We start from the raw sequence: 53,107 nt of genomic DNA on the forward strand, positions 1-53,107 counted from the left end.
TTCAACCGACTCAAACAATTCCGCGACCTGGCCACCCGCTACGCCAAACGCGCCGCCTACTACCAGGCCGAACTCACCATCGCCGCCATCATCCTCTGGCTCCGATGACTTACAGGACAGAACCTAGGCGCTGCGTCGGGGGCGGACCGGGTGGCCGGAGAGGATCGAGACCCGGTTGAAGGCGTTGATGGTGATGGCAGCCCAGGTCACCACGGACGCCTCGTCGTCGGACAGGACCGCGCGGACGCGCGCCGAGGTGGCCTCGTCCGGGTGCTGATCGGCGACCAGCGTCACCGCCTCGGTCAACTCCAGGGCCGCCCGCTCCTTGTCGCTGAACAGGTCGGTCTCCCGCCAGGCGGGCAGCACGCCCAGGCGCTGCGCGGTGTCCCCGGCCTCCAGCGCGAGCCGGGTGTGCCGGTCCAGGCAGAAGGCGCACCCGTTGAGCTGGGACGCCCGGATGTTGACCAGTTCCATCAGGACGCGGTCCAGCCCGATCTCGCGCGCCTCGGCCCGGATCTCGGCCGCGGTCGCGGTCAGCGCCTTGAACGCGGTCGGTGTCTGCTTGTCGAGGAAAATCCGGTCCGGCATCGGGTCCTCCGCCTTCGTTCGCGTGCCGCGGGCCAGCGCACCTGTGGGTCCTGCCGCTGTGGAAGCTACCCGAACGGTGCGAGCGGGAGACCGCGGGCCGATCAGCCGGCCGGCGGCAGCGGGCCCAGCAGCCGGGCGGCGTTGCCTCCCCGGATCGCTTCGGTCGTGGCGGCGTCCAGGTCGGCGGCCAGCACCCGGTGCACCGGGTCCTCGACTCCCATGTCGAACGGGAAGTCGCTGCCCAGCGTCACCTGCCCGGCGCCCATCGCGTCGACCAGGTGGCGCAACTGCTGCGGGGTGTAGACCAGGGAGTCCACGAAGGTGCGGCGCAGCAGTTCGCTCGGCGGTGCCTCGGTCGTGCGGGCGTCGCCCCGGACCTGCCAGGCGTGATCGGCGCGCACGAGGTAGCTGCCGAGGTAGCCGCCGCCGTGCGCCGACCAGATCCGCAGCCCCGGGTGGCGTTCGAGCAGACCGGAGAACGCGAGCCGGGACAGCGCCAGGGCCGTTTCCACCGGGTTGCCGACGGTGTTGAACAGGTAGTAGGCGTTGAGCCGTTCGCCCAGCGTGCAGCCCCACGGGTGGATCAGCACGGCGGCGCCGAGGTCGTCCGCCGAGGCCCAGAACTCCGCCAGGGACGGGTCGTCGAGCTCCACCCCGGGCGCGGCCGAGGTGGAGATCTGCACGCCGCGCAGTCCCAGCTCCCGCACCGCGGTCCGCAGCTGCTCCACCGCCAGGTCCGGGTGTTGCAGCGCGATCGCGCCGATCCCGACCAGCCGGTCCGGCCGCTGCGAGCAGCACTGCGCGACGGCCTCGTTGGTGAGCGCGGTGATGCGCTCGGCGAGCCCGCGCTCCGCCCAGGCGTGCGGCAGCGGCACCGGGCTCACGGCCTGGACGTCCACACCGGCGCGGTCCATCGCGGCGATGCGCACGTCCACGTCGGTGAGCTTCGCCGCGAGGGAGCGGATCTGCTCGACGTTGTAGGACGCCGATTCGGGTCCGAGCGCGGCGGCGTCGGCGGCGCGCTGACGCGCCAGACCCGGTTCGTCGGCGATCAGCTCGTCGACGGCGGGCACCCCGAGGTGGGCGTGCACATCGACACTGGGCATCGGTTCTCCTCCGAGCTCGGTCACAGCGGGGCCATCGCCGCCACGGTGACCTCGTAGGCCGCGGCGTCGGGGTCGATGTCGAGGCTGTGGTCCTGCTCCCAGCGGCCGATGCGCTCGGAGCCCTCGACGACGGTCTTGCAGCGCTCGAAGCGCCGCCGCATGAACCCGTCGAGGACCTGCTCGACGGATTCGTGCGCGGCGACCTCCTCGGCGAGCACGACACCGTCCTCGATGGCTTGCGCGCCGCCTTGCCCGCAGTGCGGGGAGGTTCCGTGGGCCGCGTCGCCGATCAGCAGGACGCGGCCCCGGTACCACGGCTCGGGCAGCAGGATGTTGTCCACCGGGCGGTAGACGACCTCGGCGTCGTCGCGCACCATCTCGCGGTGCTCGGCGACGGCTCCCCCGTACTCGGCGAGCCGGTCGCGGTACTCGGCGGCCAGCCCTTCCCGCGGGAGCTGCAGCGGGGCGCCGTCGGGCACCTTCTCGATGGTGAGCATGTACATCAGGTCAGGGGCCAGCGGGACGAATCCCGCCGTTCCCCGCGAACCCCGGTACACCCACAGCCGGTCGAGCTCGGGAATCCGCGGCAGGTTGATGCGCCAGGCGACCTGCCCGGTGAACTTGGCCTTGAGGTGCTCGCCGAACAGCTGCTCGCGGAGCTGCGAGTACAGGCCGTCGGCGCCCACCACGAGGCCGTAGGAGCCCTGCCGCCCGTCGCTGAAACCGACGTGCACCTCCTCCGGCGTCTGGTCCACTGCGGACGCGGTGACGCCGGCCCGGATGTCCGTGCCGGCTTCCCGCGCGGCCGAGACGAGGATGTCGTGCAGCCGTCGGCGGGTGATGCCGTTGTTCGCCGGCAGACCCGGGACGACGGAAGGCAGGGTGTCGTCCCGGAGCACCGTCTCGCCGTCGGCGGTCAGGCTGCGCACGCCGCGCATCGGATATCCCTGCGCCGCGCACTGCTCGGCCAGGCCGAGCTGGTCCAGAGCGCGCAGCGCGTTGCCCGGCTGGATGATCCCGACGCCGTAGACCGTCCACTCGGGGTTCTTCTCGATCAGCTCGACCTCGACACCGGCCCGGCGCAGCGCGATGGCCGCCGACAGGCCGCCGATCCCGCCGCCGATGATGAGCACGCGTCGCACGCTCATCGCGATCCGCCCGCCTGGTCGCCGAAGAAGTCGCGCACGTTCTCGCCGGCGACGGCCGCGTTCTGCTTCTCGGCGGCCTCTCCCGCGGGCAGCGGCCAGGACTCGTGGAAGCCCTCGGGCGCGTCGACGTTGCGCCAGATGCTCTGCCCCGGGTTGCCGCCCGCGGCCTGGTAGGTGGTGGTCTCCCAGTCGGGCATGGTGTTGACCCAGCCGCCCGCGTTGATCTCCATGCGGAACCCGCCGGGCTCGCGGACGTAGAGGTAGGTGATCTCGTCGATGCCGTGCACGCCCGGCCCGAACTCGATCGGGGTGTCGTGAGCCAGGAAGACCTCGGCCGCGCGCTCCACGTCCAGGCGCTGGTCGACCCGGAAGGCGATGTGGTGGGCGCGTCCGGTCATGCCGCTGAAATCGGGGACCAGCGCGAGGTCGTGCGTGGAGCGAATGCCGTTGCAGGTCAACGTGGAGAACACCTCGAAGCCCGGTTCGGCCTCGGTCTGCGCGGTGTGGCGAGCGCCGAGCCGCTTGTAGAAGTCGATGTCACCGCGCATGTTCTGGGTCGGCATGGTGACGTGGTCGAGGTAGCGGGCCCCGATCCCCTTGCCGGAGAAGCGCTGCGGCCGGTTCTTGATCACCGGGTCCTGCTGCTCCGGCGGGGCCTGGTAGCGGTCGACGTCCCAGAACACCTCGTGCAGGTGCCTGCCGTGCGGGGCGCGGTACTGGTAGGTGGCTCCGTGCCCGGTCCAGTCGTCGACCCAGCCCACCGCCTCCTCGGTGTCGGCGAGCCGCTCGGCGACGATCTCCGGGTCCTGCGGGCCGTAGGTGCGCCAGCCGATCCGGCCGACACCGGGTTCGCGGCCCTCGGTGATGATGAGGCTCGAGTGCAGCCATTCCGCCCAGCCGCGCAGGTAGACCGACTGGCCCTCGCGGGTGGTCTCCTCCAGTCCGAAGACCTCCTTCATCCACTCGACGGTCTCGGCGGGCTTCGGGCTGATCAGCTCGACGTGGGCGAGCTGCGACAACAAGATCTCGGACATGCGGCACTCCTCGGTGCGTGGGAAAGGTCTTTCACGCCAGGCAGGTCAGGGGACGGCCGCCGTTGTAGGCGACCATGTCGAGCAGCGCGGCTCCGGCGTCGAGCGGCTGACCGGACTCCTCGGCGTAGGCGCTGTGCAGGTTGCCGACGAGGCGCTCACCGTCGGTCCAGTCGGCGAACCGGCCGAGGTCGGTCTCGCGGGCCAGTTCCAGCGGGCTCAACCCGGCTTCCCGGCCGCGCGCGGCGAGGTCGAGGACGAAGCGCAGGTAGTCCAGCACCTCGTCGATGACCTCCGGGCCGCACACCGGACCGTGGCCGGGCACGATCGTGGTGGCCCCCAGCGGCGCCACGAAGTGCTCGAGGACGTCGATGGAGCCCCGCACCGATCCCGAGAGCAGGAACGGGGTTCCGCCGTTGAAGATCAGGTCGCCGGTGAAGAGCACGGAGCGCTCCGGGATCCACACCACGACGTCGTTGGTGGTGTGCGCGGTCCGTCCGGGGTGGATCAGCTCGCAGCGCAGGTCGTCGACCCACACCGCGACCCGGTCGGTGAAGGTCAGGAACGGCAGCTGGAGTTCGAGATCGCCGTAGTCCACATCGGACCAGATGCCGTCGTTGCCGGGCAGGCCGAGCGTCCGCATCTCCGGGCGGGCCTGCTCGTGCGCGACGATCGTGGCGTTCGGGAAGAACCCGTTGCCCGCCGTGTGATCGGGGTGGTGGTGGGTGTTGACCAACGTCCGCACGGGCGCGGCCGTCACCTCGGCGATGGCGGCGAGCAGGTCCCGGGTGCGGCGTTCGGTCGCGCACGCGTCCACGCACAGCACTCCGGAGGACCCGGCGACGAATCCGCTGTTGTTGATCATCCAGCTGCCGTCGGGCTGCACGAAGGCGTGGATCCCGTCGGAGACCTCCTGCGACCGTCCCGGGCCCGGCCGGCTCATCGGGGCTCCGCAACGCAGGTGTTGCGCTGCACCCCGATGCCCGAGATCCCCGCCTCCAGCACGTCGCCCGGCTGCAACCAGCGCTGCCACTTGCCGCCGTTGCCCGCGGGACTGCCGGTGAGGATCAAATCGCCCGGGTGCAGCGTGGTGGCGGTGGACACGGCCGACACCAGCGCTTCGACGTCGAAGAGCAGGTTCGCCGCGACGTCGGACTGCTTGCGCTCCCCGTTGAGGTCGAGGGTGATCTCCAGTTCCCGGTAGTCCGCCAGCTGCTCGGTCGGGACGATGAACGGCCCGGTCGGCAGGAAGGTGGGCCGGTTCTTCGCCCGGATCCAGTCACCCCCCAGCGGCCGGTGCTCAGCGGGGAACTGGAGATCGCGCGCGCTGACGTCGTTGCAGACGGTGAAACCGGCGACGTGCTCCATGGCGCGTTCGCGCGGCACCCGGTGCGCGGTCTCGCCGATGACGGCGGTCAGCTCGACCTCCCAGTCGACCTGCGAGGACTCGGACGGCAGCAGCACGTCGTCGTCCGGCCCGCAGATCGCGGCGGGCAGGCCGCTGAAGAAGAACGGGCTTGCAGTGCGGGCCTTGTCGTCCATCATGCGCTCGGCGTCGCGGCGCAACTCCTCATCGCTGCGGGTGTCGTCGGCTTCCCGGCTGGACAGGACGATCTCGGCGACGTGGCTCCGGTAGTTGGCGCCCGCCTGGATGATCTGGCGCGGCTCCACCGGCGCCTGAACGGTCAGCTCCGCCAGCGGCATCCCGCCGCCGCTCGACAGCGTGGCCGCGAGACCCGGCAGCGCGCTCCGCTTCGCCTCCCAATCGTCCAGCAGGTCCCGAACGGTCCCCACACCTTCCAGCCGCAGCACCCGGTCACCCGAGACGAGACCGGCGAAACCGCCGGAACCGTCCGAGAAGGTGCCCAGGGCGTAGCCGTCCACCCGTCGCGTCATCACGTCCTCCTTCGACGTGATCGACGCTAAGCGCGGACGGGGTGAGCGCGGAAATGCGCGGTGTGAATACCAGCTATGGCAGGACGGCCAGCAGCTGCTCGCGCAACCAGCGGTGCGCGGGGTCGGCGTCCCGGCGGCTGTGCCAGTAGGCGGATTCGCGCACCGGGCGCAGCGGGAACTCCGGTTCCAGCAGTTCGATCCCGGCGGCGGGAGCGAGCTGCTCGCCGAGGCTCTCCGGGATGATCGTGACCAGGTCGGTGCCGGCCATCAGGAACGGCATGGTGATGAAGTTGACCGAGGTGACCTCCACCCGCGGGGTGACCCCGGCCCGTTCGAGGTCCTCGTCCATCAGGCTGCACCCGTTCGGCGGCGCGTAGGCCAGGTACGGGTACCGGGTGAGCGCCTCCAGCGGGAGCGACCCGCCCGCCAGCGGGTGCTGCGACCACACCGCACCCACGTACCGGTCGCGGACCACCGGCGCGCTCGAGCAGGACGAGGAGACCATGCTCTCGGCCAGCACCTCCGGCAGGATCACCAGGTCGATCTCGTCGCGCTCGATCATGCGCGCGGCGTCGCCGGACAGCGCGCCCATCTCCAACCGGACGTTGGGCATCAGCCCGTTCACCCGTCCCAGCAGCGGGCGCATGATCACCACGCCGACGTAGTCGCTGGAGGCCAGGTTGAAGGTCCGCTCGTCGTGGGCGGGGTCGAAGTCCGGGGGTGCGATGATGTGCTGCTCGATCGTCCCCAGCACCTCCCGCACCGGCTCGATGAGCGCCTCACCGCGCGGCGTCAGCCGCAGGTAGCGCCCCTGCTTGACCAGCAGCGGGTCGCCCAGGAGCTTGCGCAGCCGAGCCAGGGCGGTGCTCGTGGCGGGCTGGGACATGTGCAGCCGCTCGGCGGCGCGGGTGACGTTCTGCTCGCGCAGCAGCGCGTCGAGCACGACCAGCAGGTTGAGATCGACCTGTCCCAGATTCACGCCCGTACCTCCCGCATCGTCACCGCCGCGATCCTACGAACCATCCACCGCGCGAATACCAGCCAGCCGATCCGCGCATTTCCGCCGCGGTGCTCCCGCTGCCTAGCATCGCCGCGGATCTTCGAGGAGGCATCATGCGCATCGTCCGGCACCGCTCGGATCAAGGCCCCAGGCTCGCCGTGCTCGACGACGAGGATGTCCTGATCGACCTGCCCGCAGGACTCGACCTGCCGACGCTGCTGGCCGACGACGGCAGGCTGGCCGACACCGCCGACACCTCGCTGCGCACCGCCTCCCGGGGGGTGGCGTTCCACGACGCCGACCTGATGGCGCCGCTGGACCCGCCGACGGTGCGGGACTTCTCCGCCTTCCCCGAGCACACCGCCGGCATCGCCAGGAACCTGGATCCGAACGCCGCGGTCCCGGAGGAGTTCTGGGAGATCCCCGCGTTCTACTTCTCCAATCCCTACGCCACCGTCGGCCCGCACGACGACGTGCCCGTGCCGCCCGGCTGCGCGCGGTTCGACTTCGAGCTGGAGGTGGCCGCCGTCGTCGGCCGCGCGGGCCGCGACCTCACCGTGCCGGAGGCCGCCGAGCACATCGCGGGTTTCGTGGTGTTCAACGACTTCTCGGCCCGCGACGTGCAGTTCCACGAGATGCGGCTGAGGCTCGGCCCGGCCAAGGGCAAGGACACCGCCACCTCGCTGGGCGCCGTGTTCGTCACCGCCGACGCACTGCGCCACCGCGCCTCGGGCGCCTCGTACGACCTGACCATGCGGGTGCTGGTCAACGACGAGGAGATCGGCACCGACACGCTGGACAACATGGCCTGGAGCTTCCCCGCGCTGGCCGCCTACGCCTCGCGCGGCACCTCGATCCGGCCCGGTGACCTGCTGGGATCGGGCACCTGCCGCAACGGGTGCCTGGCCGAGCTGTGGGGCCGGTACGGCCAGGACTTCCGCCCGCCGCTGCGGCCCGGCGACGTCGTCACCACCGAGGTGGAGCTGCTCGGCGGCACCCGCAATCGGATCGTGCCGGGAACCCCACCCCACGAGATCCGCCCCGGGGCCTGACCAGCGACCTGTCAGGAGTCCGAGAGCTGAGAGCGCAGTTGGCGTTTGAGGACCTTGCCGGTGGGATTGCGGGGCAGTGCGGACACCGCGGACACCGACTTCGGGCACTTGTAGTGGGCGAGCCTGGACCGGGTGAAGTCGATGAGCGCCTGCTCGTCGAGGGATTCGCCCTCGTCGGGCACGACGACGGCCTGCACCGTTTCGCCCCACTTGTCGTGCGCGACGCCGATCACCGCCACCTCGGCGACCCCCGGGTACTCCAGGACCACCCGCTCGACCTCGGCCGGGTAGACGTTCTCACCGCCGGTGATGATCATGTCCTTCACGCGGTCCTCGATGTAGAGGTAGCCCTCGCCGTCCCGGCGACCGGCGTCGCCGGTGCGCAGCCACCCGTCCGGGGTGATCGTCTCCGCGGTGGCCTCGGGCATGTTCCAGTAACCGGCCATCCGCTGCTCGGAACGCACCCAGAACTCGCCCAGCTCACCGGGCTCGACGTCGTCACCTGTGGCGGGGTCGACGACGCGCACCTCGGTGCCCGGCAGCGGCCGACCGGCGGAGGCGCGCAGGTGGGTGCGCCGCTCGTCGCGGTGCTCGTGCGGGCCGAGGGCGCAGAACACGCCCGACATCTCCGTCATCCCGTACACCGAGTGCAGCGGGGTGGGCACGGTCCGCAGGACGCGCTCCATCAGCGGAGCGGGCATCGGCGAGCCGCCGTGGCCGAGAACGCGCAGGTCGGCCATCGCGGTGCGAGCGCGTGCGCGGTCGTCGATCAGCGCGTGGATGACGGCGGGGACGAAGAAGGCGTGCGTCGCGCGGGTGGCCTCGATGAGGTCCAGCAGTGCCGCCGGCGCGACCTCGCGAACGAGGATCGTGCGCGCGCCGACGCTCATGCCGCCCAGCGCCCAGCTGGTCCCGCCGACGTGGAACAGCGGCATCGCGACGACGTTCGTCGACGTCTCGTCCAGCTCGTAGGCGGGCGTGAGGGCGTTCGCGTGCGCCGTCATGCTCCGCTGGGTCAGCATGGCGCCCTTCGGCCATCCGGTCGTGCCGGAGGTGTAGAGCTGCAGGGAGCAGTCCTCCGGTGCCGATCGGTGCGGTTCGGCGACCGGTTCGGCGGCGGCGAGCCGCGCCTCGTACTCGTCCTCATCACCGCCGAGCAGGATCACCTCGCGCACGCGCGGCAGTCGGCCCCGGATCTCGTCGAGCAGTCCGGCGAACTCCGCGCCGACCACGACGACCTCCGCGGTGGAGTCGTCGAGCACGTGGACCAGCTCGTCGGACGCGAGCCGGAAGTTGACCACCACGTTCACCGCACCGGTGAACGACGCCGCGAGCGTCAGCTCCAGGCAGGCCAGGTGGTTCTTGTCCATCACGGCGAAGCGGTCTCCCGGCCCGATCCCGGACGCCCGCAGCACACCGGCCGCGCGCCGGACCCGGTCGTCGAGCTGCGCCCAGCTCACCCGCCGCTCGCCGAAGGACACGGCTTCGACCTCGGGTTTCTCGGTCGCCCATCGCTCGACGAAGTCGTGGACGCGGGAGCACTCGGCAGCCAAGGCGGACCTCCTCTTCGAGGCGCGAACCGTACGCGCGGTCAGCCTACGAGGTGAGCCCCCGCCGAGCACGGATCTGCGGTCACGCCTCACCCTCTCAGGGACGAGTCCGGAAGTGTCGTGCGCCACCGGCCGGAATTCGTGGTCGCACCCGTTGTTGAACGGCATGCGCAGCCGTGCGACGTCCGGAGAGCAGCATGCAGGTGCCCACGAATCCCGCGAACCCGCGGACCGATCCGCCCGCGTCGCCGGAGATCGAGTCCCGCGCGGCGACCGCGGTGGTCATCGGCGGTGGGCAGTCCGGCCTGTCCGCGGGCTACCACCTGCAGCGACGGGACTTCCGCAGCGCGCTGGACCACCCCGAGGCCGAGGAGACCTTCGTCGTGCTCGACGCCGGTCAGGCACCGGGCGGGGCGTGGCGGCACCGCTGGGAGTCGCTGCGCATGGCGACCGTGAACGGGATCTTCGACCTGCCCGGGTTCGCCCAGCCCCCGGTCGACCCGGACGAACCCAGCCGCATGGCGGTGCCGCGCTACTTCGACGCGTTCGAGGAGGCGACCGCGCTGCCGATCCTGCGGCCGGTGACGGTCACCGCAGTCCGCCCCGGTCTCGACGGGAACCTTGTCGTGGAGACCGATCACGGGTCGTGGATCACGCGCGCGATCATCAACGCCACCGGGACCTGGTCCAACCCGGTCCTCCCCCACTACCCCGGGCAGGAGACGTTCACCGGCACCCAGCTGCACACCCGCGACTACGTCTCCGCCGACCGGTTCGCCGGATCGCGGGTGGCCGTCGTCGGCGGTGGCATCTCGGCGCTGCAGCAGTTGGAGGAGATCTCCCGCGTCGCGACCACCTTCTGGTACACCCGGCGCGAGCCGGTGTTCCGCGACGGCGAGTTCGACAGCTCCGCCGGACGCGAGGTCGTCGCGAAGGTCGCCGCCGACGTGGAGGCGGGCAGACCCACCGGAAGCGTCGTGTCCTACACCGGTCTCCTGTGGACGCCGTACGCGCTGGCCGCCGAGGCACGCGGAGCGCTGCGACGCCGCCGGATGTTCACCGCGATCGGACCGACCGGTGTCCGCGAAGCCGACGGAACCTTCACCCCGGTCGACACGATCCTGTGGGCCACCGGGTTCAGGCCCGCCCTCGCCCACCTCGACCCGCTCGGGCTGCGCAACGAGCTCGGCGGCATCCAGGTCCGCGGGACCCAGGTCGTCGGCGAACCACGCGTCCACCTCACGGGTTTCGGTCCTTCGCAGTCCACCGTCGGCGCCAACCGGGCGGGCCGGGAAGCGGTCACCGCGCTCGTCCGGCACTTCCGCCGGAAGGACGCCCAGGAATTCTCCTGGGCGTGAAGCCGACTCACGGCATTTTCACCGCGCGTTCCCGTTTCACGTTGGTTATCTGCTCCCGCTGGCGCTGACGTCTCCGTCAGGTGGCCACCGCGTCCGCTGACTTCGTGCCATTCCGGACATTTCGAAAGGTTTTCCTCTCGACCGGCGTTTTCTCGTGTACGGATTCGCATGACATGCGGGAGGAGACCGTGATGTCCAACAACAAACGAGCAGGCACGGAGAGGAAGCGCCGCACGGCAGCCGTAATCGCCGCCGCCAGCGCGGGCGGCGTGCTGATCGCGATGGGTGGCACCGGGATTGCCCAGCCACCGCCACCGCCTCCGCCCGCTCCGGCACCCCCTGCACCGCCGCCTGGCCTCGAGGAGCAACCTCCTGGCGGTCAACAGCCCGACACGGACGAGGGTCGTGGCGATCAGATGAACGGCGGGATCGACACCGGCATGACCGTGGAGTCGGTGGAGGTCGTCAGCCAGAACCTCAACGACGACGCGCCTGAGCAGGTGGAGTACCGCTTCGCCGAGCCCGTCAGCGACGTGGGAGATCCGTCGTCCTTCCAGCTGTCCGGCTTCGCCACGAACGCCTCGCTCAAGGCGCAGGCCGCCGAGATCAAGGAAGGCGACACCAACACGGTGCTCACCGAGTACGCGCCCGGAACCGATGTCGAGGCGTTCACGGTGGCGATCACCGATTCGCAGGCGGTGGAAAACGAGAGCGGTCGCACCAACCTGCCGAACACCAACGAGCTGCAGGGCGGCGAGGGCGGCGTCAGCGGCACCGACGCTCCGCGGCTGGAGAGCGCGCGCTCGAACGACACCCTTGATCAGGTGACCTACACGTTCGACCGCAACCTCAAGAGGGACGGCGGCGAAGCCGACGCCTCCAAGTTCGGTCTCTACACCCGGGACGGCCGGGCGATCGACGGTCAGTCCATCGTCACCTCCTACGACGACACGGTCACCGTCCAGTTCGACTCCCAGGTCGAGGACGGCGTGCGGCAGTTCGCCAAGGCCGATGCCATCAGCGACACCCGCGGCGTGAAGAACGCACCGACGTCCACAGGCGACGACACCACCGGGCCGAACCTGGCCTCCACCAGCGGACTCGTCGGCAAGACCCAGTTCGACTACAAGTTCGATGAGCCGGTGACCGCCGAGGACGCCAAGAAGTTCACGGTCTACACCGCGGACGGCAAGGCGATCCAGGGCGACAGCATGGTGCAGCCCTCACCGGACACCATCCGTGTCGCGTACCCGGACATCCAGGACTACGGCGACCAGATCAGCTTGGCCGCAGTGGACGAAGGTGCCGCTCAGTCGTCCGATGGGTCCGCCACTCCGAACGCCGTGGGTGACCAGAGCGTCGGCGGCGACAGGTCGGGCAGCCTGACCTCGGGTCCGGATCTCACGGGCGCCTCGGTCGACTCCGACACCGGCCAGGTCCGCATGGACTTCGACGAGACGATCGACGACGGCAAGGACTACGACCCGGCCAGCTTCCAGCTGGTCACCTCGGCCGGCGACAGGATCGACGCCAGGGACGTCGTCGAGGTCGATGAGAGCAGCGTCCTGGTCAGCTTCAACCGGGCATCCGCTGAGGCTGCCGACTCCGTGACGATCAAGAACAACGCGGTCCAGGACGAGCAGGGCAACGGCAACCTGCTTTCCAACCGGGGCCTGGGCGGCGGCGACACCACCGCTCCCGCACCCGACCAGTCGGACCAGTCCGATCAGGGCGGTCTCGAGGAGCGGGCACCTGCGACTCAGCAGAGCGACGAGCAGGACCTGAACCGCGACGACGACAGCATCGATCAGAACAACGACCTGGACGACGACCGGAACAACAACCGGGACGACGACCGGACCGATCAGAACGACAACCAGAACGACAACCAGCACGACGATCGGGACGACAACGGTCCCAACTGATCACCACCCGGTGTGCCTCGCTGCGACTCCTCGGAGCGAGGCACACCACTACAGCGGAGGAGGCGCAACGATGTCGGAGACACCGTCGCGCGCCACCGGCGAACCGGCCCCGTCAGCGAGATCCCACGACCCGACGACGGGGCCGTCGGCCGCCTACCCGGCGCCGCACCGGGACCCCCTCTCCGGGACGTGCTCGTTCATCGACCAGCAGTTGCGCGCCGCGCTTCGCGTGCTCGCGCCCAAGCTGCGGCACCACAAGCTCTCACCCGGAGACCGCATCTTCAGCGTGGGTGCGAGGGTGGGGGCGATCTCCATCATCGAACGGGGCCTCGTGGCACTGCGCAGCCCCGGTTCGGCGACGCTGATGCTCCTGCGGGAGAGCGGGATAGTCGGCGACGTCGAGGTGATGACCGAGATCCGGGCGGAGAAGGAAGCGACCGCCCTGCTCGACACCGACATCATCCGCCTGCCCGGCGACGAGTTCCGCTGGCTGATCCAGCGCTACCCGGAGTTCGCCTTGCGGTGGAGCGATGCGATGGCGTGCCGGATGGCCGGTTACGAACGCCGACTGCTCGACATGCTGGCCGGCGATCTGCGGGCGCAGGTCTCGTCCCTGCTGCTGCACGAGTTCGCCGATTCCGACGTCACGCACCTGACCCACCAGATGATCGCCGAACTGCTCGGCGTGCAGCGCACCAGCATCAGCCGCGTGGTGAGCCAGCTCGCCCATCACGAGATCGTCGAGAGCGGTTACGCGCACATGCGATTGCGCGACCGCGCCGCGCTCGCCCGTGCCGCGCTCGGGTATTCGGCGGGTGGCCACACCTGAGGTCTCTACCAGGCGGGAGTTCGACCAATGAACGAGAACACGGCGTGGAACCTGGGTGAGGAATCCGAAATCCTCCGCCATCGCGAAGGAGAGGTGATGCGCGGCCTGCTCTGGGAGCTGAAGAAGGTCATCGTGGGCCACGAGCCGGAGACCGAGGAGATCGTCGTATGCCTGCTCGCCGGTGGCCACTGCTTGCTCGAGGGGCTGCCCGGAGTCGCCAAGACGCTGACCATCAAGACCCTCGCCCAAGCCGTCGACGTGGATTTCACCCGCATCCAGTTCACCCCCGACCTCGTTCCGTCGGACATCGTCGGGACGCGCATCTACCGGGCCTCGCGCGAGGAGTTCGACATCGAACTGGGCCCGGTGTTCACCAACTTCGTGCTCGCCGACGAGATCAACCGCGCACCGGCGAAGGTGCAGTCGGCGATGCTGGAGGTCATGGCCGAGCGGCAGGTCAGCATCGGCGGGCAGACGTGGGCGATGCCGCGCCCGTTCCTGGTGATGGCCACGCAGAACCCGATCGAGACCGAGGGCGTCTACCCGCTTCCCGAAGCGCAGCGGGACCGCTTCCTCGTCAAGATCCTCATCAACTACCCGCAGGCCGGCGACGAGCTGGAGATCGTCCGGCGGATGAGCACCGGAACACCGGTCCCGAAGCAGGTGCTCGACGCCGAGCGGCTCACCGCGCTGCAGGACGCCGCCACCCAGGTCTACGTCGATCCGCTGGTCATGGAGTACGCGGTGGCGCTGGTGATGTCCACCCGCACGCCCAGCGAGCTCGGTTTCGGCGACATCGCGCCCTATCTCGCGGTCGGCGCGAGTCCGCGCGCCAGTCTCGGCCTGATCGCCGCCGCCCGGGCGTTCGCGCTCATCCACGGCCGCGGCTACGCCGTTCCCGAGGACGTCCACCACCTCGCGCCCGCGGTGCTGCGGCACCGGCTGGTCCTGACCTACGAGGCGCTGGCGGACGGCGTCACCGCCGACGACATCATCCACAAGCTGCTGGATCGCGTGCACCAACCCCGGCCGGCCAAGACCAGGTCTTCGCTGTGGGGTCGGTCCTGATGCGGGCCCACCACGAGCAGCCCGCCACCCGGAGGGTGCTGGCTCAGCTGGAACTGCTCATCTCGCAGCGACTGGCCGGAGCTGTGCACGGCGACTACCAGGGCTTCTTCCCGGGTCCGGGCGACGAGGCCGGTGAGGGACGGCTCTACGTGCCCGGAGACGACGTGCGCATGATCGACTGGAACCTCTCGGCCCGCACGACCCACACCCACGTCCGGGACCCGATCCGGGATCACGAGCTCGACGTGTGGCTGGTCGTGGACCTGTCCGCGAGCCAGTCCTTCGGCACCCGGGGTGGCGAGAAGCGGGAACTCGCGCTGTTCGGCGCTGCCGCGTTCGGGTTCGCCGCCACGTGGCTGGCGAACCGCATCGGCGCGGTCCTGCTCGTCGACGGCGATTCCGAGGTCAGGCCGCTCCGCTCGGGCAAGATCCACCTGCAGGCGACCCTGCACCGCATCGCGCAGCTCAACATGCGCAGCGCCCGTCCCGAACGCCCCGTCGGCCGCACCGACCTCCGGCCCGCCCTGACCCAGGTCGGGACGGTCGCACGTCGCCGCGGGTTCATCGCGGTCATCTCCGACTTCCTGGTCGAACCGGGTTGGGCCAACGAACTGCACCGGCTGTCCCAACGCCACACGGTGGTGGCCGTCGAACTCGTCGACCCGCTCGAAATGCGGCTTCCCGCGGTCGGATCCTTGGCGGTCGAGGACCCGGAGACCGGTTCCAGGCTGACCGTCGACACCCTCGACGGCCAGCTGCGCGAGCGCTACGAGGAGGCGGCCCGGCAGCAGAGGGAACGGATCGCCTACATCATCCGCAACGCCGGAGCCGAGCACCTGCAGCTCCGCACCGATCAGGACTGGATCGGCCAGCTGGTGCGCTTCTTCCAGCTCCGGCGGCACCGACAATACGGCTATCGGCGGTCATCATGGGTGGTCTGAGCTTCGCGACACCGGCTTGGTTGTGGCTCCTCGTGCTCGTCGCTGCTCTGGCGGTGGGTTATTTTCTCGTCCAGCGACGGCGTCTTCGCTACACGGTCACGCTGACCAACCTCGACCTGCTCGCCTCGGTGATGCCCCGGCGGCCGGCGTGGCGCCGCCACGTGCCGCCCGCGTTGCTGCTGCTCGCCACCCTGATCATGGTGCTCGGCCTGTCCGGGCCGACCGTCCGGATGCCCGATCCGTCGCGGGACAGCGTCGTCATGCTGGCCGTGGACATCTCCCCGTCGATGATGGCCAACGACGTACCGCCGAACCGCTCCGAGGTGATGAAGTCCGCGGTCCGGGACTTCCTGGACTCGGTTCCGGACGACACCCGGGTGGGGCTGGTCAGCTTCGCGGCCTCCGCCAACGTCGACGTCCCGCCCACGCAGGACCACCAAGCGGTCACCGACGCTCTCGGCAGGCTGCAGTACCAGTCGAACACGTCCCTGAGCCAGGCGGTGCTGACGGCGCTGAACACCCTGCGCACCACGGGCGGTAGTTCTGCGGGAATCGTGCTGCTCTCCGATGGCGCGAGCAACACGGGCCCACCGCCGGAGGCGGCGATCGACGCCGCACGCGCCGCCAAGGTCCCGGTCTCGACGATCGCCCTGGGAACGCCGACCGGGAAGGTCCAGCTCTCCAGGGGCCCCGTGGACGTTCCGCTCGACACCCGGGAATTGGAACGCTTCGCGCGGGACACCGGCGGTTTGACGTTCACCGCCGCCAACGAAGCGCAGTTGCAGGCCATCTACAGCAACATCGGCGAGTCGGTCACGCCGCCGATCGTTCCGGTCGACATCAGCAGCTGGTTCTTCCTCTCCGCGCTCATCGCAATGGTCGCGGCCGCCGCGTTGTCACTCGTGTGGTTCGCAAGAATGCCGTGATGTCGGTGAATTTCAATCCCAGTCGCGCAAACCCATCGCGAACTGTCGCAATCGAGACGATGCGGCGCGGTCGACGAAACCCTTGCGCTCCGCGAGGCTGCGCTTGATGTCGAGGTAGAGCCTCGTTTCCGCTTCGCACCCCCGGCACGAGTCCAGGTGGCGCTCGAACTCCTCGAGCTCCGATGGAGCCAGGTCCCGGTCGATGTACCGCTGCAAAAGGGAAAGCGCCTCCACGCATTGCCTGGTGCGCTCATCCTTGGCGCGCTGCGCCCACTGCTGTGACCGGTGGTCTCGCCGCAGGGGTTGGAACCATGCTGACACGGCACACCACCTTCCCGGCTCTCACCTCGCGTGGGTGCAGACAAATCCCATTCTACACCGCAGTTCTCAGCTTCGATCCCGCATCGGGAGGCACTCGTCCACATCTTCGGCGTGTGACTTTGTGCCCTTAATGCCACCTCGAATACCCAGGATCCTTGGCATTAAGCCGGATCGCTCCGAAGAACAACACGATTGGCATTGGATGGAAGACCTCGAGCTCCGTCCGCGGTAGCGCTGAACGGTGTCGCGGGACGCGGCCACGATGCGCCGGGCCGGTCGCAAAGAGCAAGTGTCTTCCACGAAGAAGGGGGTGTCGAGGCAGTGGACAAGTCCGACACTTTCTCCGTGGTCGAAAGGCAGCAGCTGTTCGACCGGTACATAGTCCCGGAGATCCCACTGCTGCTGCGGGTCGCGCGATCCCTCACCGACCAACCCGCCGACGCCGAGGACCTGGTTCAGGACGCACTGCTGCTGGCGTACCGCGGGATCACGAGTTTCGACGGCTACTTCCCACGTGCGTGGCTGCTGCGGATCCTCCACAACACCCACGTCAGCAGGGTTCGCCGTCGCACTCCTCTGCTCATCTTCGGCACCAGCGATCGCGAAGAGACCATCAGCGATCCGGCACCGCACGTCTCACCGGAGAGCGTCGTCGTTGACGATTCCTTCGGCTACGCCGTCCAGAAAGCCCTCGGCATGTTGCGACAGCCGAACAAGAGGGTGATCGCCCTCGTGGACATCGAGGGACTTTCCTACGCGGAGGCCGCGATCGTGCTCGACGTCCCGATCGGGACCGTGGTGAGCCGCCTGCACCGGGCCCGCAAGCAGATTCGCGAACACCTGGCGGACCACGGCGTCGGCCCGCACCGGCACGGTTGGTGACTCCTCCTACTACCGGGCAGGACCGTCGACGAGCCCGCGAGCCTGGTCGATCGGGACGGTGAACCCGAGTCCGGCCGCCTCGCCGCCCTTCTTGGTGCCCGCGACAGCGGTGTTGATGCCGACGACCTCGCCGTCCATGTTGACCAGCGGACCACCGGAGTTGCCGTGGTTGATCGCGGCGTCGGTCTGGATGGCGTTGCCGAGTCCGGACCCGTTCCCGGTCGGGACGGTGCGGTGCAGCGCGCTGACGATCCCGCTGGTGACCGTGCCGGGCAGGCCCAGCGGCGAACCGACGGCGATGACCTGCTGACCGACCTCGGGCTCCGACCCGTAGGCGAGCTTCGCGGGCGTCAGATCCTTCACCCCGTCGGCCTGGACGACCGCGAGATCGGCACGGGGATCCTGCTGCAGGACCCGGGCCGGCGCCTTCTTGCCGTCGTTGAACGTCACCGTGAGCTTGGCGCCGTTCGCCGCCTTGGCCACGACGTGGTTGTTGGTCAGGATCCGCCCGCCCTCGTCGACGATGACGCCGCTACCGGTGCTCTTGCTGTCCGGGCCGGCGAGGTCGAGCGACACGACGCTGGGCTGCACGGCAGCCGCGGTCGCCTGCGGGGACGCGGAGGGCTGCGAAGCGTAGGAGGCGATCCCGTAGGTCGCGGCGGCGGTGGCGCCGCTGCTCAACAGCGCCGCGGCCACGACCACGGCGGTCACGCCGTGGCGCTTGGGCGAACGCTTCAGACCGACGTGCTCGGGAAGACGGGGGCGAGGCGTCTGCTTGAACAGCTCGCCCAGCTTGTCCATCGACGACGGCCGGGGAGCCTCGTCGCTCGACGGTTCAGCTGTCGCGGTCTCGGTCTCCGCCGGACCGGTCGAGCCCCACGGGTCATAGCTGAAGGGGTAGTCGTTGCGCACCCGCTGGTACTGGGCGGGCGTGTACGGAGTGTGAGTAGGGGCTTGCTCCATGGCCGAAAGTCTCCGTATCACACCCGAAGATCGCCAGGCTTTCTTACGTAGGGTGCATCACTCCACGCCTGGTCAGGACTAAGTACCCGGAAACTCATCAGCCTTCCGGGTGAAGATCGGGACGTCGGTAACGGTGCCTCTCCGGAGGCGCGGGCTGAGACAGGCGGGAACGGAGTGGCTTCTGCGCCAGCCGGGGCGAATGTGACTCCGCTCCACCGCGATCCGGTCGGCCGAGGAGTCACCCTACGTGCGCCCGCGCCGACCAGGATTCACGACAACGCCTGCACGGCGGGCATTTCCCAACACGCTACCAACGTCGTGCGGACGAGTCACCTCGACCGCGCCCGACGCCCGGTGAAACCGGGCGCCCGTCACGCATCCCTCGGTCTCGGCGATCGGAACCCCGGGTCAGGTCGCACTCCTGGTTGCCTTGCGGGGGTACGTGGCGGCATCGGTGGCGTACTCGGGATTTCCGTATTCGGCGAGCCGCTGCTTGACCACGCGCGTGGTGTAGCAGTCGGTCAGCCCCCGCAGGAGGGGTTGGCCGGCGACGACGGACATCGCCACGAACCGTCCGAGCACGAACGGCGCGGTGGCGGCCACGCACGCGGCGTCGACCGGTCCGAACTGGACGCTCATGGCTTCCGCCCGCTTGAGGTCACCGCCGCAGATCCCCAGGAAGAAGGCCCGGCTCCAGCTGCGCTCCACGGTTTCGGCGGCCTGGTCGAGCAACGAGTTCCCCTGCCGGAGGTCGGCGGTCATGGTGGAGCGGACCAGCTCCCCGCAGGTCGCGTCGTCGAAGCCGCGGCGCAGCGTCGCCGCCCGCGCGTGGAAGACCTCGATGATCCCGGACGCCGTGGTGGGCAGGAGCTCTTCGGGCAGTCCGAGCAGGAAGCACCGGTACCGGCTGAACTCCAGCATCGCGCGCTCGCGCGGGGAGAACTCGTCGCGTCCGGCGCTCTTGGCGAGCACCGCCGCCAGGTACATGTTGAACAGACCGGCCGGCATCTGGTCGACCTGCGGCACCGGCACCCCGTACACCTCGGGGTCCCAGCCCTCGGGGCTGGTGAGCGCGTTGCAGCGCACCATCGAATGCATCAGCCGCACCATGGCTGCGGCCTGGAAGCCCTCCCCGTAGCGCTCCAGGGCTCCCGGCAACGTCGTCACCGCAAAGAAGTTCGCGGTCTCGTTGACCCGGCGGGAGGCCCGGCGACCGGTGAGCGCGCCGGTCAGCGCCATCGGGAGGGCGGCGTAGGTGTTGATGAAGGTCGCGAGGAACGCGCCGCGGGTGATGTAGGGGGACAGGAACGCCGCCCCGATGCGCAGCTGCCGCGCGCCCTCCTCGACCAGCTCCACCTCGAGCCAATCCGGCGTCGCTTCCATCGATTCGACGAACGCGCGCAGCTCGTCGGGCGCGTCGGCCACGGAATCGACGCCCGACCGGCACGCCTTGCGCAGCATGTCGATCAAGCTCTTGGCGCCGTGCTGCTTCGCCAGCGCCGCGTAGGGGTCGGCCACGACGTCGCCGAGCATGGTGGTGGTCCGGATCAGCTCGACGGCCCGCTCGTCGGCGAGGACGGAGTCGCGATCGGCGACCCAGGCGGGCAGGTCGGACCTCACCTGCGGGTCGGTCGTGAACCGGTGCGGGGTGCGGTCGAAGTCGATCGAGCCGTAGAGATCGGGAATCCGCCGGTGTTGTGCGCGGACGCGGTCGGCGAGTTCAGGATGGTGGAGCGCCATTGCGACACCTCAACTTTCAACCTGTTAATTCAGACTGACAGGTTGTCAGTTAGAGTGTCAAGGGTGAGCGGATCCCCCAGCGCGCGCAAGCGGATGAGCGCGGCCGACCGCCGCGAGCAGATCCTCGACGTCACGCACGACATCGTCGACGCGGAGGGATTCCACGCCGCGACGCCCAACCGCATCGCCGAGGCCGCGGGCATCACCCGCCCGGTGCTCTACCAGCTCTTCGGCGACATCGCGGGCCTTTTCGTCGCGCTCGTCGACCGCGAGTCCGAGCGAGCGGGCATCCAGTTCGCGCGAGTGACTTCGCAGCTCGGCGGAATCCCGGAAGACGACCGGCTCGTCGGCACGTTCTGCGGCGTGCTCAACGCCGTCGACGAGCGCCCCGCGACCTGGCGGCTGTTCCTGTTCCCGCCCCAGGGCGCTCCCCCGGAACTGCACCAGCGGCTCGCCGAATCCGAAGAGCTCGTCCTGCGATTCCTCCAGCAGGAGCTCGAACGCACCTTCCCGCGCATGCCCGACCCCGAGTACACCGCCAGGATGGTGCACGCCTCCGGCCGCGAACTGCTGCAACGCCGCCTCGTCGACCCCACCCACGCCACCACCGAACGCCTCGTGGCCCTCGTCCGGCACGTGCGGGCCTGGGTGCTGCCGGCGCAGAACCTCCCGACTTGACAGCACCGCCGGCACGGAAGTCCCGCGCCGGCGGTGCTCACCGAGCTCAGAGGGATGCGGGCACGACCAGGAAGCTCCAGGCCAGGACCGGCCCGATTCCCACGATTCCCGCCGTGTAGCCGATGATCTGCTTGTAGAACTTCTCCCGGTCGACGCCTCGGGCGTTGCTGAGCACGAGCGCACCGTTGGTGGAGAACGGCGAGGTGTCCACGATCGTCGTCGAGATCGCCAGCGCCGCGACGAGACCGACCGCGCTGAGGTGGCTGGCCAGCAGCAGCGGCACGGCGATCGGGATGATCGCGGTGAGGATCGCCGTCGACGAGGCGAACGCCGACACCACCGCCACGACCAGGCACAGCAGCAGCGCGACGAACAGCGGAGCTCCCATTCCGGCGGCGCCGTGCGAGATCGTCTCGATCGTGCCCGCCTTCTCCAGGATCTCCACGTAAGTCACCATGCCCGCGACCAGCAGGATGGTGGACCAGCTGATCCCCTCGACCGCCTTGGACTGGTTCTTCATGTCCACCAGCGCCAGCACCGCGCCCGCGACCAGGGCCAGGAACCCGATCTCCAGGTGGAAGACCAGCGCCCCCACCACCAGCGCGGCCAGCGCGACCAGCGTGAGCCCCTGCCGCCACGTCACGTTCGGCTCGGCCGCGGACTCCACGTCCTCCCCGACCGACTCGGCAGAGGCCTCCGGGGTCCTGCGGCGCAGCAGCAGGAAGGTCAGCACCGACAACAGCACGTTGAACCCGAAGCTGGCCAGGAACAGCGCCAACGGGGACACCGCGAGCGGGGTGTTGCCGACCATGCCCAGCACCAGCGCGCCCGAGACCGCGATCGGCGAGAAGGCCCCGGCGTGGGCGCCGCTGATGACCATCATGCCGATCATCAGCTGGCTGATGCCGTAGCGGTAGGCGAAGTTCATGCCGACCGGCACCAGCAGCGCCACCGCGGCCGGGGTGAAGGTGCCGAAGGCGGTGAGCACCGCCGCGACGCCGAACAGCACCCACGGCACCAGCGCGGCCTTGCCGCGCACGAGCCTGATCCCGACCCGCACCAGCAGGTCGATCGTGCCGTTGCGCTGCGCCACCGAGAACAGGTAGGTGACACCGACGATCGTGACGAACAACGAGACGGGGAAACCCTCGAAGATCTCGTCCTCGGTGAGCCCGAGCGAGGCGGTGCCCACGACGAACGCACCGATGAAGGCCAGGATCCCGATGTTGATCGGTAACAGGGTCGCGACGACGAACATCACGCCGAGCGCGCCGATGGAGATCATTTCAGCAGACATCTTTGTCCTTGAGGTGGGAATCAGGCGGAATGCTAGGCGGGAATCGACTCGGGAACCACGATGTCGGCCGCGCAGAGGATGCGGGCGGCGCGGCGGACGGTGACCCGCCGAGGGCCCGACGTGGTGAGATCACCGCTGGTGACGGCGATGACACCGGCTGAGGTGGCGATCCGGAGCTCGGTCGCGCCGGGGGCGCTGGAGGCCGAGCGGACGACGGAACCGTCGAGCAGGTTGGCGACCGCGACGCCGACCGCCGAGGTGAGCCCGATCGCCGGGTGCGGGGCGTTCATCGACAGCATCCGCACCGAGACGTCGTGCTCGGTGGCGGCGACCTCGTCGCCCAGCTGGGTCCGGTAGGCGCGCGGCGGCCCGACGATGCCGACCTTCGGCACCGCGTCGCTGACGACCGCACCGGGTGAGCCCAGACCCATGCGCTCGGCCGCGCGGTGCCGGAACCGCCGCAGCGGTTCCACGAGGTCGCCCATCTCGCGCAGGCTTTCGGCGCCGGTGAGGCCTTCGGCGTCCAGCAGGACCATCGGCGCACCGGCGTCGATCATCGTGACCCGGGCCCGCATCCCGTCGACCTCCCACTCCTCGAGCACCTCGCCCGCGGGCAGCAGCGCGCCGGTGGTGCCCCCGGCCGGGCTCAGGAACGTCAGCCCGACCGCCACTCCCCCGGCTCGGGTCCCCGGAACGGTCTGGGTGCCGAACTCCGGCACCTTCCCGTGCGGCGTGTCCACTTCCGCTTCCAGGACCGCGCCGGTGTTGGTGTTGCGCATGACCACGCGGGTGCGGTCACCGCTGACCGGGACCAGTCCCCGGGCCACCGACCACAGCGCGATCGCCGTCGCGCAGTTGCCGCAGTTGCTGCCCCACTCCACGCGCCCGACCCCGATCCCGACCTGCGCGAACAGGTAGTCCACGTGCACGCCGGGCGTGCCGGAGGGCCGCACGACCGCGGCTTTCGACGTGGTCGGGGTGGCACCGCCGATGCCGTCGAGCTGGACGGGATCGGCGGCGCCGTAGGCGTTGACCAGCAGCGCCTCGATGTCGCTCACCGACGTGGGCAGCTCGGCTTCGTCGAACAACCAACACTTGCTGGTGCCGCCGCGGACCAGCGTTGCCGGAACGTGCACGCCAACCTTCTTCCTCGATCCGAATCGTTGGCGCTCACCCTGACAAGACCAGCGACTTCAGTACAATGTTCATGTACTTAGGCTGGCTTAAGCAGAGCTGAAGGCTCTTGGGAGGCTCGGTGCTCGACGTCCGCAGGGTGTTGCTGCTGGTGGAGGCCGCCGAACTCGGTTCGCTCACCGCCGCGGCCGACGCGCTGGCCATCACCCCGTCCGCCGCGTCGCAGCAGATGTCCCGCCTGGAAGCGGAGGTCGGTCAGCCGCTGTTGCACCGCTTGCCACGCGGGGTCCGGCTCACCGACGCCGGGCACGCGCTGGCCGAGCGCGGCCGTGCCATCCGCCGCGAACTCCGCGGCGCGCAAGCGGATCTGGAGTCGCTGGCCCAGCTCGACCAGGGCACGCTGCGCCTCGGCTCGTTCCCGACCGCCAGCGCCTCGCTGCTGCCGCTGGCGCTGACCCGGTTCTCCCGCAAGCACCCGGGGATGCGGACCGCGGTGCGCTCCGCGCTGTTCGCCGAGCTGCTCGAACTCCTCGACACCGGCGAGATCGAGCTGGCTCTGCTGTGGGACTACGACTGGAACCGCATCGACGAGCAGGCGCTGCACGTCGAGCACCTCCTCGACGACCCGACCGTCCTGGTCGTGCCCGCCAACTCCGAGCTGCTGGAGGAACCGCGCATCAGCCTGGCCGACCTGGCGAGCCAGGAGTGGATCATCCGCGCCGACAACCACCCGGTCGCCGAGGTGCTGCGGCGCAGCTGCCGGCTCGCCGGTTTCGACCCGAAGATCTCCTACGAATCGCACGACTACCAGGAGGCGCAGGCGATGGTGGCCGCCGGCTTGGGGATCGCGATCGCACCGCGCCTGGCGCTGACCAACCGCCGCCACGACGTGCGGCTCGTGCACTTCGCCGACGACGTGCCCGCCCCGACGCGGCGAATCCTGCTGGCCCGCAACGCGAGCAGGCCACCGACACCGGCCGCCTCGGCCATGACCGACATCATCCGCTCGGTCTCCCAGCGCTTCACCGAATCCAACCTCCACCGCACCCAGCTCGGCACCGTGCGCACCGCCTGACGGCGCGTCGCCGGGAAGCCGTCGCGGGAGGTCGTGCCTAGGCTGGTGCCATGCCGCTGCTGCACGCCAACTCCTCGGTCCTGCTGGTCGTGGACCTGCAGGAACGCCTCATGCCGGCCATCGCGGGCGGTTCCGCCGTGCTGGACGACAACGCGCGGCTGCTCCGCGCCGCGACGCGGCTGGGCGTCGACGTCCGGGCCAGCGAGCAGAACCCCGCAGGACTGGGCGCGACCGTCGGCGAGATCGCCGAGCTGCTGCCGCGACCGGCCCAGCCGAAGACGTCCTTCGCCGCCGGGTTCGACCCCGGGCCCGGCACCGTCGTCGTGACCGGGTGCGAGACGCACGTGTGCGTCCTGCAGACGGTCCTGGCGCTGCTGGAACGAGGCCGGGACGTCGCCGTGGTCGCCGACGCCGTCGGCAGTCGCGTCGAGTCCGACCGCGAGCGCGCGCTCGACCGGATGCACTCCCACGGCGCCGACGTCGTCACCACCGAGATGGTGCTCTTCGAGTGGCTGCACGACAGCGACAACCCCGCCTTCCGCGACGTGCTTGAGCTGATCAAGCAGCGGACTCAGTCCTGTTGAGGCAGGCCGGGGTTGTTGCGGGCGGCGAGTTCCGCGCGGGAGCGGATGCCGAGCTTCGCGTAGACGCGGGTGAGGTGGTACTGGACGGTCTTGCTGGACAGGAACAGCTCCGCCGCGACCTCCTTGTTGGACAGTCCCCGGGCGACCAGCCGCGTGACCGATTCCTCCTGCGGGGTCAGGGCATCCGCGGTCGGTTCCGGCCGGGTCCGGTGCACGCCACCGGCTTTGAGCTCGCGGTCGCAGCGCTCGACGTAGGTGGTGGCGCCCATGGCGGCGAAGCCGTCCCGGGCGGCGCTGAGCACGACGTCGGCGCGGGCGCGGCGCCGGAGGCGGCGCAACGTCTGGCCGTAGCTGAAGTTGATGCGGGCCTGGTCGTAGCGCAACGGCAGCCCGCTGATCAGCTCCAGCGCCTCGTCGAACGCCGCCGACGCGGCCCCGACGTCGCCCCGCGCGCCGTGCAGCCGGCCGCGAGCCGCGGTGAGACGGGCGCGCATCGAGGTGTGGCCGCGCTTGGCGGCCAGCTTCTCGTGCGGGACCAGGAACTCGTCGGCCTCGTCGAGGCGGCCTAGCAGGACCAGGGCGTGGGCGTACATGTCCTGCCAGGGCCAGTGGCCGGGTTCGTCGGTGCTGGTGCTCGGTGACGGTCGGGTCAGCGGGTACAGCGCGCGCAGCACGCCGTCGGAGTCGGCGCGGGCCTCGGCCACGTGCGCTCGGGCGAGCTGGCTGGGGACGCGCATGATCTGGTAGTCGCCCGCACCGGTCGCGCTCCCCAACAGGACCTCGTCGGTCTCGGCGAACTCACCGCGCAGCGCGTGCACCGCCGCGGCCGTCCACAGCAGCAGCGGGCCGGTCACCAGGATTCCGGTGCGCTCCTGCATGTCCATCGCTTCGCGGACGGTGGCCAGCGCCTCGTTCCACTCGCCGGTGAGGAACTGGACCCTGGCGAGCCAGGCGCGGGCCCACAACGAGATCCGCGCGGAACCGCCGAGGTAGGCGGTGGGCATGGAGCTCTCGAAGTCGACGCGGGCGTCGTCGACCCGGTCGGTGATCAGGTTGATCCAGCCGCGGGCCATCGTGGCGCGCTGCCACTGCGCGCCGTGGCGCAGCCGGGCGGTGAGCTCGTCGTAGTGGCGCTGGCCCAGCGTCACGCTGCCGGTCGCGGCCAGGCCGAGTCCGCGGATGGCCTCGGCTTCGACCGCGGTCGGCGTGTTGGGGCCCGCCAGCTCGATGGCCCGATCCGCCCACAGGACGAGGTCGCGACCGTCGTAGCGGCAGAGCGCGTCCAGCACGTAGCGCTGGCAGATCAGCGCCGCGGTTTCGGGTTCGCGGTCGGTGTTGACGATGTCCCAGGCTCTCCGGAGCCTGCTGCCCGCTTCGGCCGCGCGACCTCGGACCATGGCGAGGTAGCCGAGAACGGCGTCCCGCAGCGGGGTTTCGCGGATGCTCTCGACCTCGGGGATCAGCGCCGTGGCGCGGAAGACGTCGCCCGCACCGATGAGCGCGTCGACCGCGCGGGTGATCAGCGCCTGCTGGTGCTGCGGATCGTCGGTGAGCCGGCTCGCGTCGCTGAGCAGGGTCGCGGCGGTCCCCCAGGCTCCTCCGGCCGCGCGCTCACCGGCGAGCGCTTCGAGCCGACCGGCCACCTCGGCGTCCGGCACCGGACTGGCGGCGACCAGCAGTCGCAGGGACCGGACCGGGTCGTCGACCAGCTCGGCGGCCCGGCGTTGCAGCGCCGCGCGTCTCGCCGGTCCGAGGACGGTGAGCACGGCGGCGCGCACCATCGGGTCGGGCGGGCTGACGTAGGTGAGCCCGCGCGGGGCCAGCGCGACGAGGCCGGCGGCGGTGGCTTCGTCCATCAGCGGCAGCGGTCCGCCGTCGAGCTCGGCCAGGGACATGACGTTGCGGACCGGGGCGTCGGTGCCCAGCACGGCGGTGGCCTCGGCGAACCCGCGCGCGCTCGGCGTGCACGAAGCGAGGCTCTCGCGCACGAGGGCCTGGACGGAAGCGGGCGCGGGCAAGGTGGGTTCGAACTGCGACCAGGTGGCGCGGGGAAGTTCCGCCAAGAGCTGTGCGGCGGGTCGCGGCCTGCCGAGGGTGTGCCGCCGCAACCGTTCGGCCATCGACGGGTGCAGCGCGACTCCCTGCGCGGCGGCCAGTTCGCTGATCTGCGCGGCGTCCAGCGGCGGGATGCGCGGTGCGTCGGTCGCGATGCGCGGCAGCAGGTCCAGGACTTCGGCGGATGCCCGGCGGTCACCGGTGGTGGAGGTCGCCACCACGCGCAGCGCGGCGTCCGGGTGGTGGCGCTGGGCCGAAGCGAGGGTGCGCAGCGAGTCCAGGTCGCCGAACTGGGCGTCGTGGAGCACCAGAATCGTGCTCGGCGCGAGTCGTGCGACGAGTTCGGCCGCCGTGGCCAGCGGGTTGGACGTCGGCAGACCGGGGAAGAGCTGGGCCAGCAGGGATCCGGGCTGCTCGGCCTCCCACTCCGCGGCCGTGGCGCGCAGGACGGGGCCGTCGTGGCGGCGGGCGAGGTGTTCGGCGAGCGTCGAGCTGCCGATCCCGGGAGGCCCGCTGAGCAGCACGAAACGGCTCCGGCCGGTCCGGAGGGTCTGCTCCAGACCGGCCACGAGCTCGGTCCGCCCGATCAGCGGCTGCGCTGGTCGTGTCACGTCCACCTCGTCGTTGGTCCCAGGCCGCCCGGTGCGTCCACGGTGGCTCATCGCGCCGGCGACGGTCGAGTCACGCGGCCGGTGCACCGTGGACGGGCGCCGAACAGCCTAGACCGGGTTCGAGCTGCCGGCCGCCGCTGCGGCCAGCGGTCGTTCCGCCGGTTCCTCCTCATCGCGCGAGCGGGGCACCAGCAACGTCACCGCCGCCGCTCCGGCCGCGACGGCGGCGAACAGGTAGAACGCCGTGGTGCCGCCGAGACCTGCCCCGACGAGCAGACCACCGACGACGGGACCGACGATGCCGCCGATCCGGCCGAAGCCCGCGCACCACGCGACACCGGCCGCGCGCGCCCTGGTCGGGTAGTAGTTCGACACCAGACCGTAGATGAGCACCTGCGTTCCGATCGTGCCGATCCCGGCGACCGCGACCGCCAGCAGCAGCACGACCAGCGGGAGCTTCAGCGGCAGCAGCGCGAGGGTGCCCGCTGCGAGGAGGAACGTCGTGGCGACCACGCGCTTGGCCCCGGCTCGGTCGGCCCACAGCGACGCGAACAGGCCGCCCACGATGGCACCGAGGTTCAGCACGAGCAGGAACGTCAGCGAGTACGTCTTGCCGTAGCCGTTGTTGGCCATGATCTGCGGCAACCAGGTGTTGAGGCCGTAGGTCAGCAGGAGACCCGCGAAGCTCATCGTGCCCAGCAGCGCCGTCGGCCACGCGAGGTCCTTCGACGCCAGCGCGGGGAATCCCGCGCGGGGGCCGGCGGACGGTGCCGCGGGCTCGGTCCGCAGCTCGATCCCGGTGCGCTCGGCGAGCGCCTTCGCCTGCTCGATCCTGCCGCGCGAGGCGAGCCACTTCGGCGATTCCGGCAGCTTCACCAGCGCCAGCGGGAGCACGAGCACGATCGGCAGGGCACCGATCCAGAACAGCCCGCGCCAGCCGACGACGTCGTCGAGCACCAGGGCCAGCAGACCGGCCAGGACACCACCGGCGGGCACTCCGCTGTAGACGATGGCGTTGAGCCGGTTCCGCCGCCCGGGATCGGCGAACTCGGCCACCAGCGGGCCGACCGTCGCCACCAGCGCGCCGACACCGATACCGGTGACGAAGCGCCCGATGCCGAAGGCGGCGACGCTCTGGGTGAGCGCGGTCGCGCCCATCCCGATGGAGAACCACGCGAGGTTGATCAGCATGATCCGGCGGCGGCCGATCAGGTCGCCGAGGGTACCCGCGACCAGCGCGCCCACGAGGACTCCGATGAGCGCGTAGCTGCCGAGGGTGCCGGCCTGCCCGGGCGTGATCGCTCCGAGCTGGGTCGGGTCCTTGAGCAGGGTGGGCAGGACGGTGCCGTAGACGACGAGGTCGTACCCGTCGAACACGAGCACGATGGTGGACAGGGCCACGACCCAGGAGACGGTTCGTTGGCGCCGACGCATCGTTGAGTCGGTTTCGGACATGGGGGGCTCCCGATTCGTCGGAGGGAGGAAAGCGGCCTGATCAGGCCGAACCGGCGGCGCGCGGCCGCACGTGCGAGAGGTGGGACGGGGGCGCGTCTCGCCCCCGTCCCGACCGGCGTCAACCGAGGTCGCCGCCTGCGACCGGCAGCACGCTGCCGGTGATGTAGGACGCCTCGTCGGAAGCGAGGAAGGTGATCGCCGCGGCCTGCTCGTCCAGCGTTCCGTAGCGCTTCATCAGCGAGGTGCTCACGGTCTGGTCGATGTGGGCCTGGAACCAGGCGCGTTCCTCGTCCGTCTCCAGCGCGGACCCGCCGCGCGAGATCCGCCGGGGCGGTGCCTCCGTCCCGCCGGGCGCGGTGGCGACCACGCGGATTCCCGAGTCGGCGCATTCCAGGGCCAGCGACGCGGTGACCGCGTTGATGCCGCCCTTGGCCGCCGAGTACGGGATGCGGTGGACGCCGCGCGTGGCGGCGGAGGAGACGTTGACGATCGCACCGGTACCGCGTTCGCTCATCGAGGGCAGCACCGCCCGGCAGGTGAACAGCGTCGTCAGCAGCGACCGCCGCAGTTCGGCCTCGATCTGCTCCGGGGTGAACTCGGTGAACGGCTTGAACCAGATCGCCCCGCCGACGTTGTTGATCAGCACGTCGATGCGTCCGTGGCGGCCGATCGCCGCGTCCACCACCGCCTGCGCGCCCTCCCAGGTCTCCAGGTCGGCGACCACGGGCACGCCCGCCAGCTCCTCGGCGAGGTCCTCGACGAGGTCCGACCGGTCGGCGAGCACGAGATCACCGCCCTCGGCGGCGACCCGGCGCGCGGTCCACTCCCCGATGCCCTGGGCCGAGCCGGTCACGACGACGACCTTGCCGTCGAAGCGCCCCGGGGTGGTGAATCGCGGTCGCTTCGCCGACTCGGCGTCGGCCATGGCGCGCCGGGTGGTGACCTTCGAACGGTCCGCGTGCTCGGCGATCAGCCGGCGCGCGGTCGTGCGGTCGCCCGCCTCGAAGGCGCTGACGATGTCGAGGTGGTCCTGCGTGCACCGCGGGTGGCACCAGGTGGCGTTGCGCAGCGTCGTCTCCATGTGGCCCTTCACGCCGAGCGCGCGGTAGGCCTGCAGGAGGTGCTCGTTGCCGGTGAGGGTGAACAGGTAGTCGTGGAAGGCCGCGTTGGTCTCGGTGTACTGGGCGGCGTCGACGAACCGGTCGCCCTCGACGTAGGGCACGGCGGACTCGGCGAGCAGCCGGTATCCGGCCAGCTGCTGCGAGGTGAGTCTGCCGATGGTGAGTTCGAGCGCGCCCAGTTCCAGCGCCTGGCGCGCCTCGAACACCGCGTCCGACTCGTGCACCGACGGGTGCTCCTCGCCGATCTCGTACCCGCCGGGCGCGGGTGCGGACAGCGGTTCCAGGTCGGACGGCGGGGCCAGGACCTCCTGCCCGGCGATGGACCGCGCCTCGGCGTTCTCGATCAGCCCCGCATCGGGATCGAGGGCGCGGCTCCCGCTGCCGGTGCCCTGCCAGATCCGCTGCCCGGCGATCAGGCTCGCGGTGACCGTCTCCTCCCCCGCCGACCGCTCGAATCCGGCGTGCAGGGCCGGGATCGCGACGTCCGGGAAGAGTTTCTGCCCGGCGACCGTGCGGCTCCCGCCGGGGGTCGCCTCCGGCACGAGCTCGGCTTCCGGCTCGGGTTCGGGCTCGACCTCCGCGGTCGGTTCCGGTTCCGGTTCCGGTTCCGGCTCCGGTTCCGGAGCGGGCTCGGGCGCCGGTTCTTGAGCACCGGTGGCGGCGAGGGCGAACTTCTCGTAGTAGAAGCCGGTCGGCTCGAAACCGTCGTCGGCGAAGTGCTTGCGCACCGCCTCCACCATCGGCGGCGGGCCGCACAGGTACACCGCGACGTCCCCGCCGTGCAGGTGCCCGTCCTGGATCAGCTTGGTGACGTAGCCCTTGTTGGGGGCCGCGCTGTCGGGGTCGGCGACGCAGTAGTCCCAGGTGAGGTTCTCGATGTCGGCCGCGAGCTCGTTCACCGCGTCGGTCTCGACGAGGTCGTCGTCGGTCGTCACGCCGTAGATCAGGTGCGCGGGGCGCTTGGACCCGCACGCCCGCATCTTGCGCAGGATCGACAGGATCGGCGCCAGACCGGTCCCGCCGGCCAGCAGCAGCACCGGGCGATCGGTCTCGCGCAGGAAGAAGCTGCCGTGCGGTCCGGTGAACGACAGCTCGTCGCCGGGTTTCGCGCGCTCGGTGAGGTATTCCGACATCACCCCGCCCGGGGTGATCTTGACCAGGAAGCTCAGGTGCTCCTCGTCGGGCGCGCTGCTGAAGGAGTACGACCGCGTCTGATCGGTGCCGGGCACCGCGATGTTGACGTACTGGCCGGGCAGGAACGCCAGCTTGTCGCGATCCGGCGTCTTCAGCGTGACCGACATCGTGGTCGCCGAGAGCCGTTCGAGCGCGGTGAGCGTCGCGGGGTAGGTCGCCGCCTGCGTCTTGGCCACGGCCGAGGTGCTGGCGATGCGCAGCACCAGATCCGACTTCGGGGACATGCTGCACGGCAGCACGTAGCCGCGCTCGGCCTCGTCGGCGGTGAGCGCGTCGTCGATGTAGGTCCCGCCGTCGTACTCACCGGACTCGCAGAACGCCTTGCACGTGCCGCAGGCGCCGTCCCGGCAGTCCAGCGGGATGTTGATGCGCTGCCGGTAGGACGCGTCGGCCACGGTCTGGTCGGGAGCGCACGTGATGAACCGGGTGACACCGTCCTCGAAGGACAGCGCGACTTGGTGAGTCATGGCCGCCTCGCTCAGATGTGGTACACGTCGACGACGTGGTGGATGTAGTCGTTCTTGAGCACCACGGTCTTCCGGCGGATCAGCGGCGCCGGGCCGGAGAAGTCGATGGTGTAGAACGACGTCCCGTAGTAGGGGTCCACGGTCTTGTACCGGAAGTACATGGTGTGCCAGTTGAAGCGCACGTCCACGATGTCGCCGCGACGCTCGATCAGCTCGACGTTGCTGATGTTGTGGCTGGTGCGCGGTTCCGGGATCGAGGTGGCGCTGGAGCGCTCGGTGCGGATGCGGAACACCCGGTCCTCCAGGCCGCCCTTGTTCGGGTAGTAGATCAGCGAGATGTCGGTCTGCGGATCCTCGGTGAGCAGGTCGTCGTCACCCCACGAGGGCATCCAGTAGACGACGTCGTCGGCGTAGCACTCCAGCCACTTCTCGAACTCGCGGTCGTCGAGGTAGCGGGCTTCGCGGTAGAGGAACTGCTCGATGTCCTGCTGGGTGATCGGCTTTCCGGTGGTGGTGGCGGTGGCGTCAGCGTGGACGGTCATCGGGAACTCTCCTGGCGCAGAGGGGGTCACTGGGATTCGGCGGCGCGTTCGGCGGCGATGGCGTCCTGCATGGTCTGCTGCCAGTAGCCGTGCTGCACCGGGTAGAGGCCCTCGTCCTCGTTCTTCTTGCCCGCCGAGATCACGCCCTTCATGTCGAGGGCTTCGGCGACCTCGTCAGGACCGGTGAGCCAGTGCTCGGCACCGCGGCTCATGTCGTTCCACGGAGCGGCCGTGGCGCGGAAGGTGAGCTGGCAGGAGCGGAACTCCTCCAGGTCGTCAGGAGTGGCCATGCCGGAGGCGTTGAAGAAGTCCTCGTACTGGCGGATCCGCCACGCCCGCGCCTCAGCGCTCTCGCCCTTGGGGGCGATGCAGTAGATGGTGACCTCGGTCTTGTCCGGCGCGATCGGCCGGAAGTGCCTGATCTGCGTGGAGAACTGGTCCATCAGGTACACGTTGGGGTACAGGCACAAGTTGCGGGAGCCGCGAACCATGAACTCGCCCTTGGCCTCGCCGAACTCCTCCTTGAGCTCGTCCATGCGGTCCCACAGGGGACGGTCCTGCGGGTTGCCCGCCCAGGTCCACAGGCACAGGTGACCGTTCGGGTAGGACCAGTAGCCACCACCGGACTTGCCCCAGCTGCCCGCGTCGAGGGTCTTGGTGCTGTTCTTGGACTCGCCGGTGCCGCGCCGGGCGGTGGTCGCCGCGTAGTTCCAGTGCGTGGCGGTGACGTGGTAGCCGTCGGCACCGTTCTCGGCCTGCACCTTCCAGTTGCCGTCGAAGGTGTAGGTCGACGCGCCGCGCAGCACCTCCAGCCCGTCCGGGGACTGGTCGACGAGCATGTCGATGACCTTGGTGGTGTCGCCCAGGTGCTCGCTCAGCGACGCCACGTCCGGGTTGAGGCTGCCGAACAGGAAGCCGCGGTAGGAGTCGAAGCGGGCGACCTTGGTCATGTCGTGCGAGCCGTCGGTGTCGAACGAGTCAGGGTAGCCGGCGTCGTCGGGGTCCTTGACCTTGAGCAGCTTGCCGTCGTTGCGGAACGTCCAGCCGTGGAACGGGCACGTCAGCGTGCTCCGGTTGTCGGCCTTGCGGCGGCAGATCATCGCACCGCGGTGAGCGCAGGCGTTGATCAGGCAGTGCAGCTCGCCGTCCTTGTCGCGGGTGATCACCACCGGCTGGCGGCCGATGTAGGTCGTGAAGTAGTCACCCGGGTTCGGCAGCTGGCTCTCGTGGGCGAGGTAGATCCAGTTGCCCTCGAAGATGTGCTTCATCTCGAGTTCGAAGATCTCCTCGTCGGTGAAGATCCGGCGATTGGCCCGGTACACCCCGGCCTCGCGGTCCTCCACGACAGCGTCTGCGACGACGGCGGACACGTGGTTCAGCATCTCGGTCATGGATCCTCCAACGGCCCAGATCGACTCTGATCGGCCTCGCGGCGACAACTGGCCGCCGTGGCATGACTGGGAACCATGACACCTCGTGGTGCCGGTCACACCAGGCAAATACCCAGACCTGGCTTAGGGTGTTATTCATCCACGCCGTTTATCAATCGAGCGAAACCAAGTCTTTGTCTTCGATGAGCGGGTTCCTTACCGTGAGAAAATCGGCGATGAGGACGAGGGAGGAGGCACGCCGTGGAGCTTCGCCACCTGCGCTACTTCGTCACCGTCGCCGAGACGTGCCACTTCGGGCGCGCCGCCGAGCAGCTTCACATCGCCCAGCCCGCGCTGTCGCACACCGTCCGCCAGCTGGAGGACGAGCTCGGCGTCGCGCTGCTGGCCCGCACGACCAGGCAGGTCCGGGTGACCCCGGCGGGCGAGTTCTTCCTGGGCGAGGCCCAGCGGGTGCTCTCCGCCGTGGACGCCGGGGTGCGCGGGGTGCAGCGCATCGGAGAGGGGCAGCTGGGGCTCGTCCGGGTCGGGTTCACCGGCACGGCCGCGTTCTCCCACCTGCCGCACCTGGCCCGGGCGCTGGCCCAGCGCGTGCCGCAGGTCGAGCTGGAGGTGCACGCCGAACTCCTCACCGCCGAGCAGTGCGAGCAGCTGCGCGACGGTTCGCTGGGCATCGGCGTGCTCCGGCCGCCGGTGACCGGCGACGACATCGACTACCGCGTGATCGAGGTCGAACCCCTGGTGCTGGCAGTGCCCGCCGACCACCGGCTGGCCGTCGAGCCCGTGGTGGCCACGACCGATCTGCGGGCCGAGCCGCTGGTGACCTACGACGGGCGCAACTCCGTCGTGCACGCGGCGGTGCTGCGCAGCTGCCGGGACGCCGGGTTCACCCCGAACCAGCAGCACCAGGCCCCGGGGACCGCGGCGCTGCTCGCGCTCGTCGCGGGCGGTCTGGGCGTCGGGGTCGTGCCGGCTTCGGCGCGCTCGCTGCCGCTGGCCGGCGTGGTGTTCCGGGACCTCGCCGGTGCGGCGACCGTCGAGCTCGCGCTGGCCTGGCACCGCGAGACCAGCTCGCCCCTGGTCAACACCGTCCTCGCCGAGCTCGAGGACGTCTTCCCGTCCGCACGACCACCAGCAGAGGCCGGTTCATGAAGATCACCCAGGTGGAAGCGATCCCGTTCGCCATCCCGTACCGCAAGCCGCTGCGGTTCGCCTCCGGCGAGGTGCACGCCGCCGAGCACGTGCTGGTGCGGGTGCACACCGACGACGGGATGGTCGGCGTGGCCGAGGCGCCGCCCCGGCCCTTCACCTACGGCGAGACCCAGGCCGGGATCGTCGCCGTCATCGACTCGATCTTCGCTCCGCAGCTGGCGGGCCTGAGCCTCCTGGACCGCGAGACCGCGCACGCCCGGCTCGAGCGCACCGTGGGGAACCCGACCGCGAAGTCGGCCATCGACATGGCGATGTGGGACGCGCTGGGCCGCACCCTCGACGTGTCGGTGACCGAGCTGCTCGGCGGCTTCACCGACCGGATGCGGGTGTCGCACATGCTCGGCTTCGACGAGCCGGCCGCGATGCTGGCCGAGGCCGAGAAGATGCGCGACAACTACGGAATCACCACGTTCAAGGTCAAGGTCGGTCGCCGCCCGGTGTTCCTGGACACCGCCGTGGTGCGCGCGCTGCGCGAGGGGCTCGGCGACTCCGTCGAGCTCTACGTCGACGGCAACCGGGGCTGGACGGCCGCCGAGTCCGCGCGCGCCATGAAGGAGATGGCCGACCTCGACCTGGTCTTCGCCGAGGAGCTGTGCCCTGCCGACGACGTGCTCGGCCGGCGCTGGCTCGTTCAGCAGCTCGACGTGCCGTTCATCGCCGACGAATCCGCCGTCACCCCCGCGGACGTCACCCGCGAGATCCTCGGCGGCTCGGCCACGGCGGTGAGCATCAAGACCGCGCGGACCGGGTTCACCCGCTCCCAGCGCACCCACCACCTCGCCGAGGGGCTCGGGTTGGAGGTCGTGATGGGCAACCAGATCGACGGCCAGCTCGGCTCCTTGTGCAGCGTCGCCTTCGGCGCCGCCTACTCGCTGACCTCCCGCCGGGCCGGCGAGCTGTCCAACTTCCTGGACATGAGCGACGACCTGCTGGCCGAACCGCTGCGCATCAGCGACGGTGAGCTCACCGTCCGCCCCGGCGCCGGTCTCGGCGCCGAGCTCGACCCCGACAAGCTCCGGCACTACCGCCAGGACTCCTGACCCACCACGAATCGAGGAGGATTCCCATGACCACCGCATCTGACTCGGCCACCGCCGCCGCTTCCGGCGCCAACGCGACCGAGCGGTTCAAGAGCGACAAGCTGGTCGGCGTGGAGAACACACCGCCCGAGCGCGTCAGCACCCTCGCCCGCGAGGTGCTGGAGGCCGTCCACGAGACGATCCGCAAGCACAAGGTGACCTACGACGAGTACAACGCCCTCAAGGCGTGGCTGATCAGCGTCGGCGAGGACGGCGAGTGGCCGCTGTTCCTCGACGTCTGGGTCGAGCACGTCGTGGAAGAGGTCGCCACCGAACACCGCGAGGGCAACAAGGGCACCATCGAGGGCCCGTACTACGTCCCGGACGCCCCCGAACAGGGCTCCAGCGGGTCGGTCCCCATGCGGGAGAACGAATCGGGCACGCCGCTGACCTGGACCGGGAAGGTCACCTCCACCAACGGCTCCGCGCTGGCGGGGGCGAAGGTGGAGCTGTGGCACGCCGACGCCGACGGCTACTACTCGCAGTTCGCGCCGAACATCCCGGAGTGGAACCTGCGCGCGTCGTTCACCACCGACGCCGACGGGAACTTCGAGATCCGCACGGTGCGCCCCGCTCCCTACCAGATCCCCACCGACGGGGCCTGCGGCAAGCTCATCTCCGCGGCCGGCTGGCACGCGTGGCGTCCGGCGCACCTGCACGTCAAGGTGTCGGCGCCGGGCCACGAGCTGCTGACGGCGCAGCTGTACTTCCCCGGCGACGAGCACAACGACGATGACATCGCCTCGGCCGTCAAGCCCGAGCTGATGCTCGACCCGAAGCCTGTCTCCGGTGGCGAGACCATCGAGTACGGCTTCGTCCTCGACCCGGCCTGACCGACCAGTCCACAGGAGACAACACTCGTGCTTTACCACATCCGCATGGACGTGAACCTCCCGCCGGACCTCGATCCGGAGGAGCGCGCCGACCTCCTCGCGCGGGAGAAGGAGTACAGCCAGAAGCTCCAGCGCGAAGGCAAGTGGCCGCACCTGTGGCGGATCGCGGGCGAGTACGCGAACGTCTCGGTCGTCGACCTCGCCGACCACGACGAGCTGCACTCCGTGCTGTCGGGGCTTCCGCTGTTCCCGTACATGAACATCGAGGTCACGCCCCTGGCAGTGCACCCGAACAAGATCACCGGCTGAGCTTCTCGTTGAGTCATCGCCGTGCGTGGCGGTGCGGATAGCCGAACCTGAGGCGGTCCTCCTGCCCCGGGCGCGCCGCCTCGTGCATGCCAATGCACCACGTCGACACGTCCTCGCAGGAGAACCACCTCCGAACCCGCGGCGGTGCGCGCTGAGCCCCACACCCGAAGCACCGCTACCGCCGCACGGCTCAGCAGCTCTCAGCAGGACTCCACCGATGCCGGGTGTCCGTTGTGGACGCCCGGCATCTTCTCTGCCCGAGGGGGATTCGTGACCAGCACGCTCGACGACGCCGACACCGAGAAGCCGGTCCACCGGGAACGGTTCGAACGCCCCGCCTCCCCCGCCACCGGCCCGCGCCGGGTGCTGCGGGACCTGAGCGGGGCGTCGGTCGCGGGCGGGGCCGTCGGTCTCGTCTTCTCGGCCAGCGGCCCGATCGCCGTGATCCTCTCGGCGGGCACCCACGGCGGTCTCAGCTCGGCGCAGCTGGCGTCGTGGGTGTTCGGGGTGTTCTTCCTCAACGGCATCCTCACCGCCATCGCGTCCTGGGTGTACCGGCAGCCGCTGGCGTTCTTCTGGACGATCCCGGGCACCGTGGTCGTCGGCGCGTCGCTGAACCACCTGAGCTGGCCGGAAGTCCTGGGCGCCTTCGTCGTGACCGCGCTGCTGATCCTCGCGATCGGCCTCACCGGCTGGGTGCGCACGATCATGGCCGCGTTGCCGATGCCGATCGTGATGGCGATGGTCGCCGGTGTGTTCCTGCGGTTCGGGCTCGACCTGGTCACCGCGACCGGGTCGGACATCGGCGTCGCCGTGCCCATGATCGCAGTCTTCGCGCTGCTGAGCGCATTTCCCCGCGCGGGACGGATCGTCCCGCCGATCCTCGGCGCGCTGGCCGCCGGCGCGCTCGCCGTCGCCGCGTCGGGCCGGTTCGCCCTGGACAGCGCGGGGTGGCTCGCCCAGCCGATGCTGCAGACCCCGGAGTTCTCCTGGCGGGCGATCACCGAGCTCGTCGTGCCGCTGGCGATCACGGTCCTGGTGGTCCAGAACGGCCAGGGCACAGCGGTTCTCAAGCAGGCGGGTCACGAGCCGCCGACGAACGTGGCAGCGGTCCTGTGCGGGCTCTGGTCGTTGCCGGCCGCCGCGGTCGGCGCGGTCTCGACCTGCCTGACCGGTCCGACCAACGCCCTGCTGGTCGCCTCCACCGCACGCTCCCGCCAGTACACGGCGGGCATCGTGTGCGGGATCGGCGCGATCGTCGTCGGCCTGTTCGCCCCGGCGTTCGTCAGCTTCATGCTGGCCACGCCCCCGGCGTTCATCGCCGTGCTGGGAGGCCTGGCCATGCTCCGCGCCTTGCAGGGCGCCTTCGTCACGGCGTTCAGCACGAACTTCACCCTCGGCGCCCTGCTGGCCTTCCTCGTCACCGTCTCAGGCGTGAACCCCCTGAACATCAACTCCGCGTTCTGGGGCCTGCTCGCAGGAGTCCTCGTCGCACTGGTCCTCGAACGGCAAGACTTCACACCCCACAACCGCTGACCGACGAGCCGTCACACCAACACGGCGAACAGACCCCCGACAACAACCGCACCCGCGACCGAACCGCCCACGACCTGCGCCGTCGTGTGGTCACCAAGCCGAACCCGCGACCACGAGATCGCCGCGACGACCAGCGATGACAGCACCCACGCCGGGCCGTGCAGGACCACCAGCACCACCGCTGCACCGGCGGCCACGGCGGCGTGCAAGGACACCTTCCACCAGATCGTGATCGTTCCGGTGACGAACAGGGCGGCGACCATCGTGAGGCCCAGCGCCACCAGCATCCACGGCGCACCCAGAACGACGAGCAGCGCCGAACCGATGCTGCTCAGCACGATCAGCGCCAGGAAGGGTACGAGCCTGCCCTTCCGGTCGCGGACATGATGGCCGTCCCACCGCCCCGAACGCGCACCCCACACGATCAGCGCCATCGGCAGCACGCTGCTGGTCAGCGCCACCAGCAGCCCCCATCCCAGCGTCGGCCCGACGGCACGGGTCGCCTGCCACGCCACGACCAACGGCAACACCGTCACGACCACGGAGGGCGCCAACACCTCGGTGACCACCCGCGCGACCCGATCGACCCACGTCCAGCGCGCGAGTTCACCCACTGCTTGCAATTCGGTTCGCATCTCCGCCCGGTTCTTCGAACAGCACCAAGACCAGATCTTCCCCGGCCGAGCGCAGCGTCCTGCATCGTGTCGTTCATTCCCACGGGTGCCCGCTTCACGGGACGCGGTGGCCTGCTGCTTGGAGGAGGCCGTACCACTCGCCTCGGGTGAGCCGGATGTCCGAGCCCGCGGCGGCGTCGGTGATGCGCTGCGGGGTCGTGGTGCCGAGGACCACCTGCATGCCGGCCGGGTGGCGGGTGATCCACGCCGTGGCGATCGCGAGGGGCGTGACGCCGTACTTGACCGCGAGCTCGTCGAGCATCGCGTTGAGCCGGGGGAACTCCTCGTCTCCCAGGAAGACCCCGCCCTGGGCGCCCTTCTGGAACGGCGACCACGCCTGGACGGTGATCCCGTTGATGCGGCAGTGGTCCAGCAGACCACCGCCGTCGCGGGTGAGCGCGTCGTCGACGGCCATGTTGGCGGCCAGGCCCTGCGCCACGATCGTCGCGTGCGTCACCGACAGCTGCACCTGGTTGGTGACGATCGGCTGCCGCACAGCGGTCTTCAGCAGGTCGATCTGCCGCGGTGTGTGGTTGGAGACGCCGAAGCTCCGCACCTTCCCGGCGGATTCGAGCTCGTTGAAGGCCCGCGCCACCTCGTCCGGCTCCACCAGCGCGTCCGGGCGGTGCAGCAGCAGCACGTCGACGTAGTCCGTGCCCAGCGCCCGCAGCGAATCCTCCACGGACGACACGATGTGCTCGTAGGAGGAGTCGTAGTGCCACTGCTCGTCGACGATGCTCGTCTTGGTCTGCAGCGTGATCTGCTCGCGCTCCGCCGCCGAGAGCCCCAACGCCTCGTTGAACCTCCGCTCGCAGTGGTGCGTGCCGCCGCCCGGGTGCCGGAAGCCGTAGAGGTCCGCGTGGTCGAAGAAGTCGATCCCGGCCTCGCGGGCCGTGGTGTAGAGCTCGCGGATCTGCTCATCGGTCTTGTCCGCGATGCGCATCAGCCCGGAGATGACGTTGGGGGCGAGAGCACCGGTCGTTCCGAACGGAACAGTCCGCATAGGTCGTTTCCCAATCAGTAGACGTCAGCCAGAGCCGGTCGAGCCCGAGGCGGCACCGGAGATTCTTCACGAACGCGCTCCGGCTCGGCCAGGCCGCTCACCTGTTCCCGTCCCGGGCGCCGGAGGGAGGGTCTATCGGCCCTACCCGTGCCGGTGGCGGGGTCCGCATGGTTGCCTCACCAGGCCTGCCGACCGCCGGAGGACGCCATGCTTCGACGCCACGAGATCCGCATCCTCGGAGAGATGGAACGGCAGCTGCGCACCGACGATCCCGCGCTGGCCGGCGAGTTGACCCACCCCCGGACCCGGTTCCGCGACTGGGGGACCACCCGCAGAGCGCTGACGTTCACGACGGTGGGCTTGTCCCTGCTGTGCCTCGCGCTCGGCGAGGGCGCGGCCTTCTTCACCACCGCGGCCCTGGCCGCAGCGCTGATCGCGCTCAGCCACTGGTCCGTCCGAACCGAGTGAGCGCACCTCCGTTCGCGTTCGGCGCGGGGTTCGAGCGCCGTGGATCGGCGCGCTCGTGATGTTGCGGACGATCGCGCCGAAAACGAGACCGGGAAAGGGCAGGTCGCCGACTCGCCGCGGCGTGCGGGCAGGTCTCGCCCGAACGATTCGGGCATGCTGTTGGACCTGCACGACCGAGACCCGTGAGGTGCCTTCCGATGACGGCCGCCGTCGCCCTGTTCACCCGTGACCTGCGGGTGCACGACAACCCGGCGCTGCACGCCGCGGCGACCGGCGCGGACCGGGTGATCCCGCTGTTCGTCCTCGACCCCGCGATCACCGCGAGCGGGTTCGCCGGGCCCAACCGAGTCGATTTCCTGACCCGCAGCCTGGCCGACCTGGACGAGGCCCTGCGCGAACGGGGTGCCGCGCTGATCGTCCGGCGCGGCGATCCGCTGCGGGAGCTGGCGGCAGTGGTCGCCGAGCACGACGTCACCGACGTCCACCTGGCCGCCGACGTCAGCGGTCAGGCGCGGCGCAGGCAGGACGCGCTGGTCGACGAGCTCGACGCGAGGGTGCACCTGCACGACGCGTTGATCACCGCCGTGGCGCCCGGTGCGATCACCCGTCCGGCGTCGGCGCGCACTTCGCGGTGTTCAGCCCGTACCTCCGGCGCTGGCAGGAGACCGGTCAGCGCTCACCGCTGCCCCCACCGGACCGGCTGCGCATGCCCGACGTCGACCCGGGAGAGGTTCCCGAGGTCGCTGAGATCAGCTCCGGCGACCCGGCCGAGGACCTGGTCCGGGGTGGGGAGCGCAACGGTCGGCGTCTGCTGTCGGAATGGGCGGACGAACTGGTCGACGGCTACTCGTCCGGGCACGACGACCTCGCCGGGGATCGGACCTCGCGGCTGTCGCCCCACTTGCACTTCGGCACGGTCTCGCCGACCGAGGTGGTTCACCGGGTGGGGACCCGCACCCAGGCGCGCAGGAGTTCGTCCGGCAGGTGGCGTGGCGGGACGTCCACCACCAGGTGCCGGCCGCGAACGGTGCCCGGCACTTCCTGTGGCACCTGGTGGACGGGGACGTGGCGAACAACCAGATGAACTGGCAGTGGGTGGCCGGAACCGGCACCGACACCCGGCCCAACCGGGTCCTCAACCCGTTGCGCCAGGCCGAGCGCTACGACCCCCGCGGGGACTACGTGCGGCGGTACGTGCCGGAACTGCGCGACGTCGACGGCCCGGCGGTGCACGCGCCGTGGAAGCTCCCGGACGACCAGCGCCGCGCGCTGTCCTACCCGGAGCCGATCGTGGACCTGGACATCGGTCGCCGCCGCTTCCTGGACGCGCGCAAGGCCGACTGAGGTTCGCAGACCTGGGCCGCGCCCCCGCCCGGGCGGATCGGACCGTTCCCGAGCACGCACGCGCGGGTATGTCCGGTTAGGGTAGATCAGATGCGTGAAGCGTTCCACGGCGAGCTCGTGGCGCTCGGCGAGCAGCTGGCCGCGATGGCCGGCCAAGCGGCCGAGGCCATGCGTCTTGCCACACAGGCCGTGACCACCGGTGACGTGTCGCTGGCCGAGCAGGTCCTCACCGCCGATGCCGAGCTCGACGCCGCTTGCAACGCCTGCGAGGACCACGCCCAGCGGCTGCTCGCGCTGCAATCGCCCGTGGCCGGTGATCTGCGCACCGTCCTCGCCGTCCTGTACTGCGGGGTGAAGGTCGAGCGGATGGGTGATCTGGCAGCCCACGTCGCGGGCCTGGTCCGCTACAGCCATCCGGACCCGGTCGTCCACGAGGAGGTCGCCGACACCGTGACCGCCCTCGGCGAGGTGACCGTGACCATGGCCGGTTCCCTGCAAGAGCTGATCCGAGGTTCAGGTCCCGCGGACTCCGCCTGGCTGAGCGGCACCGACGACGAGGTCGACGCTCTGAGCAGCCGGTTGGACGCCGCGGTGCGCACCGACAGCTGGCCCCACGGCGTGGCCTCGGCGATGCACCTCGCGCTGCTCGCCCGGTTCTACGAGCGCTTCGCGGACCAGGCCGTGTCCGTGGCCCGCCGCCTCGAATTCGCCACGACCGGCGAGATGCCGGACTGAAGCGCCCCTCAGGGCTTCCGCCCTGCGCGACCGTACCGCCCGGTGCGGACGGCGTAGCGGCGCTCGGCGTAGGCGAGGTCGTCCCGCCAGAGCCTGCGCGCCGCCCGCGCCATGGCCGGCCGCAGCAGCGCCGCCGCGTTCCTGGCGAGCAGGAAGCCCGTCCTGCCCGAGGTCGCGACGACGGCTTCGACGACCTGCGTCAGCGGACGCCCGTCGGCCGTGCTCCCCACCGGCGTGGCGTGCGTTTCGACCACGCTGCCCGCGCCTTCCCCGGCGGTGATGCGCATGAGCACGGTTCTCGCCTCGGGGCAGGTGAACTCGGCGAGAACGGGAACGCCGAGACGTCCCGCCACGCGGAAGGTGACCTCGACCAGGTAGCGGTCCTCGGCAGGTCCCGCGCCGTCGACCGGCGGCGTTTCCAGGACGCGGAGCCGCGTGAACGAGTACGGGTGGAACCACGCCCCGTGCCAGGGGTCGAGGCGGTTGGCGACCACATCGGACGGTTCGCAGACACCCGTCGCGGTCATGACCGCGTCGATGCTGCGGTGCCCCACCGGGCGGGCGGCGATCACCGGCTCGTCGAGCGGTTCCTCATCGCCCGCGCTGTCGAGCCGGACCCAGGCGAGGACGCCGTCGTCGTGGCTGGGCAGGGGTTTCCATCCCGGTCGGCCGCGGCCTCCCAGCCGCATCCCGTGCCACCGGCACACCAGAGCTCCGCAGTGCACGGCCGCCTCGCTCAGCGGAGCCCCGAGGTGCGGGCACGCACCGGGCCCGACCTGCAGCGCGCCCGACCGATCGCGCCAGGCGACGAGTTCGGTTCCCGCGACGTGGAAACCCAGCGGCCGGTCGGCGCGAACCTGGCGGCTTCCTGCGAAGACGTACCAGTTGCCGCCGGATCGGCGCTCGGCCCGGGCGAGCGCGGCCCGGATGATGCGCGGCTCGGCCTCGGGGTAGGTCGGGTGCTGCTCGGCCCACGCGGCCCTGGGAACGGGTTGCAGGGGCCACCTCTCGGGCCACTGGTCGAGGATGTTCACCACCGAGTCCTCCCTTCTCGCTGCGCGAGCCGCCGCAGCAGGCCGTTGCGGCCGCAGGTGGGAACCGAGCGCAGCTCGTGCCCCCGAAGACCCCAATGCCCGAGGAGCCGGTTGGCGGCGTGCCACCCGGTGGTCGCGGCACGCTCCATCAGTGCCACGGGCAGGTCGATCCGGATGCCGTCGCCGGCGAGCACGAGTCCCGCGTGCGGAGTCCTCACGCCCGGACGCCGGAGGAAGTCGTTGACGCCGAACATCGGGCAGTCCTCGCGCCACAGCACCGATTCCGCGACGACGCCGGCTCGCGCGGTCTCGGGGTAGAGCTCGTGGAGCCGTCCCACCAGGTCGCTGCGCAGGCGGCGCGTTCGGGCGCAGTCCCCCGGGTGCTCCGCCACGGCGTAGGCGTGCAGCTCGACCACGGAGCCACCGCGCCGGGCCGCCCAGCCGCGGGCTTCGCCGTCGTAGCGGTCGAGCACGCTGATGTTGTCGAGCGGGCCGTGCCCGCTGGTGGCCAGGAACGCCGCTCGATGCGCCTCGACGGGCCGGTCAAGCCAGAGCCGCTGGACGAAGAACGAGGGAGCGTTGCGCAGCCCGCGCACCGATTCCGACCACCCGGGCGCCTCCAGATCCGGTGACTCGTCCAGGAGCTGCCGCAGCGCCCGCACGTCAGCGGCGATGACCACGCCGTCGGCGTCGAGTGGTGCGCCTCGGTCGCGGTGCACCCGGTAGGTGCCGTCGGCGCCGCGTTCGATCCCCGACACCGCGGTGCCCAGGTCGAACCCGACGCCGAGCGCGGTCAGGTACGTGCGTAGCGGGTCCCACAGGCTCCGCTCGAAACCCGCATCGGGAACGTCGAACAGCAGCCCTTCGCTGGAGCCGAGGAAGAAGACGTGGAACATCGTGGCCAGCTCCGCCGCCGACATCTGCTCCGGAGCCGCGAAGAAGCTGCGGGAGAACACCTCCAGCGCCAGGTGCCGGGCCGCTGCGGGGAAGCGGATGCGGTCGAGGAACGTCGCGGCGTCGACGTGGTCGAGCCGCTCGTAGGTCTCCGGGACCGACACGGTCGCCAGCGGCGCCGCGGCGCGGGGATCCAGCCTGGCGAGGTCGGAGAGCCGGAACGTGGGGCTGCGCAAGGCGAACAGCAGCGCGTTCCACGGCGGCGTGCGGGGCAGGCCCTGGAACGTGTCGACCCGGCCCTCGGCGTCGACCAGCGGGTAGTCGGGCAGCGCGACGAGCCGTTCGAGGCCGGGGTCGGCCCTGCGCAACAACTTCCGCAGGTTGTAGTACTGGCGGAAGAAGGCGTGGAATCCGCGGCTCATCGCGACCTCGCCGCCGTCGGGCAACTGCTCGGTCCAGCCACCGACGCGACCGCCGAGGTGGGTGTTGCGCTCGACGAGCTCCACCTCCACGCCCCGCTCGGCCAGGCCGGTCGCCGCGCACAGCCCGGCGACGCCACCTCCGACGACCACGGCGCGGGGCCTGCGCCCGAGCGCGCCCGCGTCCGCGACGCCCGGCGGTGCCCGGTGCCGCACCGCCCGCGGGTCCGCGCAGCCCTGGTCACGCATCGGGCGCGCCCCCGGCAGGTGCCCTGGCGAGGAAGGTGTGCACCACGCGCCGCTGCCACCCCGGCACCGTCCGGGACTCGACCTCGGTGAAACCGCAGTCCCGCAGTCGACGCTGGAAGCGCTCGACCCCGTCGAACGACCGGACGCTGCGCCACAGGTACCGGTACAGCGCGGAACTCCCGCTCGCCGCGGTTCCGGCGGGGATGATGATGGTCCAGCACACCAGGTTCCAGACCGCGCGCGCCCGCACCGAATCGCGCACCGAGTACTCGTGCACGACGAGCCTGCCGCCGGGGCGCAGCATTCTCCGGAACGCGCGCAGCCGCTCGTCGGGGTCGTCCAGGTTGCGGACCAGGTAGGCGGCGAAGACGGCGTCGAACGGTCCGTCCTCCGAGAGGTCTTCGACGCGGCTGTGCGCGAAGCGCACCGAAAGCGGCCACGTCTTCTGCCGGGCGCAGCGCAGCATCTGCTCGGACGCGTCGACCGCGACGATCTGCGCGAGCGGCGCCGCGTTCAGCACCGCTGCCGTGGAAGCCCCGGTGCCGCATCCGGCGTCGAGGATCCGCAGCCCGGCCCCGTTGCCGGGCAGTCCCATGCGGCGCGCGGAGGCGCGGAGGTGGCGGTGGTAACCGGGGTCGGCTGCCACCAGGGCGTCGTAGGAGGCGGCTGCGTCGTCGAAGGCCGCCGGGACGGTGCGGGCGCGGAGCGCGGTCTGCCTGCGCCTCATCGCGCGGCCCCCGTTCGCCCACGTCGGTGGCGCTGCCGCTCCCACGCCATGAGCACCGCGGTGACCAGGGAGAAGCCGAAGAGGAAGTCCTCGACCGGGATGTCCCACGGGAACCGGATGCCGCTGACGTGCGCGGGATCGTAGATGACGATCGGTGCGTCGAGCTTGGTCAGCCACCCGTCGACGGGGACCTGGAACGCCAGGACGATGACCACGGAGATCCAGTAGGCAGGTTTGGCGAACAGCCCGGTGCGCAGGACGGCGCACTCCAGGAGGATCACGACGCCCACCGACAGCAGCGCCGGGACCGTGTACCCGAGCCCGGTCACCGGTGCGCCTCCGCGTCGCCGCGGGTGCGTCGAGCGCGCAGCGTCAGCGCCTCGACGGACTGGTAGGTCAACAACGCGCACAGCGGGATGATCAGGAAGAAGAGGAACTCCTCCAGCACGATCCCGGTCAGCGAGACCCCGAGCGTGTAGCGCGGGTTGAAGCTCCACACCCCCGCCCAGACGGCGACCGCGTCCCACACCAGGAAGAGCAGCGCCACGGGCAGCACGGCGGCGGCGGTCCTCCCCGGTTCGCGCAGCACGCGTGCGCCGAGGCACTCCAGAGGGAGCACGACGAGGAGGCATCCCGCCATCACGAGCAGGTACTGCCACTGGTCCGCGTTCACGACCGGGCACCTCTCGTCGGTGCGGGCCGGTGCGCACCGCGCTCGCGCGCCCGGACGGCCCGGAACCACGCGGCGCCGGCGATGCGCGCGCGGTAGGCCTTGCCCACGACCGCGCGGCGGGTGAACACCGCGAAGTCGTCGGCTTCGATGCGGTCGAGGATGCGCGAGTACAGGGCGTGCGCGGTCTCCACGCACGGCCGCGACACCGGGTCCAACATCCTGATCCCGACCTCGGCGAACCGGTAGATCTCCCGGGTGTGCGCGTGTTGTTCGACCAGCGCCGCGCGCACCCGGGGATCGGTGCGCCGGTTCCGGTGGCACCAGTGGAGCAGGTCCCGGTCCACGCCGTGCGCCGCGAGCTCGTCGGCGGGGAGGTAGACGCGTCCGCGTTCGAGGTCTTCGGCCACGTCGCGCAGGAAGTTCGTCAGCTGGAACGCCCGGCCGAGCGCTGCCGCGTGCGGCGCTGCTTCGTCGAGCGGAACGACGGCGCCCAGCACCGGCAGCACCTGCAAGCCGATCACCTCGGCCGAACCGCGCACGTAGGTGCCCAGCGCGGCGCGGTTCGGGTAGTCGCGCACCGACAGGTCCATGCGCATGGACCTCAAGAAGTCCTCGAAGAGCTCGCTCGACAGCCCGTGCCGCACGGCGGTGTCGACCACGGCGGCCAGCAGCGGGTCGGAGCAGCTCCCGCTCTCAAGCCCCGAGAGCAGTTCGTCGCCCAACCCGTTGAGCCGTTCCGCGCACCGCTCGGGCCGCTCGTGCTCGCGGGGCTCGTCGACGATGTCGTCGGCCCAGCGGGCGAAGCCGTAGAGGGCGTGCACCGCGGGTCGTTGCGCCGGCGTCAGCAGGCGGGTGGCCAGGAAGTAGGTCCTCCCGTGGCGGGCGTGGAGGCCGCGGCAGAGCTCGTAGGAGCCGCGCAGGGCCGGGTCGGCGATGTGCGCGGCGTCCAGCTCGGCTCGTGGCACGGCACCTCCCCTCGTCCGCGCGGCCGGACCGCCCGCTCGTCTGGTGCATCCGTCCCATTGCAGCCCGGCAGCCAACTGATCGCCATTCCGCGCGACGCGGGGCAGCAGAACCCGAAGATCGTTCAGCGTTGGCCCCGACCTGCGTCGTGCGCGCCGGTGCGGGAGGCAGAATGTCGCCATGAGCGAGCCCTCCTTCACCCTCGTGCAGCTGCGCTACTTCGAGGCCGCGGCCCGGCACCTGAGCATGACCGCGGCTTCGAACGAGCTGCTGGTCTCGCAGTCGGCCGTGTCGACCGCGATCGCTCAGCTGGAGAAGGAGATGGGCGTGCAGTTCCTGCTGCGGCACCACGCCCGGGGACTGAGCCTGACCACCGCGGGTGAGGAGTTCTACAAGCGGGTGCTGGACTTCCTCGCCCACGGCGCCGAACTCGTCGAGACCGCCCGGCAGTCCGGCACGGAGCTGGTCGGCACGCTGGCGGTCGGCTGCTTCGCGACGCTCGCGCCCTTCCGGTTGCCCGGCCTGCTGGCCGAGTTCGAGGCCCGGCACCCGCGGGTCCACCTGTCGTTCCGCGAGGGCGAGCACCACGCACTCAAGGCGGCCCTGCGCTCGGGCGCGACCGAGCTCGCCCTGCTCTACGGCTACGACCTCGACGACGACATCGAACGCGAGGTCGTGGGCACGGCCTCGCCCTACGTCCTGGTCGCCGAGGACCACCGGCTCGCGCGGCGCAAGCGCCGCAAGGTCTCGCTCCGCGACCTCGCCGACGAGCCCATGGTGCTGCTCGACCTGCCGCACAGCCGCGACTACCTGCAATCGATCCTCAGCGACGCGGGAGTGCGGCCGCGCATCCGCCACCGCGCCAGCGGTTACGAGACCGTCCGCGCCCTCGTCGCCAACGGGCACGGATTCGCCCTGCTCAACCAGCGGCCTCCGGACGAGACCACCTACTCGGGATCCCGGGCGGTGGCGCTCGAGCTGACCGACGACGTGCCGTCGCTGGAGATCGTCGTCGCCTCGATGCGCGGCGTCCGCCTCACCCGCAGGGCGCAGGAGTTCCGGGACCTGTGCCGCGACCTCTACGCGGGCTGATCGATCGGCCGCGGCGATGGAACTGCGGCCGATCGATCCCTCCGGTCTAGGCGCTCAGGTAACGGCGTTGGGTTGCGATGTGGTCGGCCACGAACTTGGCGTCGTGCCACACGCCCCAGATGAAGCTCGATCCGCGACGGGCCAGCCACGGCAGTCCGAGGAAGTACACGCCTGGTTCGGCTGACACTCCGCGGCGGTGCTCCGGCCTGCCGTTGTCGTCGAACGCGTCGACCTGCAGCCACTCGTAGTCGACGGCGTACCCGGTCGCCCAGACGATCGAGTGGACGCCCGCGGCGGCGAGGTCGAGTTCGAGGATCGGATCGGTCACGCAGGCGGGATCCGGCCCCAGTTCGCGGGCCTCGGGCTCTTCCGGCAGGTCCAGGCCGTTGCGCGCCGCGTAGGCGTCGGCTTCGTCGAGCAGCGCCAGGTAGTTCGCGTCGCCGTTGGCGATGTTGGTGCCGAGGTCAGGGGCGAAGCGCAGGACTCCGTCGTCGAACGAGCTGGTCATCCCGACGAGGTCGATCCCGAGGTCGGCGAGCGCCCGGAAGTCGACCGTGCGGCCACCGCGCGCTCCGCTGACCGCGATGGTGACGTGCTCGGCCCCCGACGGCGGGGTCTCGGCGTCCCACTTGCCGAGCACGCCGAGCCACCAGCAGAAGTCACGTCCGCGGTAGTGGCGCGGGGGACGGTCGTGCGGGCCGACCGAGAGGTAGGCGGTCCGGCCCGACCGGCGGAGCTCTTCGGCGATCTGCACGCCCGACGAACCGGCTCCGACCACCAGCACGGCGCCGTCGGGCAGCTGCTCGGGGTTGCGGTACTCGCTGGAGTGGATCTGAACGGGGCCGGAGTCGCGCGGCACGATCGGCGGGATCACGGGCCGCTGGAAGGGCCCGGTCGCGGCCACCACGTAGCGGGCGTCGAGGGACCCTTCCGAGGTCTCCACGCGGAAACCGGGTGCCCCGTCCTTCTTCCGCACCGACGTGACGTCGACGCCGGTGCGGATGGGCGCGGCGATCTTCTTCGCGTAGGCCTCGAAGTAGTCGGCGATCTGGTCCTTCGAGGCGAACGCGTCGGGCGACAGGTCGACGAACTCCAGCCCGGGGAACCGGTCGTGCCACGCCGGCCCGTTCGCGACCAGCGAGTCCCACCGCTCCGAGCGCCAGCGCTCGGCGATGCGGTTCCGCTCCAGGACGAGGTGCGGCACGCCGCAGTCGCTCAGGTGCTCGCTCATCGCCAGGCCGGCCTGCCCCCCGCCCACGACGACGGCTTCAACCTCTTCGCTTGACATCCACGGACCTCCACTCCGGACCGGCGGGTGAACCGTCCCGGTTCGCCTCCACACCGCTGCTCGTCACCGGATCCTCGCCGCCCACCAACCCCGTGTCCAACAGATGTTTTCTGCCATCTAGATCTGATTTTGCTATGCAATACGCATCAGCAATTCCGATTCATTGGTCCGGAAACATCTACTGGACAGAACCTCGGTGCCGAGTTCAGGCTGATGCGATGACGCCGCCGACGCGTGCGACGAGCACCCAGGGAAAGGCAACGAAGTGACAGTTCACCGTCGCATCCGACCGTTCAACACCCGCGACACCTATCCCGAGCAGAGCCTCGACAACGACCTCTGCCAGGCAGTCGTCGCCAACGACACCGTCTACGTGCGCGGCCAGATCGGGCAGGACCTCGACACCAGCGAATCCGTCGGCATCGGCGACGCCGCGGCCCAGGCCGAGCGGGCGATGGCCAACATCGAGATGCTGCTCGTGGAATCGGGCAGCCGGATGGAGCACCTGGTCAAGCTGACCATCTACCTCATCGACCCGCGCTACCGCGAGGACGTCTACCGCGTCGTCGGCCGCTGGACGCGGGGCGTGCACCCGATCTCGACCGGCGTGGTGGTCTCCGCGCTCGCACGACCCGAGTGGCTGTGCGAGATCGACGCGATCGCCGTGATCCCGCAGGAGGACAAGTGACCTTCTCGATCGTGGCCCGCGAGCGCACCGGCGACCGAGTCCGGTTCGGCATCGCGGCCAGCTCGTCCAGCCCCGCCGTCGTCGCCCGCGTCGCCCACCTGCGCCCCGGCATCGGCGCCGCCGCCTCCCAGAACATCACCGACCCGCGACTCGGCGGACGGGTGCTCGACCGGCTCGACGAGCACGGCGACGCCGCGCGGGCGCTCCGCGAGGTGACCACCGGCACCGAGCACATCGAGTACCGGCAGCTCACCGCGCTCGGGACGAACGGCCCCGGCTTCGCCCACAGCGGTGCGCGGACCCTGGGCACGCACGGATCCGCGACAGCGGACGGCGTCGTCGCCGCGGGCAACATGCTGGCGGGCGAGCACGTCCCGCAGGCCATCGTCGACGCGTTCACCACCGCCACCGGAGAACTGGAGCAGCGCCTCGTCACCGCCCTGCGGGCCGGCCTCGCCGCCGGCGGCGAGGAAGGCCCGGTGCATTCCGCCGGCCTCCTCGTGGTGTCCGATGTGGACTGGCCGGTCACGGATCTGCGGGTCGACTGGGCCGACGACCCGATCGATCGGCTCGCCGAGCTGCTCGACGTGTGGCTCCCGCAGCGGGATGACTACGTGACCCGCGGGCTCGACCCCTGCTCCGCACCGTCCTACGGCGTCCCGGGCGACGACTCATGACGGGGCTGAGAGCAGCCGCCCGCACCGCGGTCGACCGGCACGCCGAGGAGCTGATCGGCCTGTCGGAACGACTGCACGCCGAACCCGAGACGGCCTGGGAGGAGCACCGCGCCGCCGCAGCCGTGCCCGAACTGCTCGACCGGGCCGGGTTCACCGTCACCCCCGCCTACCTCGGCTTGGACACCGCGTTCCACGCGAGCTTCGGCACCGGCCCCAAGCGGATCGCGCTGTGCGCCGAGTACGACGCGCTGCCGGGACTCGGCCACGCCTGCGGCCACAACCTCATCGCGGCCAGTTCGATCGGCGCGGCGCTGGGACTGGCCGCGGTCGCCGACGACGCGGGCCTGACGGTCGAGGTCTACGGGACGCCCGCCGAGGAAGGCGGCGGCGGCAAGATCGAGCTGCTCGACCGCGGTGCCTTCGCCGGGGTGGACCTGGCGATGATGGTGCACCCGGCACCCGTCGACGTCGCCGAAGCGCGGCCGTTCGCGGTGAGCCATTCGAAGATCTCCTACACGGGCAAGTCGGCCCACGCCGCCGCCTACCCCGAGGCCGGGATCAACGCCGCCGACGCCTTCACCGTCGCCCAGGTCGCCATCGGGCTGCTCCGCCAGCAGATCCCGCCCTCGGCCAGGGTGCACGGCATCGTGACGCACGCCGGAGACGCGCCGAACGCGATCCCGGAGCGCGCCACCGGCCGCTGGTACGTGCGAGCCGACACGCTCGCGGAACTGGCCGAGCTGGAACCGCGCGTGATGCGCGCCTTCGAAGCCGGGGCCCTGGCCACCGGCAGCGAGCTGATCGTGGAACCGGAGAGCAAGCCCTACGCCGAGTTCCGCGCGGACGACGCGGCGCTGGCGGCCTACCGCGCCAACGCCGTCGAGCTCGGCCGCGAGTTCGCCCCGGACGGCACGGCGTCGCGCATGAACCGCGCCTCCACCGACATGGGCAACGTCTCGCAGGTGGTGCCCGCCATCCACCCCTACATCGGCATCGGCTCGTCGCCGGCGATCAACCACCAGCGCGAGTTCGCCGACCACTGCGTGGGCGGCACCGCCCAACGCGCGCTGCTCGACGGCGCGATCGCCCTGGCGTGGACCGGAGTGGACCGCGCGACCACACCGTGACACCCCGCTCCCCCACACCCACTGAAGTCAAGTCACGGACTTCCGCTGAATCCAGGTTCCGACTTCCACTGAAAACGGGACACGGAGTTCCACTGAAATCAGGGAGACCACGTGACTGCGGTGACTCGGCTGTGGAGTCGTGTCGGGTGGGTGGGATT

General features: G+C 70.6%; 51 protein-coding genes and 1 pseudogene. 24 read left to right on the top strand and 28 right to left on the bottom strand.

Going from position 1 to position 53,107, the window contains the following annotated elements; genetic code table 11:
- Positions 1–123: 123 nt before the first annotated feature.
- The 7 genes from E1202_RS24145 to E1202_RS24175 form a co-directional block, all read right to left on the bottom strand.
- Positions 124–588 (bottom strand): carboxymuconolactone decarboxylase family protein, encoded by a 465-nt coding sequence (locus E1202_RS24145; RefSeq protein WP_132685423.1) that lies wholly within the window; start codon positions 586–588, stop codon positions 124–126.
- Positions 589–689: 101 nt separating this feature from the next.
- Entirely contained in the window at positions 690–1,694 is a 1,005-nt protein-coding gene (locus tag E1202_RS24150; protein ID WP_132685424.1) for an amidohydrolase family protein, read from the bottom strand.
- Between the two features lie 20 nt (positions 1,695–1,714).
- Complete coding sequence (locus E1202_RS24155) at positions 1,715–2,842, bottom strand: FAD-dependent monooxygenase (RefSeq protein ID WP_132685425.1); 1,128 nt, start codon at positions 2,840–2,842, stop codon at positions 1,715–1,717.
- Positions 2,839–3,876: a VOC family protein gene (locus E1202_RS24160; RefSeq protein WP_132685426.1), complete on the bottom strand. Its 1,038-nt coding sequence runs from the start codon at positions 3,874–3,876 to the stop codon at positions 2,839–2,841. The genes E1202_RS24155 and E1202_RS24160 overlap by 4 nt, the downstream gene beginning before the upstream one ends.
- Before the next feature lie 31 nt (positions 3,877–3,907).
- On the bottom strand, positions 3,908–4,816 hold the full coding sequence (locus tag E1202_RS24165; RefSeq protein WP_132685427.1) for an MBL fold metallo-hydrolase: 909 nt from the start codon (positions 4,814–4,816) through the stop codon (positions 3,908–3,910).
- Positions 4,813–5,769, bottom strand: coding sequence for a fumarylacetoacetate hydrolase family protein (locus E1202_RS24170; protein WP_132685428.1), 957 nt, complete (start codon positions 5,767–5,769; stop codon positions 4,813–4,815). Before E1202_RS24170 ends, E1202_RS24165 begins: the two co-directional genes overlap by 4 nt.
- 73 nt (positions 5,770–5,842) lie before the next feature.
- Positions 5,843–6,748, bottom strand: a complete 906-nt coding sequence (locus E1202_RS24175) for a LysR family transcriptional regulator (protein ID WP_132685429.1) — start codon at positions 6,746–6,748, stop codon at positions 5,843–5,845.
- Positions 6,749–6,882: 134 nt separating this feature from the next.
- Here E1202_RS24175 and E1202_RS24180 point away from each other — a divergent pair, with 134 nt between their 5' ends.
- On the top strand, positions 6,883–7,821 hold the full coding sequence (locus tag E1202_RS24180; protein WP_132685430.1) for a fumarylacetoacetate hydrolase family protein: 939 nt from the start codon (positions 6,883–6,885) through the stop codon (positions 7,819–7,821).
- An 11-nt stretch (positions 7,822–7,832) separates the two neighbouring features.
- Here the strand turns inward: E1202_RS24180 and E1202_RS24185 are convergent, their stop codons facing one another.
- Positions 7,833–9,374, bottom strand: a complete 1,542-nt coding sequence (locus tag E1202_RS24185; protein WP_235878963.1) for a long-chain-fatty-acid--CoA ligase — start codon at positions 9,372–9,374, stop codon at positions 7,833–7,835.
- Between the two features lie 194 nt (positions 9,375–9,568).
- Between E1202_RS24185 and E1202_RS24190 the strand changes: the two genes are divergently transcribed.
- The 6 genes from E1202_RS24190 to E1202_RS24215 all read left to right on the top strand — a co-directional run bounded on the left by E1202_RS24190 (position 9,569) and on the right by E1202_RS24215 (position 16,418).
- Positions 9,569–10,729, top strand: coding sequence for an NAD(P)-binding domain-containing protein (locus E1202_RS24190; protein ID WP_132685432.1), 1,161 nt, complete (start codon positions 9,569–9,571; stop codon positions 10,727–10,729).
- Positions 10,730–11,145: 416 nt separating this feature from the next.
- The gene (locus E1202_RS24195) at positions 11,146–12,654 is read left to right on the top strand and encodes a hypothetical protein (protein ID WP_132685433.1); all 1,509 of its coding nucleotides are present in this window, start codon (positions 11,146–11,148) and stop codon (positions 12,652–12,654) included.
- 70 nt (positions 12,655–12,724) lie between these two features.
- The gene (locus E1202_RS24200; protein WP_132685434.1) at positions 12,725–13,483 is read left to right on the top strand and encodes a Crp/Fnr family transcriptional regulator; all 759 of its coding nucleotides are present in this window, start codon (positions 12,725–12,727) and stop codon (positions 13,481–13,483) included.
- A gap of 27 nt (positions 13,484–13,510) precedes the next feature.
- Positions 13,511–14,551, top strand: a complete 1,041-nt coding sequence (locus E1202_RS24205; protein ID WP_132685435.1) for an AAA family ATPase — start codon at positions 13,511–13,513, stop codon at positions 14,549–14,551.
- Positions 14,536–15,492 carry a DUF58 domain-containing protein gene (locus E1202_RS24210; protein ID WP_132685436.1) on the top strand — a complete coding sequence of 319 codons (957 nt, stop codon included), beginning with the start codon at positions 14,536–14,538 and terminating at the stop codon, positions 15,490–15,492. The genes E1202_RS24205 and E1202_RS24210 overlap by 16 nt, the downstream gene beginning before the upstream one ends.
- Positions 15,480–16,418 carry a VWA domain-containing protein gene (locus tag E1202_RS24215; protein WP_132685437.1) on the top strand — a complete coding sequence of 313 codons (939 nt, stop codon included), beginning with the start codon at positions 15,480–15,482 and terminating at the stop codon, positions 16,416–16,418. Before E1202_RS24210 ends, E1202_RS24215 begins: the two co-directional genes overlap by 13 nt.
- A 12-nt stretch (positions 16,419–16,430) precedes the next feature.
- On the opposite strand, the gene E1202_RS24220 is transcribed toward E1202_RS24215, so the two are convergent.
- Positions 16,431–16,739, bottom strand: a complete 309-nt coding sequence (locus E1202_RS24220) for a zf-HC2 domain-containing protein (protein WP_132685438.1) — start codon at positions 16,737–16,739, stop codon at positions 16,431–16,433.
- 345 nt (positions 16,740–17,084) lie between these two features.
- Here E1202_RS24220 and E1202_RS24225 point away from each other — a divergent pair, with 345 nt between their 5' ends.
- Complete coding sequence (locus E1202_RS24225; RefSeq protein WP_132685439.1) at positions 17,085–17,621, top strand: RNA polymerase sigma factor; 537 nt, start codon at positions 17,085–17,087, stop codon at positions 17,619–17,621.
- A 9-nt stretch (positions 17,622–17,630) separates the two neighbouring features.
- Here E1202_RS24225 and E1202_RS24230 read toward each other — a convergent pair whose 3' ends face one another.
- Together E1202_RS24230 and E1202_RS24235 are read right to left on the bottom strand one after the other, a co-directional pair.
- Positions 17,631–18,584 (bottom strand): S1C family serine protease, encoded by a 954-nt coding sequence (locus E1202_RS24230; protein ID WP_132685440.1) that lies wholly within the window; start codon positions 18,582–18,584, stop codon positions 17,631–17,633.
- 408 nt (positions 18,585–18,992) lie between these two features.
- Positions 18,993–20,324, bottom strand: coding sequence for an oxygenase MpaB family protein (locus E1202_RS24235; protein WP_132685441.1), 1,332 nt, complete (start codon positions 20,322–20,324; stop codon positions 18,993–18,995).
- A 63-nt stretch (positions 20,325–20,387) separates the two neighbouring features.
- Between E1202_RS24235 and E1202_RS24240 the strand changes: the two genes are divergently transcribed.
- Positions 20,388–21,002, top strand: a complete 615-nt coding sequence (locus E1202_RS24240; RefSeq protein ID WP_207918898.1) for a TetR/AcrR family transcriptional regulator — start codon at positions 20,388–20,390, stop codon at positions 21,000–21,002.
- 46 nt (positions 21,003–21,048) lie between these two features.
- On the opposite strand, the gene E1202_RS24245 is transcribed toward E1202_RS24240, so the two are convergent.
- Both E1202_RS24245 and E1202_RS24250 read right to left on the bottom strand, forming a co-directional pair.
- The gene (locus tag E1202_RS24245; RefSeq protein WP_207918899.1) at positions 21,049–22,299 is read right to left on the bottom strand and encodes an SLC13 family permease; all 1,251 of its coding nucleotides are present in this window, start codon (positions 22,297–22,299) and stop codon (positions 21,049–21,051) included.
- A gap of 32 nt (positions 22,300–22,331) precedes the next feature.
- The gene (locus E1202_RS24250; RefSeq protein WP_132685442.1) at positions 22,332–23,435 is read right to left on the bottom strand and encodes a PrpF domain-containing protein; all 1,104 of its coding nucleotides are present in this window, start codon (positions 23,433–23,435) and stop codon (positions 22,332–22,334) included.
- Positions 23,436–23,554: 119 nt separating this feature from the next.
- Here E1202_RS24250 and E1202_RS24255 point away from each other — a divergent pair, with 119 nt between their 5' ends.
- A complete protein-coding gene (locus E1202_RS24255) occupies positions 23,555–24,508 on the top strand; it encodes a LysR family transcriptional regulator (RefSeq protein ID WP_132685443.1) in 954 nt (317 codons plus the stop codon).
- 50 nt (positions 24,509–24,558) lie between these two features.
- On the top strand, positions 24,559–25,092 hold the full coding sequence (locus E1202_RS24260) for an isochorismatase family protein (protein WP_132685444.1): 534 nt from the start codon (positions 24,559–24,561) through the stop codon (positions 25,090–25,092).
- Here E1202_RS24260 and E1202_RS24265 read toward each other — a convergent pair.
- From E1202_RS24265 to benA, 5 genes are all read right to left on the bottom strand, one after another.
- Positions 25,080–27,758: a helix-turn-helix transcriptional regulator gene (locus E1202_RS24265; protein WP_235878964.1), complete on the bottom strand. Its 2,679-nt coding sequence runs from the start codon at positions 27,756–27,758 to the stop codon at positions 25,080–25,082. The two genes, E1202_RS24260 and E1202_RS24265, sit on opposite strands and share 13 nt — an antisense overlap.
- A 108-nt stretch (positions 27,759–27,866) precedes the next feature.
- On the bottom strand, positions 27,867–29,213 hold the full coding sequence (locus tag E1202_RS24270) for an MFS transporter (protein ID WP_132685446.1): 1,347 nt from the start codon (positions 29,211–29,213) through the stop codon (positions 27,867–27,869).
- Positions 29,214–29,331: 118 nt separating this feature from the next.
- A complete protein-coding gene (gene benC, locus E1202_RS24275) occupies positions 29,332–31,995 on the bottom strand; it encodes a benzoate 1,2-dioxygenase electron transfer component BenC (RefSeq protein WP_132685447.1) in 2,664 nt (887 codons plus the stop codon).
- An 11-nt stretch (positions 31,996–32,006) separates the two neighbouring features.
- Positions 32,007–32,537: a benzoate 1,2-dioxygenase small subunit gene (benB, locus tag E1202_RS24280; RefSeq protein ID WP_132618271.1), complete on the bottom strand. Its 531-nt coding sequence runs from the start codon at positions 32,535–32,537 to the stop codon at positions 32,007–32,009.
- A 26-nt stretch (positions 32,538–32,563) separates the two neighbouring features.
- On the bottom strand, positions 32,564–33,928 hold the full coding sequence (benA, locus tag E1202_RS24285) for a benzoate 1,2-dioxygenase large subunit (RefSeq protein WP_132685448.1): 1,365 nt from the start codon (positions 33,926–33,928) through the stop codon (positions 32,564–32,566).
- A gap of 240 nt (positions 33,929–34,168) precedes the next feature.
- On the opposite strand from benA, the gene E1202_RS24290 reads away from it, so the two are divergent.
- From E1202_RS24290 to E1202_RS24310, 5 genes are all read left to right on the top strand, one after another.
- On the top strand, positions 34,169–35,077 hold the full coding sequence (locus E1202_RS24290) for a LysR substrate-binding domain-containing protein (RefSeq protein ID WP_132685449.1): 909 nt from the start codon (positions 34,169–34,171) through the stop codon (positions 35,075–35,077).
- Positions 35,074–36,177, top strand: a complete 1,104-nt coding sequence (locus tag E1202_RS24295) for a mandelate racemase/muconate lactonizing enzyme family protein (protein WP_132685450.1) — start codon at positions 35,074–35,076, stop codon at positions 36,175–36,177. Before E1202_RS24290 ends, E1202_RS24295 begins: the two co-directional genes overlap by 4 nt.
- Positions 36,178–36,203: 26 nt before the next feature.
- Positions 36,204–37,049, top strand: coding sequence for a catechol 1,2-dioxygenase (gene catA, locus E1202_RS24300; RefSeq protein WP_132685451.1), 846 nt, complete (start codon positions 36,204–36,206; stop codon positions 37,047–37,049).
- Positions 37,050–37,076: 27 nt separating this feature from the next.
- Positions 37,077–37,358: a muconolactone Delta-isomerase gene (gene catC / locus E1202_RS24305; RefSeq protein ID WP_132685452.1), complete on the top strand. Its 282-nt coding sequence runs from the start codon at positions 37,077–37,079 to the stop codon at positions 37,356–37,358.
- Between the two features lie 270 nt (positions 37,359–37,628).
- Positions 37,629–38,894: a benzoate/H(+) symporter BenE family transporter gene (locus tag E1202_RS24310; RefSeq protein WP_132685453.1), complete on the top strand. Its 1,266-nt coding sequence runs from the start codon at positions 37,629–37,631 to the stop codon at positions 38,892–38,894.
- An 11-nt stretch (positions 38,895–38,905) separates the two neighbouring features.
- Here the strand turns inward: E1202_RS24310 and E1202_RS24315 are convergent, their stop codons facing one another.
- Complete coding sequence (locus tag E1202_RS24315) at positions 38,906–39,529, bottom strand: phosphatase PAP2 family protein (RefSeq protein ID WP_132685454.1); 624 nt, start codon at positions 39,527–39,529, stop codon at positions 38,906–38,908.
- A 94-nt stretch (positions 39,530–39,623) separates the two neighbouring features.
- Positions 39,624–40,571 (bottom strand): aldo/keto reductase, encoded by a 948-nt coding sequence (locus E1202_RS24320; protein ID WP_132685455.1) that lies wholly within the window; start codon positions 40,569–40,571, stop codon positions 39,624–39,626.
- Positions 40,572–40,778: 207 nt separating this feature from the next.
- Between E1202_RS24320 and E1202_RS24325 the strand changes: the two genes are divergently transcribed.
- Positions 40,779–41,039, top strand: coding sequence for a DUF3040 domain-containing protein (locus E1202_RS24325; RefSeq protein ID WP_132685456.1), 261 nt, complete (start codon positions 40,779–40,781; stop codon positions 41,037–41,039).
- A gap of 197 nt (positions 41,040–41,236) precedes the next feature.
- Positions 41,237–41,581: pseudogene (locus tag E1202_RS32350) on the top strand (deoxyribodipyrimidine photo-lyase); the annotation flags it as partial.
- Positions 41,582–41,715: 134 nt separating this feature from the next.
- On the opposite strand, the gene E1202_RS32355 reads toward E1202_RS32350, so the two are convergent.
- Entirely contained in the window at positions 41,716–41,946 is a 231-nt protein-coding gene (locus E1202_RS32355) for a hypothetical protein (RefSeq protein ID WP_235878965.1), read from the bottom strand.
- A gap of 77 nt (positions 41,947–42,023) precedes the next feature.
- Here E1202_RS32355 and E1202_RS32360 point away from each other — a divergent pair, with 77 nt between their 5' ends.
- On the top strand, positions 42,024–42,383 hold the full coding sequence (locus E1202_RS32360) for an FAD-binding domain-containing protein (protein ID WP_235878966.1): 360 nt from the start codon (positions 42,024–42,026) through the stop codon (positions 42,381–42,383).
- Positions 42,384–42,473: 90 nt separating this feature from the next.
- Positions 42,474–43,118, top strand: coding sequence for a phosphate signaling complex PhoU family protein (locus E1202_RS24335; protein ID WP_132685457.1), 645 nt, complete (start codon positions 42,474–42,476; stop codon positions 43,116–43,118).
- An 8-nt stretch (positions 43,119–43,126) separates the two neighbouring features.
- On the opposite strand, the gene E1202_RS24340 is transcribed toward E1202_RS24335, so the two are convergent.
- From E1202_RS24340 to E1202_RS24365, 6 genes are read right to left on the bottom strand one after another with little or no spacing between them, the layout of a single operon-like run.
- Complete coding sequence (locus tag E1202_RS24340; RefSeq protein WP_207918900.1) at positions 43,127–44,146, bottom strand: DUF5914 domain-containing protein; 1,020 nt, start codon at positions 44,144–44,146, stop codon at positions 43,127–43,129.
- A gap of 2 nt (positions 44,147–44,148) precedes the next feature.
- Positions 44,149–45,714 carry an FAD-dependent oxidoreductase gene (locus tag E1202_RS24345; RefSeq protein WP_132685459.1) on the bottom strand — a complete coding sequence of 522 codons (1,566 nt, stop codon included), beginning with the start codon at positions 45,712–45,714 and terminating at the stop codon, positions 44,149–44,151.
- Positions 45,707–46,441 (bottom strand): class I SAM-dependent methyltransferase, encoded by a 735-nt coding sequence (locus E1202_RS24350; protein ID WP_132685460.1) that lies wholly within the window; start codon positions 46,439–46,441, stop codon positions 45,707–45,709. Before E1202_RS24350 ends, E1202_RS24345 begins: the two co-directional genes overlap by 8 nt.
- The gene (locus tag E1202_RS24355) at positions 46,438–46,770 is read right to left on the bottom strand and encodes a lycopene cyclase domain-containing protein (RefSeq protein ID WP_132685461.1); all 333 of its coding nucleotides are present in this window, start codon (positions 46,768–46,770) and stop codon (positions 46,438–46,440) included. Before E1202_RS24355 ends, E1202_RS24350 begins: the two co-directional genes overlap by 4 nt.
- Positions 46,767–47,114: a lycopene cyclase domain-containing protein gene (locus E1202_RS24360; protein WP_268952360.1), complete on the bottom strand. Its 348-nt coding sequence runs from the start codon at positions 47,112–47,114 to the stop codon at positions 46,767–46,769. The genes E1202_RS24355 and E1202_RS24360 overlap by 4 nt, the downstream gene beginning before the upstream one ends.
- Complete coding sequence (locus E1202_RS24365) at positions 47,111–48,079, bottom strand: phytoene/squalene synthase family protein (protein WP_132685462.1); 969 nt, start codon at positions 48,077–48,079, stop codon at positions 47,111–47,113. The genes E1202_RS24360 and E1202_RS24365 overlap by 4 nt, the downstream gene beginning before the upstream one ends.
- A 178-nt stretch (positions 48,080–48,257) precedes the next feature.
- On the opposite strand from E1202_RS24365, the gene E1202_RS24370 reads away from it, so the two are divergent.
- On the top strand, positions 48,258–49,169 hold the full coding sequence (locus E1202_RS24370) for a LysR substrate-binding domain-containing protein (RefSeq protein ID WP_132685463.1): 912 nt from the start codon (positions 48,258–48,260) through the stop codon (positions 49,167–49,169).
- 46 nt (positions 49,170–49,215) lie between these two features.
- Here the strand turns inward: E1202_RS24370 and E1202_RS24375 are convergent, their stop codons facing one another.
- Positions 49,216–50,457 carry a flavin-containing monooxygenase gene (locus E1202_RS24375; RefSeq protein ID WP_132685464.1) on the bottom strand — a complete coding sequence of 414 codons (1,242 nt, stop codon included), beginning with the start codon at positions 50,455–50,457 and terminating at the stop codon, positions 49,216–49,218.
- A gap of 265 nt (positions 50,458–50,722) precedes the next feature.
- Between E1202_RS24375 and E1202_RS24380 the strand changes: the two genes are divergently transcribed.
- From E1202_RS24380 to E1202_RS24390, 3 genes are read left to right on the top strand one after another with little or no spacing between them, the layout of a single operon-like run.
- Positions 50,723–51,145 (top strand): RidA family protein, encoded by a 423-nt coding sequence (locus E1202_RS24380; protein ID WP_132685465.1) that lies wholly within the window; start codon positions 50,723–50,725, stop codon positions 51,143–51,145.
- Complete coding sequence (locus tag E1202_RS24385) at positions 51,142–51,822, top strand: DUF1028 domain-containing protein (protein ID WP_132685466.1); 681 nt, start codon at positions 51,142–51,144, stop codon at positions 51,820–51,822. Before E1202_RS24380 ends, E1202_RS24385 begins: the two co-directional genes overlap by 4 nt.
- Positions 51,819–52,949, top strand: coding sequence for a M20 family metallopeptidase (locus E1202_RS24390; protein WP_132685467.1), 1,131 nt, complete (start codon positions 51,819–51,821; stop codon positions 52,947–52,949). The genes E1202_RS24385 and E1202_RS24390 overlap by 4 nt, the downstream gene beginning before the upstream one ends.
- Positions 52,950–53,107: the final 158 nt, after the last annotated feature.

Source organism: Saccharopolyspora karakumensis (genome assembly GCF_004349225.1).
GTDB lineage: Bacteria > Actinomycetota > Actinomycetes > Mycobacteriales > Pseudonocardiaceae > Saccharopolyspora > Saccharopolyspora endophytica.

Coding starts and splice junctions, on each gene's coding strand:
- E1202_RS24145 (WP_132685423.1), bottom strand. CDS start 588: ATGCCGGACCGGATTTTCCTCGACAAGCAGACACCGACCGCGTTCAAG.
- E1202_RS24150 (WP_132685424.1), bottom strand. CDS start 1,694: ATGCCCAGTGTCGATGTGCACGCCCACCTCGGGGTGCCCGCCGTCGAC.
- E1202_RS24155 (WP_132685425.1), bottom strand. CDS start 2,842: ATGAGCGTGCGACGCGTGCTCATCATCGGCGGCGGGATCGGCGGCCTG.
- E1202_RS24160 (WP_132685426.1), bottom strand. CDS start 3,876: ATGTCCGAGATCTTGTTGTCGCAGCTCGCCCACGTCGAGCTGATCAGC.
- E1202_RS24165 (WP_132685427.1), bottom strand. CDS start 4,816: ATGAGCCGGCCGGGCCCGGGACGGTCGCAGGAGGTCTCCGACGGGATC.
- E1202_RS24170 (WP_132685428.1), bottom strand. CDS start 5,769: ATGACGCGACGGGTGGACGGCTACGCCCTGGGCACCTTCTCGGACGGT.
- E1202_RS24180 (WP_132685430.1), top strand. CDS start 6,883: ATGCGCATCGTCCGGCACCGCTCGGATCAAGGCCCCAGGCTCGCCGTG.
- E1202_RS24190 (WP_132685432.1), top strand. CDS start 9,569: ATGCAGGTGCCCACGAATCCCGCGAACCCGCGGACCGATCCGCCCGCG.
- E1202_RS24195 (WP_132685433.1), top strand. CDS start 11,146: ATGAACGGCGGGATCGACACCGGCATGACCGTGGAGTCGGTGGAGGTC.
- E1202_RS24200 (WP_132685434.1), top strand. CDS start 12,725: ATGTCGGAGACACCGTCGCGCGCCACCGGCGAACCGGCCCCGTCAGCG.
- E1202_RS24205 (WP_132685435.1), top strand. CDS start 13,511: ATGAACGAGAACACGGCGTGGAACCTGGGTGAGGAATCCGAAATCCTC.
- E1202_RS24215 (WP_132685437.1), top strand. CDS start 15,480: ATGGGTGGTCTGAGCTTCGCGACACCGGCTTGGTTGTGGCTCCTCGTG.
- E1202_RS24230 (WP_132685440.1), bottom strand. CDS start 18,584: ATGGAGCAAGCCCCTACTCACACTCCGTACACGCCCGCCCAGTACCAG.
- E1202_RS24235 (WP_132685441.1), bottom strand. CDS start 20,324: ATGGCGCTCCACCATCCTGAACTCGCCGACCGCGTCCGCGCACAACAC.
- E1202_RS24245 (WP_207918899.1), bottom strand. CDS start 22,299: ATGTCTGCTGAAATGATCTCCATCGGCGCGCTCGGCGTGATGTTCGTC.
- E1202_RS24260 (WP_132685444.1), top strand. CDS start 24,559: ATGCCGCTGCTGCACGCCAACTCCTCGGTCCTGCTGGTCGTGGACCTG.
- E1202_RS24270 (WP_132685446.1), bottom strand. CDS start 29,213: ATGTCCGAAACCGACTCAACGATGCGTCGGCGCCAACGAACCGTCTCC.
- benC (WP_132685447.1), bottom strand. CDS start 31,995: ATGACTCACCAAGTCGCGCTGTCCTTCGAGGACGGTGTCACCCGGTTC.
- benB (WP_132618271.1), bottom strand. CDS start 32,537: ATGACCGTCCACGCTGACGCCACCGCCACCACCACCGGAAAGCCGATC.
- benA (WP_132685448.1), bottom strand. CDS start 33,928: ATGACCGAGATGCTGAACCACGTGTCCGCCGTCGTCGCAGACGCTGTC.
- E1202_RS24295 (WP_132685450.1), top strand. CDS start 35,074: ATGAAGATCACCCAGGTGGAAGCGATCCCGTTCGCCATCCCGTACCGC.
- catA (WP_132685451.1), top strand. CDS start 36,204: ATGACCACCGCATCTGACTCGGCCACCGCCGCCGCTTCCGGCGCCAAC.
- E1202_RS24315 (WP_132685454.1), bottom strand. CDS start 39,529: ATGCGAACCGAATTGCAAGCAGTGGGTGAACTCGCGCGCTGGACGTGG.
- E1202_RS24320 (WP_132685455.1), bottom strand. CDS start 40,571: ATGCGGACTGTTCCGTTCGGAACGACCGGTGCTCTCGCCCCCAACGTC.
- E1202_RS24325 (WP_132685456.1), top strand. CDS start 40,779: ATGCTTCGACGCCACGAGATCCGCATCCTCGGAGAGATGGAACGGCAG.
- E1202_RS24335 (WP_132685457.1), top strand. CDS start 42,474: ATGCGTGAAGCGTTCCACGGCGAGCTCGTGGCGCTCGGCGAGCAGCTG.
- E1202_RS24345 (WP_132685459.1), bottom strand. CDS start 45,714: ATGCGTGACCAGGGCTGCGCGGACCCGCGGGCGGTGCGGCACCGGGCA.
- E1202_RS24350 (WP_132685460.1), bottom strand. CDS start 46,441: ATGAGGCGCAGGCAGACCGCGCTCCGCGCCCGCACCGTCCCGGCGGCC.
- E1202_RS24370 (WP_132685463.1), top strand. CDS start 48,258: ATGAGCGAGCCCTCCTTCACCCTCGTGCAGCTGCGCTACTTCGAGGCC.
- E1202_RS24375 (WP_132685464.1), bottom strand. CDS start 50,457: ATGTCAAGCGAAGAGGTTGAAGCCGTCGTCGTGGGCGGGGGGCAGGCC.
- E1202_RS24390 (WP_132685467.1), top strand. CDS start 51,819: ATGACGGGGCTGAGAGCAGCCGCCCGCACCGCGGTCGACCGGCACGCC.